The following is a 56,387-nucleotide window of genomic DNA, read 5'->3' as shown; positions in this document are numbered from 1 at the left end:
TGCCGCCCTCGGCCTGCTTCGGCGCCTTCTTGCGAAACATCTCGAGCATGCGCCTCGTCACGAGGAAGCCACCAAACACGTTGACGGCCGCGAGCGCGACCGCGAGCGTGCCGAACACCTTGCCGGTCGCGCCGACGGTGAGCGCCGCCGCGAGCATCGCGCCGACGATCACGATCGCCGAGATCGCATTGGTCACGGCCATCAGCGGCGTATGCAGCGCCGGCGTGACGTTCCACACCACGTGGTAGCCGACGTACACCGCCAGCACGAAGATGATCACGTTGATCACCGTGTGATTGATGATTTCCATGGCCCCTCTCCCCGGTTACTTGCGCGCGACTTCGCCGTCGCGGCACAGGAGCGTCGCGGCGACGATGTCGTCGGTCAGGTCGATGTTGAGCGTGCCTTCCTTCGTGACGATCAGCTTCATGAAGTCGAGCAGGTTGCGGGCATACAGCGCCGACGCGTCCGCTGCGAGCATCGACGCGAGATTCGTGTAGCCGGCGATCGTCACGCCGTCGTGCACGATCACCTGGTCGGCGACCGTCAGCGGGCAGTTGCCGCTCTTGCGCCCGTCGAATTCGGGGCCACGGCCGGCTGCGAGATCGACGAGCACCGAGCCCGGCTTCATCGACTGCACGGTCTCGACCGAGATCAAGGTCGGTGCCGGGCGCCCGGGAATCAGCGCGGTGGTTATCACGATGTCGGCCTGCTTCGCGCGCTCGTGCACGAGCGCGGCCTGGCGGCCGAGCCACGACGGCGGCATCGGACGCGCGTAGCCGCCCACGCCCTGCGCCGCGTCGCGCTCTTCGTCGGTTTCATACGGGACGTCGAGGAATTTCGCGCCGAGCGACTCGATCTGCTCCTTCACGGCCGGCCGCACGTCGGACGCCTCGATCACCGCACCGAGGCGCTTCGCGGTCGCGATCGCCTGCAGGCCCGCGACACCCGCGCCGAGAATCAGCACGCGCGCGGCCTTCACGGTACCCGCGGCCGTCATCAGCATCGGAAAGAAGCGCGGATACAGCGCCGCGGCCACCAGCACGGCCTTGTAGCCCGCGATGTTCGCCTGCGACGACAGCACGTCGAGGCTCTGCGCGCGCGTCGTGCGCGGCGCGGCTTCGAGCGCGAAGCCCGTCACGCCGGCTGCGGCAAGTTTCGCCGCCTGCTCGCCGTTGAACGGATCGAGCATGCCGACCAGCACGGCGCCGCGCTTGAGCAGCGGCAGTTCGGCGTCGGTGGGCGCCTGGACCTTCAGCACGATGTCGACATCGAAAGCGGCCGACTGGCCGGTCAGTTCGGCACCGGCGGCCGCATAGGCTGCGTCGGGATAACTCGCGGCGATGCCGGCCCCTTTCGCGATACTGACCCGATGGCCGGCGGCCGCGAATTTCTTCGCGGTTTCCGGCGTCGCAGCCACACGCGCCTCGTTCGCCCGCGTTTCGGCAGGCACGCCAATATGCATCGTCGGTCCCTCCAGTCATTGTCAGTTTTTCGTTTGTTGCGACTTTTACTGCACAACGAGCCGGGCAGGCTGACGACCGACTCACGAGCGACGACACTCACTCTCCACTTTAGGCGAAAGCGAGGGCCGTACCAGCGCGCTTGGCACGATCGTGCGAGACGGCGATGCCGGCCCGTCCGGTGTCGCCGTGTATCGGCACGACAGACGAATTGAAAGGGTCTGATTCGTTTAGCGCAACGACCGGCAGCGTTCGGGCGCAACCGGTAAAATGCCGAACCATGAAACCCGAAATCTGGACCCCGCATGTGACGGTCGCCGCGCTCGTCGAGCACGCCGGCCGCTTTCTCATGATCGAGGAAGAAACCTCGTCGGGCCTGCGCATCAACCAGCCGGCAGGCCATCTCGAAGCCGGCGAAACGCTGGCCGACGCCGTGATCCGAGAGACGCTCGAGGAAACCGCGCACCCGTTCACGCCCGACGCGCTCGTCGGCGTCTATCTCGCGCACTACGATCGTCCCGGCACCGCCGGCGCAACCTATCTGCGCTTCACGTTCTGCGGCACGGCCGGCGAGCCGATCGCGGGCCACGCGCTCGACGACGGCATCGTCCGCACGCTGTGGATGACCGCCGACGAACTGCGCGCGTGCAGCGAGCGCCATCGCTCGCCCGCGGTGTTGCGCTGCGTCGACGATTACCTCGCCGGGCGGCGCATTCCGCTCGATTTCGTGCACACGCATTCGGTCGCGCCGCGCCCCGAAGCATTCGAACGTCAGGCGGTCAACAAATGAGCAAGCGCCGGGTAGTGGTAGGCATGTCGGGCGGCGTCGATTCGTCGGTGACCGCGTGGCTGCTGAAGGAACAGGGCTACGACGTGGTCGGCCTGTTCATGAAGAACTGGGAAGACGACGACGACGGCGAATACTGCTCGACGCGTCAGGACTGGATCGACGTCGTGTCGGTGGCCGACCTGATCGGCATCGACGTGGAAGCCGTCAACTTCGCGGCGGAATACAAGGACCGCGTGTTCGCCGAGTTCCTGCGCGAATACTCGGCCGGCCGCACGCCGAACCCCGACGTGCTGTGCAACGCCGAGATCAAGTTCAAGGCGTTCCTCGATCACGCGATGTCGCTCGATGCGGAAATGATCGCGACCGGCCACTATGCGCGCGTGCGCGAGCGCGACGGGCGGTTCGAACTGCTGAAGGCTTTCGATCATACGAAAGACCAGTCGTACTTCCTGCATCGGCTGAACCAGGCGCAACTGTCGAAGACGATGTTCCCGCTCGGCGAGATCCCGAAGACGAAGGTGCGCGAGATCGCCGCGCAGATCGGGCTGCCGAACGCGAAGAAGAAGGATTCGACGGGCATCTGCTTCATCGGCGAACGGCCGTTCCGCGATTTCCTGAACCGCTATCTGCCGACGAAACCCGGCCCGATGAAGACGCCGGACGGCAAGGTCGTCGGCGAGCACATCGGCCTCGCGTTCTACACGTTCGGCCAGCGCAAGGGCATCGGCCTCGGCGGCAGCAAGAGTGGCAACGGCGATCCGTGGTTCGTCGCCGCGAAGGACATTGCGTCGAACACGCTGTACGTCGTGCAGGGGCACGATCATCCGTGGCTGCTGGCGCACCAGCTCGTCGCCGGCAACGTGAGCTGGGTCGCCGGCGAGCCGCCGGCCGAAGGCTTCGCTTGCGGCGCGAAGACCCGCTACCGGCAGGCCGACGCGGCGTGCGCATTCGGCGCCGCGACGCCCGGCCCGGCAGGCGAAGCGCGCTTCTCGCTCGCGTTCGACGACGCGCAGTGGGCTGTCACGCCCGGCCAGTCGGCCGTGCTGTACGACGGCGAGATCTGCCTCGGCGGCGGGATCATCGAATCGGCGCTGTCCGGCAATACGCAGGCGAACGACGCACCTGCCCTCGCGCTCGCCCGCTGACGCGCCGGCGCCGCGCAAGCGGCGGCCGGACGGAAGCGGCCGCGCCGCTCACCGCATGTTCCGCACCGACGCGTCGTAGCGCTCGCGCGCCGCGTCCAGCTCGGGAAAATGGCGCTCGGCCCAGCGGTCGAGCGCCACGAGCGACCCCGCCACCGCCGTCAACCGGTATTCGACGTGTGCGCGCCGCGCGGCCACAGCAACGCGTTCGATCAGCCCGTTGCGCTCCAGCTCGCGCAGCGTCTGCGTCAGCACCTTCTGGGAAATCCCGCCGATACGCCGCAGCAGCTCGCCGTTGCGCAGCGGCCGCTCGGCCAGCGCGGGCAGGATCAGCAGCGACCACTTGCCGGCGACCAGCGCCAGCGCGTCGCGCGCCGAGCAGTCCGCCGCATAGACGTCGCCGGGAAATGCCATGGTTACCTCCGGGTGCGTGATTGCGCGGCCCCGTCGCCGCCGGCCATCATCGTCGCACACTCCCGGAGCCCGCCATGCATGCGCTGATCGTCGTCGCCCATCCCGAACCGCAGTCGTTCAACGCCACCCTCGCCGGCGCGGCGGCCGACGCCTGGCGCGCAGGCGGCCATACCGCGATGGTCGCGGACCTGTACGCCGACGCGTTCGACCCGTGCGAAGCACCGCGCCATTATGCGGACCGGCTCGACACCGCCCGCTTCGACACGCAGCGCGAGCAGCGCCATCACTGGGAACGCGGCACGCTCGCGCCCGAGATCGCGCATCAGGTCGGCCAGTTGAGACAGGCCGACGCGCTGATCCTGCAGTTCCCGCTGTGGTGGTTCGGCGCACCCGCGATCCTGAAGGGCTGGATGGATCGCGTGTTCGTCTACGGCGGCCTCTACAGCAGCCGGCAGCGCCACGATCGCGGCGTGCTGCAGGGGCGGCGCGTGTTGCTGAGCGTCACGACCGGCTCGTCGGCCGCCGCCTGCGCACCCGACGGCCGAGAAGGCGACACCCGCCTGCTGCTGTGGCCGATCATGTACGCGCTGCGCTACGTCGGCTTCGACGTGCTCGAACCGCACCTGATCCACGATGTCCGCGGCGGCCTCGCGGGCGACGCCGCGCGGCGGCAGGACGCGCGCCTCGTGCACAGTCTCGCCGGCTACCGCGCGCGGCTGCGCGACTGGCATGCGTGGCCGCGGGTGCCGTTCAACCGCGACGAAGACTTCGACGACGACGCCCGGCTGAAGCCCGGCAGCCCGGCGTACAGCCCGTTCATCCGCCCGACCGGCACGGACAGCTAGGCCCCGTCTCGGTAAGGCGGGCTTCGCGACACCCGTAGTAGACTCTCGACCATCGTGGGCGCCGGCGGCGGCGGGTACGGCACGGGCAGCATGCCCGCCGGGCCCGCGCGATGCCACGCGCGCCGACTTGCCGCCCGCCGCGCAATCCTGGCGACGTGACGGCCATCCAGACAATTACGATGGAGTCCCCATGTTTTCCCGACGCTATATCGCGATGTGGTGCGCGGTCCTGCTGTTCGTGGCCGTCGCGGCGCTCGCCGCCCGGCACACGATCGCGTGGCTGTGGCTCGTGATCCCGGCCGCCCTCGTCGCGCTCGGCCTGTACGACCTGAAGCAGGACCGCCACGCCATCCTGCGCAACTACCCGCTCTGGGGCCACTTCCGCTTCCTGTTCGAATTCATCCGACCTGAAATCCGCCAGTACTTCGTCGAGGACGACACCGACGAAAAGCCGTTCTCGCGTGCGCAGCGCAGCCTCGTCTACCAGCGCGCGAAGAACGTCGCCGACAATCGCCCCTATGGCACCGAGTTGAACGTGAAGGCCGTCGCGCACGAATGGATCAGCCACTCGCTCGCGCCGACGAAGCTGCCGAACCATGATTTCCGCGTCCGCGTCGGCGCCAGTCGCGCTCAACCGTACGACATTTCGATCTTCAACATCTCGGCGATGAGCTTCGGCTCGCTGTCCGCGAACGCGATCCGCTCGCTGAACCTCGGCGCGAAGAAAGGCGGTTTCGCGCATGACACGGGCGAAGGCTCGCTGTCGAAGTACCATCGCGAAAACGGCGGCGACATCATCTGGGAAATCGCGTCCGGCTACTTCGGCTGCCGCAACGACGACGGCACCTTCAACCCCGACAAGTTCGCGAAGCAGGCCGCCGATCCGCAGGTCAAGATGATCGAGGTGAAGCTGTCGCAGGGCGCGAAGCCCGGCCACGGCGGCGTGCTGCCGGCCGCGAAGATCACGCCCGAGATCGCCGAGACGCGCGGCGTGCCGATGGGCAAGGACTGCATCTCGCCCGCGACGCACTCGGAGTTCTCGACGCCGCGCGGGCTGCTCGAATTCGTCGAACGGCTGCGCACGCTGTCGGGCGGCAAGCCGACCGGCTTCAAGCTGTGCGTCGGCCATCCGTGGGAATTCTTCGGGATCGCGAAGGCGATGCTCGAGACCGGCATCGTGCCGGACTTCATCGTCGTCGACGGCGCGGAAGGCGGCACCGGCGCGGCGCCGCTCGAATTCACCGACCACGTCGGCGTGCCGCTGCAGGAAGGGTTGCTGCTCGTGCACAACACGCTCGTCGGGATCGGCGTGCGCGACCGCGTGAAGCTCGGCGCGAGCGGCAAGATCATCACCGCGTTCGACGTCGCACGCACGCTCGCGATCGGCGCGGACTGGGTGAACTCGGCGCGCGGCTTCATGTTCGCGGTCGGCTGCATCCAGGCGCAGACCTGCCACACGGGCCGCTGCCCGACCGGCGTCGCGACGCAGGACCCGGTGCGCCAGCGCGCGCTCGTCGTGCCGGACAAGGCCGACCGCGTGTACAACTTCCACCGCAACACGCTGCACGCGCTGCAGGAACTCGTGCAGGCGGCCGGCCTCGCGCATCCGTCGGAGCTGCGCGCGCATCACATCGTGCAGCGCATCGCCCCGCACGAGGTCCGGCTGATGTCGCAGTTGCTGAAGTACCTGAAGCCCGGCTCGCTGCTCGACGGCAACACCTGCGGCTTCACGCTGTACGACAAGTGGTGGCCGATTTCGCGCAGCGATTCGTTCACGCTCGGCGAGGCCGTGTACGCGTCGATCGAATGAAGCGGGCGACCGCCCCCGCCGCGGGGCGGCCCGGCAAAAAGAAAAGCGCCCCGCGGGGCGCTTTTCTTTCGTCTGCCGAATCCGTGAATAAGTCGCGTTCGGCTCAGTTCTGCGGCAGCGTGTCGGCGAACGACGGCCGTTGCAGCAGCTTCACGAAGTGCTTGTCGAGGTTCGGGTGGCGATCGCGCCAGTTGAGCTCGGGCATCCGGAAGTCGAGATAGCCGAGCGCGCAGCCGAGTGCGATGTCGGCGAGCGTGTAATGATTACCGACGCACCACGTCTTGCCGCCGAGCCCCTGCGACATCGCGACGAGACCGTCGTCGATCTTGCGTTGCTGGCGCGCGATCCAGCTCGCGCTGCGTTGCGCCTCGTCGCGCATCGTATGTTCGATACGAATCGCGACCGACGCGTCGATCACGCCGTCGCCCAACGCTTCCCAGCAGCGCACCTCGACGCGCTCGCGGCCCGACGGCGGAATCAGCTTGCCGACCGGCGACAGCGTATCGACGTATTCGCAGATCACGCGGGAATCGAACACCGCGGCACCATCCTCCATCACGAGGCACGGGACCTTGCCGAGCGGATTCGACGCATGAATATCCGTCTCCGGCGCCCACACGTTCTCGAGCTCCAGCTTGTAGTCGATCTTCTTTTCAGCCAGCACGATCCGCGCCTTGCGGACGTACGGGCTGCTGAGCGAACCGATTAATTTCATCATCTGCCTTTTTTTGGGAACCGCCGGGAGTATACGTTGTCGTCGATCATAACCGGCCAGCATGGCGCGATAGAAAATCGCCCGGCCGGCCTGTGGATGGTTTGCAACAACCGTCGTGCGGGCTTTCCGGCGGGCTTCCCGCCCCTCTTTCACGCGCGGCGTCCCGCGGCGCTACAATCGCACGAATGAACGCGCCCCTCGATACCGCCATCGCCGTCGACGTCTACCGCCAGCGCCGTGAACGCGTGCTTGCCGCACTGCGTGCCGCCGGCGGCGGCGTCGCCATCGTCCCCACCGCGCCCGAAGTGCCGCGCAACCGCGATACGGACTATCCGTACCGGTTCGACAGCTACTTCCATTACCTGACGGGCTTCAGCGAGCCGGATGCCGTGCTCGTGCTGAACGCCGCCGCGCCACATGGCACGCCGGAGTCGATCCTGTTCTGCCGCGGCAAGAATGCCGATCGCGAGATCTGGGAAGGCTTCCATTACGGGCCCGAAGCCGCGCGCGACACGTTCGGTTTCGATGCGGCATTCGCGGTCGACGTGATCGACACCGAGATGCCGCGCCTGCTCGCCGACGCGGGCACCGTGCACTACCGGTTCGGCGCGTCGGCCGACTTCGACCGCCAGCTCGCGGGCTGGGTCGACGCGGTGCGGGCGCGGGCGCGCACGGGCGTCGCCGCGCCGGACGCGATGCTCGACCTCACGCCGCTGCTCGACGACATGCGGCTCGTGAAGGACGAGCACGAGCTCGCGATCATGATGCGCGCGGCGCATATCTCCGCGCTCGCGCACCGCCGCGCGATGCAGGCGTGCCGCCCCGGCATCCGCGAATACGAACTCGAAGCCGAACTCCTGTACGTGTTCCGCAAGCACGGTGCGCAGTCGCCCGCGTACGGCTCGATCGTCGCGGCCGGCGCGAACGCGTGCGTGCTGCACTACCCGGCCGGCAACGCAGCCGCGAAGGACGGCGACCTGATCCTGATCGACGCCGCGTGCGAACTCGACGGCTACGCGTCGGACATCACGCGCACGTTCCCGGCCAACGGGCGCTTCTCGCCCGCGCAGCGCACGCTGTACGACATCGTGCTCGCCGCGCAGCAGGCGGCGATCGATGCGACGCGCGCCGGCGTGCCGTTCGAGGCGCCGCACGACGCGGCCGTGCGCGTGCTCGCGCAGGGCTTGCTCGACACCGGCATCATCCCGAAAGCGCGCTTCTCGAACGTCGACGACGTGATCGCCGAGCGTGCGTACACGCGCTTCTACATGCACCGCACCGGCCACTGGATCGGCATGGACGTGCACGATTGCGGCGACTACCGCGAGCGGCTCGCCGAGCGCGACGGCAACGGCGTGCTGCCGTGGCGCACGCTGAAGGCCGGCATGACGCTGACGGTCGAACCCGGCCTGTACGTGCGCGCCGCCGACGACGTGCCGCCCGAGTACTGGAACATCGGCATCCGCATCGAGGACGACGCCATCGTGCGCGAGCACGGCTGCGAGCTGATCACGCGCGGCGTGCCCGTCGCGGCGGACGAAATCGAAGCGCTGATGCGCGCGGGCGCATGACCCGCCGCCGCCGACCGTTACCTCCGTTTCACGAATCAAGATGACGACCGCTTCCTCCCCGGCCATGCCGGACTACGACCTCGCCATCGTCGGCGCGGGCCCCGTCGGGCTCGCGCTCGCCGGCTGGCTCGCACGCCGCAGCGCGACGCAACACGCATCGATCGCGCTGATCGATGCACGCGAACCGGCCGCGAACGCGAACGATCCGCGCGCGATCGCCGTGTCGCACGGCAGCCGCGTGCTGCTCGACACGCTCGCGTGGCCCGCCGACGCGACGCCGATCGAACATATCCACGTGTCGCAGCGCGGCCATTTCGGCCGCACGCTGATCGACCGCGACGAGCACGACGTCGCCGCGCTCGGCTACGTCGTGCGCTACGGCTCGCTCATGCAGGCGCTCGCGGGTGCCGTGCGCGGCACGCGCATCGACTGGCTCACGTCGACCACCGCGCGTGCGCCGCAGCAGGATGCCGACGGCGTCACGCTGACGCTCGACGGCCCGCAAGGCGAGCGCACGCTGCGCGCGCGCGTCGTCATCAATGCCGAAGGCGGGCTGTTCCACGAACAGCAGGCCGATACGGCCAAGCATCGCCGCGACTACGGGCAGACCGCGCTCGTCGGCACGGTCACGGTCTCGGCGCCGCGCCCGAACGTCGCATGGGAACGCTTCACGCACGAAGGCCCGCTCGCGCTGCTGCCGCTCGGCGGCCCGCGCCAGGCCGAGTACGCGCTCGTCTGGTGCTGCACGCCCAACGAAGCGGCGCGGCGTGCCGCGCTGCCCGACGACGCGTTCCTGCGCGAACTCGGCGCCGCGTTCGGCGAACGCATGGGCGAGTTCGTCGCGATCGCGGGCCGCGCGTCGTTCCCGCTCGGCCTGAACGCCGCCCAGACGCTCGTCAACGGCCGCGTCGCGATCGTCGGCAATGCCGCGCAAACCCTGCACCCCGTCGCGGGCCAGGGGCTCAACCTCGGGCTGCGCGACGCGCATACGCTCGTCGACACGCTGTCCGCGCAAGGCTTCGAAGCGACCGCGCTCGCCACCTTCAACGCGCGCCGCGCGCTCGACCGGCGCTTCACGATCGGCGCGACCGACACGCTGGCACGCCTGTTCACGATCGACTCGGGCCCGCTCCCGCTGCTGCGCGGCGCCGCACTCACCGCGCTCGAGTTCGTGCCGCCGCTGAAGAAGCTGATCGCGCGCCAGATGATGTTCGGCCAGCGCAACTGACGCGCGGCGCGCACAGTTGCGCCACTCAAACCGGGTCAAATCGGCGGGACATGGGAATACGGTAAAATGCGCGTTTCCGTCTGCCCTTTCCCTGCCCGCGCCCGCCGCGGGCGGTGCCATTGCGATGCCTGTTATCGGCCCTCACGTATTGCGTAACAACCTGTTCGTCGCCCCGATGGCCGGCGTGACGGATCGTCCGTTCCGCCAGCTCTGCAAGCGGCTGGGGGCCGGTTACGCCGTGTCCGAGATGGTCGCGTCCAACGCACAGCTGTGGAAAAGCGCGAAGACGATGCGGCGCGCGAACCATGAAGGCGAGGTCGAGCCGATCGCGGTCCAGATCGCCGGCGCCGATCCGGCGATGATGGCCGAAGCGGCCCGCTACAACGTCGACAACGGCGCGCAGATCATCGACATCAACATGGGCTGCCCGGCGAAGAAGGTCTGCAACGTCGCGGCCGGCTCCGCGCTGCTGCAGAACGAGCCGCTCGTGCAGCGCATCGTCGAGGCGGTCGTCGCGGCGGTCGGCACGGGGCCGGATGCAGTGCCCGTCACGCTGAAGATCCGCACGGGCTGGGATCGCGAGCACAAGAACGCGATCACGGTCGCGCGCCTGGCCGAAGCCGCCGGCATCTCGATGCTCACCGTGCACGGCCGCACGCGCGCCGACCTGTACCGCGGCGACGCCGAATACGACACCATCGCGGCCGTGAAGGCGGCGGTGCGGATTCCGGTGGTCGCAAACGGCGACATCACGTCGCCCGCGAAGGCGAAGGCCGTGCTCGACGCAACCGGTGCCGATGCCCTGATGATCGGTCGTGCCGCGCAAGGTCGGCCGTGGCTGTTCCGCGAAATCGATCATTTCCTGCAAACCGGCGAGCTGCTGCCCCCGCCGCGGATCGACGAGATCCAGCACGTGATGAACGAACACCTGGAAGACCACTACGCTTTCTATGGTGAATTCACGGGCGTCCGTACTGCGCGCAAGCACATCGGCTGGTACACTCGCGGCCTTTCCGGTGCCAACGGGTTCCGGCACAGGATGAACACGCTCGATTCCACCCGCGAGCAGCTCGCCGCCGTCAATGCATTCTTCGAGGCGCAAAAGGCGCTGTCGGACCACCTCGTCTACGTCGATGACGAAGAGGAAAACGGCCAGGGCGAGTCGGACGACCATAACCAGTTAGCAGCATGAGCAAGCACAACATCGAACAATGTGTCCGCGAGAGCCTGGACGTGTATTTCCGGGATCTAGACGGCTCCAATCCGCACGACGTCTATGAAATGGTGATGTCCTGCGTCGAAAAGCCGATGCTCGAGGTCGTGCTCGTACAGGCCGGCGGCAACCAGTCGCTCGCCGCGGAGTACCTCGGCATCAATCGCAATACGCTGCGCAAGAAGCTGCAGCAGCACGGCCTGCTGTAGGCGGCCGTCCCGTCCCCGTTTCCCTGGCTATTGGTGGTTCCATCATGATCAAGCAAGCGCTCATTTCCGTTTCCGACAAGACCGGCATCGTCGACTTCGCAAAGTCGCTGTCCGACCTCGGCGTCAAGCTGCTGTCGACCGGCGGCACCGCGAAACTGCTCGCCGACGCGGGCCTGCCCGTGACCGAAGTGGCTGATTACACGGGCTTCCCGGAAATGCTCGATGGGCGCGTGAAGACGCTCCACCCGAAGGTGCACGGCGGCATCCTGGCCCGCCGCGACCTGCCCGAGCACATGCAGGCGCTGGAACAGCACGGCATCCCGACGATCGACCTGCTGGTCGTGAACCTGTATCCGTTCGTCGCGACGATCGCGAAGGACGACTGCACGCTCGCCGACGCGATCGAGAACATCGACATCGGCGGCCCGACGATGCTGCGCTCGGCCGCGAAGAACCACCGCGACGTGACGGTCGTCGTCGACCCGGCCGATTACTCGGTCGTGCTCGATGAAATGAAGGCGAACGGCAATGCGGTCGGCTACCCGACCAACTTCCGCCTCGCGACGAAGGTGTTCGCACACACCGCGCAATACGACGGCGCGATCACGAACTACCTGACGAGCCTGACCGACGAGCTGAAGCACGCGTCGCGCAGCGCGTACCCGGCAACGCTGAACATGGCGTTCGACAAGGTGCAGGACCTGCGCTACGGCGAGAACCCGCACCAGAGCGCGGCGTTCTACCGCGACCTCGCAACGCCGGCCGGCGCGCTCGCGAACTACCGCCAGCTGCAGGGCAAGGAACTGTCGTACAACAACATCGCCGATTCCGACGCGGCGTGGGAATGCGTGAAGACGTTCGACGCACCGGCGTGCGTGATCATCAAGCATGCGAACCCGTGCGGCGTCGCGGTCGGCAACGATTCGGCCGATGCGTACGCGAAGGCGTTCCAGACCGACCCGACGTCGGCGTTCGGCGGCATCATCGCGTTCAACCGCGAAGTCGACGAAACGGCGGCCCAGGCTGTCGCGAAGCAGTTCGTCGAAGTGCTGATCGCCCCGTCGTTCTCCGACGCCGCGAAGCAGGTGTTCGCCGCGAAGCAGAACGTGCGCCTGCTCGAAATCGCACTGGGCAACGGCCACAACGCATTCGACCTGAAGCGCGTGGGCGGCGGCCTGCTGGTGCAGTCGCTCGACTCGAAGAACGTGCAGCCGCACGAGCTGCGTGTCGTCACGAAGCGCCACCCGACGCCGAAGGAAATGGACGACCTGCTGTTCGCATGGCGCGTCGCGAAGTACGTGAAGTCGAACGCGATCGTGTTCTGCGGCAACGGCATGACGCTTGGCGTCGGTGCAGGCCAGATGAGCCGCGTCGATTCCGCGCGGATCGCGAGCATCAAGGCGCAGAACGCGGGCCTGACGCTGACCGGCTCGGCCGTGGCATCGGATGCGTTCTTCCCGTTCCGCGACGGCCTCGACGTCGTCGTGGCGGCCGGCGCGACCTGCGTGATCCAGCCGGGCGGCTCGATGCGCGATGACGAAGTGATCGCCGCAGCCGACGAGCACAACATCGCGATGATCCTGACGGGCGTGCGCCACTTCCGTCACTGATCGCATGCGGCCCGCGCGGCCGCTGCACGACAACCCGGCGGCATTGCACCCGCCGGGTTTTTTATTGCGCGGCGCTCTCGTACGCGACCGTGCGGCCAGCGCACCGCACCATTCGTTGTAGTATCGCTGCATCAGGCTTCTCCCCTTACTCATGCGAATTCTCGGCATCGACCCCGGCCTGCGCGTCACCGGCTTCGGCATCATCGACGTCAGCGGCCACCGGCTCGCGTATGTCGCGAGCGGCGTGATCCGCACGCCGACCGCCGACCTGGCCACCCGGCTCGGCACGATCTTCCAGGGCGTCTCGACCATCGTGCGCGAGCACGCACCCGACCAGTCCGCGATCGAAAAGGTGTTCGTCAACGTGAACCCGCAGTCGACGCTGCTGCTCGGTCAGGCGCGCGGCGCCGCGATCTGCGGCCTCGTCGCGGGCGGCCTGCCGGTGGCTGAATACACGGCACTGCAGCTCAAGCAGGCGGTGGTCGGCTACGGCCGCGCGACCAAGACGCAGATGCAGGAAATGGTCACGCGGCTGCTCAACCTCTCCGGACAACCGGGCTCCGACGCGGCCGACGCGCTCGGCATGGCGATCTGCCACGCGCACGGCGGCAACACGCTCAGCACGCTCGGCGGCCTCGCGCCGGCGCTCGCGAAGAAAGGGCTGCGCGTGCGGCGCGGGCGACTGGTCGGCTGATACCGCACATGCCAGCGCGCGGCGCACGGAATCGGCCGTGTTGAGCGCACGCGGCGCGCCCGCGACACCCATCGCCCCGGCCTGACGGCCGATCCCGTCGGCATAGCGCCGCACGTGCGCTACACTCGCGCTTTCTTCCTCGCATCAAGTCATCCATGATCGGTCGCATCGCCGGCATCCTGCTCGAAAAGAACCCGCCTCACCTGCTCGTCGACTGCAACGGCGTCGGCTACGAAATCGACGTGCCGATGAGCACCTTCTACAACCTGCCGCAAACGGGCGAGCGCGTCGTGCTGCTCACGCAGCAGATCGTCCGCGAGGACGCGAACCTGCTGTACGGCTTCCTGACGCCGCAGGAGCGCACGACCTTCCGCGAGCTGCTGAAGATCACCGGCATCGGCGCGCGCATGGCGCTCGCCGTGCTGTCCGGCATGAGCGTGCAGGAGCTCGCACAGGCCGTGACGATGCAGGACGCCGCACGCCTCACGCGCCTGCCCGGCATCGGCAAGAAAACGGCCGAGCGCCTGCTGCTCGAGCTGAAGGGCAAGCTCGGCGCCGATCTCGGCGAGCTCGCCGGCGCCGCGTCGCCGTCCGACCACGCAACCGACATCCTCAACGCGCTGCTTGCACTCGGCTATTCCGAAAAGGAAGGCCTCGCCGCGATCAAGAACGTGCCGGCGGGCACCGGTGTATCCGAAGGCATCAAGCTCGCACTGAAGGCGCTGTCGAAGGTGTAACGCCCTCATGACGCGCCGCCAGACGGTGCGTCGAAACCAGTGTCGCGCGGCCGCGCGGCGCTCGCCAGTCGGCCGTTCGGCCAGGTGGGCGGGACAGCGGCGCGCGGTACAATGGCCGCATGATTGAAACCGACAAACTCGCCACCGAGCAGCGGATCATCGCCGCCACACCCGCCTCGTCGCACGAGGAGGTGTTCGAACGTGCGCTGCGGCCGCGCCAGCTCGACGACTACGTCGGCCAGGAAAAGGTGCGCGGCCAGCTCGAGATCTTCATCGAAGCCGCCAAGCGCCGCTCCGAGCCGCTCGACCACGTGCTGCTGTTCGGGCCGCCGGGCCTCGGCAAGACGACGCTCGCGCACATCATCGCGCGGGAGATGGGCGTGAACCTGCGCCAGACGTCGGGCCCCGTGCTCGAGCGCGCGGGCGATCTCGCCGCGCTGCTGACCAACCTCGAAGCGAACGACGTGCTGTTCATCGACGAGATCCACCGGCTGTCGCCGGTCGTCGAGGAAATCCTGTATCCGGCACTCGAGGATTACCAGATCGACATCATGATCGGCGAAGGCCCGGCCGCGCGCAGCGTGAAGCTCGACCTGCAGCCGTTCACGCTGGTCGGCGCCACCACCCGCGCCGGGATGCTGACCAACCCGCTGCGCGATCGCTTCGGGATCGTCGCGCGCCTCGAGTTCTACGATGCCGAGCAGCTGTCGCGCATCGTGCGGCGCTCGGCGTCGCTGCTGAACGCGCAGATCGATCCGAACGGCGCGCTCGAAATCGCGAAGCGCTCGCGCGGCACGCCGCGGATTGCAAACCGGCTGCTGCGCCGCGTGCGCGACTTCGCGGAAGTCAAGGCCGACGGCCAGATCACCGCGGCCGTCGCCGATGCCGCGCTCGCGATGCTCGACGTCGATCCGGTCGGCTTCGACCTGATGGACCGCAAGCTGCTCGAAGCGATCCTGTACAAGTTCGACGGCGGCCCGGTCGGCATCGACAACCTCGCCGCAGCGATCGGCGAAGAGCGCGACACGATCGAGGACGTACTCGAACCGTACCTGATCCAGCAGGGCTTCCTGCAGCGCACGCCGCGCGGGCGTGTCGCGACGCTGCTCACCTATCGCCACTTCGGGCTTTCCGTGCCGGACGCCGGCCGCACCGAACGCGGCGAGTGGGATACCCCCGACGGGAAGTAACCCGTCGCCCGATCCACACGCACCATGACGACGCCGCCCAGCCACCACCCCGCCGCACCCGCACCGGGCCCGCGCTGGGCCGAGCCGATCCGCAAGCGGCTCGTGGCCGGCGTCACGCACCTGACGGCGGGCGGTGGCGGCCCGTCGCTCGACCTCTCTTCGCCGCCGGGAGACCCTGGGCTGTTCGGCCCCGACGCCGTCTGCTGGCGCGTGCATGCCGACTTCACGTCGATGATGACGGGCGGCATCGCCGCGTTGCTGTTGCAGGCGCTCCATCCGCTCGCGCTCGCGGGCGTCTGGGATCACTCGTCGTTCCGCACCGACATCCTGGGCCGCTTGCGCCGCACCGCGACGTTCATCACCGGTACGACGTTCGGCAGCCGCGCGGACGCCCTCGCGCTGATCGAGCGCGTGAAATCGATCCACGCGCACATCTCGGGCACCGCGCCGGACGGCCGGCCGTACCGTGCCGACGATCCGGCGTTGCTGACCTGGGTGCATGTCGCGGAAGTGTCGAGCTTCCTCGCCGCGCATCTGCGCTACGTGAATCCGGCGCTGCCGGGCGAGTTGCAGGATCGCTACTACGCCGAAACGGCATTGGTCGCCGAGCTGCTCGGCGCACACGAGGTTCCCCGTTCGCGCGCCGAGGTGGCCGCCTATCTTGCGCGCATGCAGCCCGAACTCGAGGCCGGGCCGCGCACCTTCGACGTGATGTCCATCCTGCTGAACGTGCCGGTCGCGAAGCCCGCGCTGCGGCCGGCCGCGTCGCTGGTGATGCATGCGGGGATCGACCTGCTGCCGCCGTGGGCGCAGCGCATGCTCGGCGTGTCGGCGTTCGCGCCGCTGCGACGCGCGGTGGTCCGGCCCGGCATACGGCTCGTCGCACCCATGCTGCGCTGGGCGCTCGTGAACGGCGCGTCAAAGCGTGCGCGCCGCCGCGCCACCGCGACACCGCCCGACGGCACCCCGCCCGCCTGACGATTCGCTTCCTCTTATCATTTCAATTTACTGTCAAATACCTGTGACAAGCTGACAGGCTTGCACCCGCGCACGGCTGCACGTGCCGCATGTCCCGTCTGCCGTGACCCGCGCGGTGTCCCGCCCACCCGACCGACACCCGATGCCCGCGATGCCACGCCTGCCGATCCGTTTCGCCCTTGCCGTCAGCCTGTCCACCGTCTTCGCCCTCACCGCCTGCGGAGGCGACGATGTCGCCGCCGTCGCGCGTTCGGATGCGCAAACGCCGTCCGGCGGCACCCCGACCACGCCTGCCCCCACGCCGCCCGCCACCGTCACGCCGCAACCGGGCAAGTGGAAAGCCGCTCGCGCGGGCGACCTGATCGACGTGACGCTCGGCGACCTCCATCCGACGCAGGGCGCGATCGGCTACGACCAGATCTACTACAAGCTCGGCCGCTACGAACTGCAGCCCGACAAGAAATTCGACGACTTCTGTGCGGACGAAGGCCTCGGCGGCGTCGCTTCGGGCGGCTACACGGCCAGGTCGGCGCTGCGCGAACCCGCGAGCTACACGTGCACGACGACCGACGCGAACGCCCGCGACCGCTCGGTGCTGAACCCGGTCGTGATCGGCCCGAACGGCGACGCGCTGTACCTGACCGACGGCCACCACGGCCTGTCGACCTACTACGAGACGCCCGACGGCGGCCCGGCGCTGCACGTGCACGTCGTCGTCAAGGACAACCTCAGCGACTACTCGGGCGACGCGTTCTGGCAGCAGATGCAGAGCCGCGGCTATCTGCGCCTCAAGAACGGCGAAGGCAAGCCGATCACGGCCGCACAACTGCCGACCGGGCTCGGCCTGAAACTCGGGATGACGAACGACCGCTACCGTTCGCTCGTCTATTTCACGCGCGACATCGGCTACAGCAAGCCCGCGCAAACCACCGACTACCTCGAGTTCTACTGGGCCGACTGGCTGCGCGCGCAACCGGGCACGTTCTCGCTCGCCGTCTATGACCTGACGCGCGCCGGCGCAACCGATCCCGATCCGGCAAAGGCCGACACGGGCTACCTGAACGCGGTCTGGAATGCGTCGACGCGCATGGTCGCGGCCACCGATCCGGTGATCGACGGCAAGACGGGCGCCGACCTCGGCCGCGCGGACACGATCAACGGCGGGAAGAAATACAACAAGGGGGAATTCGACAAGCTGCGCCAGCCGATCGCGGCGGACAAGCCCGGCAAGATCGCGTACGCGCTCGACTACAAGACGCGCCACGCGCTGCCGCAGTAAGCCGTAAGCGGCAAGCACCACACGGGAAGGAAACCCCGGCCGGCGATGCCGGACGGGGCCTGCTGGCTCAGAGCACCTTGCGGTACCCGTCGTCGTCGCTTGCAGCGTCCAGGTGCGACACGTCGGCCCACTGCACGACTTGCGCGCGGCCATCCACGTAATCGACGACGTTGATGCTCGTGTTGAGCAGCTGATAATTGCGCGGCGCCGACAGCTCGATACCGTTCGCGAAGCGATAAACGCAGTCGAGCACGCCGCCATGTGCGACGCACGCGATCCGGCCGCCCGGATGCTCGGCGACGATCGGTTCGAGCGCATGCAGCACGCGGTGATAGAACTCGCGCTGCGACTCGCCGCCCTCCGGCGCAAAACCGGGGTCGCGCGTCTGCCAGGCCGCGTAGGCGTCGGGAAACAGCGTCTCGATCTCGGCGCTGTCGTGCCCCTGGAACTGGCCGTACGAGCGTTCGCGCAGCCCTTCCCGCAGCCGCGGCGACAGCCCGAGCGCGTCGGCGAACGGCTGAGCGGTCTGCTGTGCGCGCATCAGGTCGCTCGAATAGATCGCATCGAGCCGTGCACCGTCGCGCGCCTCGCGCGCGAGCCTCGCGGCAAGCCGCTGCGCCTGCTCGAGGCCCGACTCGGCCAGCGGGATGTCGATATGCCCCTGGATGCGCTTGATGCGGTTCCAGGCCGTCTCGCCATGGCGGATGAAAAGAATCTGCGTGGTGGCCATCGCGGCGCGTCTCCGGGGAAGAATCAGGGCCGCACTTGCAGCCAGAATGTCACGGGGCCGTCGTTGACAAGCGACACCTGCATGTCGGCGCCGAACTCGCCCGTCTCGACGACCGGATGGCGCGCACGCGCGGCCGCGACGAAATAGTCGAACAGCCGCGCACCCTCGTCGGGCGGCGCGGCGGGCGTGAAGCTCGGCCGCAGCCCGCTGTTGGTATCGGCCGCCAGCGTGAATTGCGACACGAGCAGCAGGCCGCCTGCGCGGCCCTCACCGTCGATATTCGACACCGGCAGGTTCATCTTGCCGGCGGCATCGCTGAATACGCGATAGCCGAGCATCTTCGCGAGCAGCTTGTCGGCCGCCGCGTCGGTGTCGCCGCGCTCCGCGCAGACCAGCGCGAGCAGGCCCGCACCGATCTCGCCCGTCGTGCGGTCGCCGACGCGCACGTCGGCGCGCTTCACGCGCTGGATCAGCGCGATCATGCGGTCAGCGTGACGCGTGCGAAGCGGCGCTTGCCGACCTGCACGACGAACTCGCCGGCTTCGACCTTCAGGCCCTTGTCCGACACGGTCGCGCCATCGATCTTCACGCCGCCCTGCTCGATGTTGCGCAGTGCCTCGCTCGTCGACGGCACGAGGCCGGCCTGCTTCAGCAACTGACCGATCGCGAGCGGTGCGCCCGCAAGCGTGACCGACGGAATGTCGTCCGGCACGCCGCCCTTCGCGCGGTGGTTGAAATCTTCGAGCGCACGCTCGGCGTCGGCCTGCGAGTGGAAGCGCGCGACGATTTCCTGCGCGAGCAGCACCTTGAAGTCGCGCGGGTTGCGGCCGCCTTCGATCTCGCGCTTGAAGCCGCCGATCTCGTCCATCGGGCGGAACGACAGCAGTTCGAAGTAACGCCACATCAGCGTGTCCGAGATGCTCATCAGCTTGCCGAACATGTCGTTCGGCTGCTCGCTGATGCCGACGTAGTTGCCCTTCGACTTCGACATCTTCTCGACGCCGTCGAGGCCTTCGAGCAGCGGCATCGTGAGAATGCACTGCTGTTCCTGGCCGTACTGCTTCTGCAGTTCGCGGCCGACCAGCAGGTTGAACTTCTGGTCGGTGCCGCCGAGCTCGAGGTCGGCATTCAGCGCGACCGAGTCGTAGCCCTGCATCAGCGGGTACAGGAACTCGTGGATCGAGATCGGCACGCCGCCCTGGAAGCGCTTCGTGAAATCCTCGCGCTCGAGGATCCGCGCAACCGTGTAGCGCGACGCGAGCTTGATCATCCCGTCCGCGCCGAGCGGCATCGACCATTCGCTGTTGTAGCGGATCTCGGTCTTGTCGCGATCGAGCACGAGCGCGGCCTGCTCGAAGTAGGTCTTCGCGTTCGATTCGATCTGTTCGCGCGTGAGCGGCGGGCGCGTCGCGTTGCGGCCCGACGGGTCACCGATCAGCGACGTGAAATCGCCGATCAGGAAGATCACCGTGTGGCCGAGGTCCTGCAGCTGACGCATCTTGTTCAGCACGACCGTATGGCCGATGTGGATGTCAGGTGCGGTCGGGTCGAGGCCGAGCTTGATGCGAAGCGGCGTGCCCGTGGCCGCGCTGCGCGCGAGCTTCTGCGCGAACTCTTCCTCGACCAGCAGCTCGTCGACGCCGCGCTTCGTGACGGCGAGCGCATGCCGGACTTCGTCGGTGATCGGGAAAACAGGCTTGGAACTGGGTTCGGTGCTCATCGGTGCCAGGAAGAATGTCGCAAAAGCAGGGATTTTCCCATAACTTGCGCGCGCATCGCTTAACGGCGCGTCATGTTGCGCGGATAATCGGGCGCAAGGCGCGCGGCACCGGCCCGCGCCGCACGATCCAGGAGGACCCCACGTGCCGCAACGACAGCCGCAAGACGCCCATCCGGCCGACGGCATCTACTTCGGGCTGATGTCGGGAACCAGCATGGACGGCGTCGATGGCGTCGCCGTGCGTTTCGAGGCCGGCAAAGCGCCGGTCGTGCTCGCGGAAGCGTTCGTCGGCTTCGCGCAATCGCTGCGCGACGCGCTGTTCGCGCTGCAGCAGCCCGGCCACGATGAAATCGACCGCGAATCGGTCGCCGCGAACGCGCTGGTCGCACGCTATGCGGTGTGCTGCCACGAATTGCAGCGCACGGCCGGGCTGTCGCGCGACGAGATCCACGCGATCGGCGTGCACGGCCAGACCGTGCGCCATCGCCCCGAGCGCGGCTATACGCGGCAGATCAACAACCCGGCGCTGCTCGCCGAGCTGACCCAGGTCGACGTGATCGCCGATTTCCGCAGCCGCGATGTCGCCGCAGGCGGCCACGGCGCGCCGCTCGCGCCGGCCTTCCATGCGACGGTATTCGGCGCGCCGGGCGAGACGCGCGTCGTCTGCAATCTCGGCGGGATCAGCAACATCACGATCCTGCCCGGCGAAGGCGGCGACGTGCGCGGCTTCGACTGCGGCCCCGCGAATGCGCTGCTCGACGAATGGGCGACCCGTCATCTCGGCAAGCCGTACGACGACGGCGGCAAGTTCGCCGCGCGCGGCACCGTCCACGCGCCGCTGCTCGACGCGCTGCTCGACGAGCCGTATTTCACTGCGCCGCCGCCGAAAAGCACCGGGCGCGACCTGTTCAATCCCGCGTGGCTCGACGCGAAGCTCGCCGCGTTCGCACACGTCGCGCCGCAGGACGTCCAGGCAACCCTCGTCGCGCTCACCGCCGTGTCGGTCGCACGCGAGATCGCGCAACACGCAGCGGGCTGCAAGGCCGTGTTCGTCTGCGGCGGCGGCGCACGCAATCCGGTGCTGCTCGACGCGCTCCGGCACGCGCTGCACGAGGCCGGCGTGCCGGCCACGGTCGATACGACGGCCGCGCTCGGCGTGCCGCCTCAACAGGTCGAGGCGCTCGCGTTCGCCTGGCTCGCGTACCGCTTCACCGCGCGCCAGCCCGGCAATCTCGCGACGGTCACGGGGGCAGCCGGCAACCGCGTGCTCGGCGCGCTCTATCCGCGCTGACGCGACACCCGCCGCAACGCGGGCGCCGCATCGCCATTGCGCACGGACATAAAAAAACGGGGCATGAAGCCCCGTTTTTCATTCCGGCGAACCGGACACGATCGATTGTGCGCTCAGACCGAGAACGACGAACCACACCCGCAGGTGGTGCTCGCGTTCGGGTTCTTGATCACGAACTGGGCGCCGTTGAGGTCGTCCTTGTAGTCGATCTCGGCGCCGACCAGATACTGGTAGCTCATCGAGTCGATCAGGAGCTGGACGCCGTTCTTGTTCATCACGGTGTCGTCCTCGTTGACTTCCTCGTCGAACGTGAAGCCATACTGGAAGCCGGAGCAGCCGCCGCCCTGCACGAACACGCGCAGCTTCAGGTCGGGATTGCCCTCTTCGTCGATCAGTTGCTTGACCTTGTCGGCTGCGGCGTCGGTGAAGACGAACGGAACCGGCATTTCGGCCGTCGTTGCTGCGGATTCGGTAACAGCGTTCATTGCGAACTCTCCAAAAAGCTTTAGCCGCTATTGTAGGGCCGATCAGAAGATCGTGCTGAAGTCCATGAAATCAATAGGTTCTTGTCGATTTCGTCAAACACGCCCGCGCGGGCCGCGGCAACACGCGCCTGGAAGCGGACATAAAAAAACCGCCAGCGCGAAAGCTGGCGGTTTTTCGGGCAGACGCCGCCCGGGAGCGGCGAAGCCATGAAGCGGAATTAACGCTTCGAGAACTGCTTGGCGCGGCGTGCCTTGCGCAGACCGACCTTCTTACGCTCGACTTCACGTGCATCGCGCGTGACGAAGCCTGCGCTCGACAGCGACGGCTTGAGCGTCGCATCGTAGTCGATCAGTGCACGGGTGATGCCGTGGCGCACTGCACCTGCCTGACCCGTTTCGCCGCCGCCGTTGACGTTGACCTTGATGTCGAACGTCAGGCCGTGGTTCGTGAGTTCCAGCGGTTGACGCACGATCATCAGCGACGTTTCGCGCGAGAAGTAGTCAGCGATGGGCTTGCCGTTGACGATGATGTCGCCCTTGCCAGCCTTGATGAAGACACGTGCGACTGCGCTCTTGCGGCGGCCCGTACCGTAGTTCCAGTTACCGATCATGTGGGTCCCCTTAGATCTCGAGCGCCTTCGGCTGTTGAGCCGAGTGCGGATGCGTCGCTTCTGCGTAGACCTTCAGCTTCTTGATCATCGCGTAGCCGAGCGGGCCCTTCGGCAGCATGCCCTTGACCGCCTTCTCGAGCGCACGGCCCGGGAAGCGTTCTTGCATCTTGCCGAACGTCGTTTCATAGATACCGCCCGGGTAGCCCGAGTGACGGTAGTACTTCTTGTCCAGCGTCTTGTTGCCCGTGACTTTCAACTTGCTCGCGTTGACGATGATGATGAAATCACCAGTGTCGACGTGCGGAGTGAACTCAGGCTTGTGCTTGCCGCGCAGACGGCGTGCCACTTCGCTGGCAACACGGCCGAGAACCTTATCCGTCGCGTCAATCACGTACCATTCGCGCGTCACCTCATGGGCTTTTGCGGAAAACGTCTTCATGATCGATCCAAAAAAAATGCTTTGCCCGATGTGTTCGTCCTGCTTGTCTGTGTGCGCTTCAAGGCGCGGTGCAGGCTCTCCCTGTTCTTTTTCCGTGGGCATGAATGCGGAAAAGCCCTGAATTATAAAGGAAATACGGCAACGCGGTCAAAGGGAATCCACTTCCCGTGCCCACGGCGGCCGAAATGGGCCAAAATCCGGTCGTGCCCCGACAAGCCAGGCGAACCGAGCGCCCGGGGAGGCACCCATCGACGCGCGGCACATGACCTTGCCGCGCCAGACCGGCCGAATCTGGAAAACAACAAACAAGCATGATGAATCAACGACTTACGCCCTTCCTTGCGGCCGCGCTGCTGGCCGCCGCGGCGCCTGCCGTCGCCGCCCGAGCCGAATGCGAAGCCAAGCTCGACGCGCTCGATACACGCATTACCGAAGCCCGCGCCACCCATGCCGAGGATCGCGTCGCCCGCCTGCGCGCGGTGCGCGAACGCGTCCGCCACTTCTGCGCGCGCGGCCACGGCCATGCGTCGGCCGTCCACGCGCCGGCACCTGACGCACGCCCGCGCGGCACGCCGCTCGATGCGACATCGCAGCCGGCCGCCAGGCAGCCCGCATAACGATGCCAGCGCGCGCAAGCCGCGCGCCGATGTTTGCATGGGACGAAAAAAAGCCCGAACGGCTGGTTCGGGCTTAATCCACCATAGGAGGAGGGTGGAGGAGACATTCGGAGGTTGCCGCAGCGCGACAACCAATGAGGCTCATTATACGAACGCGTTGCCGACTTCACAAGAAAATTTGCATTACGAAATCAAACACCATAATGCGAAATTTATGGCGCCACGTTTGAAAAATGGGTTTTCTCTTTGAAATCAATCATCTGATCCCGGCAAGCCGGATCGGGAACCGCCCTCGCCTAGAGCAAAACCCCTAAATGCAAAGGGGACTTGGCCGCCTGGCGCCCCGCGCGCACGGCGCCGGCGTTGCGCGTCGTGCAGCGCATCAGCCGACCGTTGCGCAGCGGGCTACAATGCCGGATCGAATCCGAATCAGGCAACGCTGGAGTGCAAGCATGGAATGCAAAGTAAGCTGGATGGGTCAGGACGGCATGGCGTTCTCCGCCGAGACAGGCAGCGGCCACCTCGTCACGATGGATGGCGCGCCCGAAGGCGGCGGCCACAATCTCGCGCCGCGCCCGATGGAAATGGTGCTGCTCGGCACCGGCGGCTGCACGGCCTATGACGTCGTGCTGATCCTGAAGAAGAGCCGCCAGGAAGTCAGCGGCTGCTCGGTCACGCTGAAGGCCGAGCGCGCGAGCGAAGACCCGAAGGTGTTCACGAAGGTGCACTTCCACTTCACCGTCACCGGCCGCAACCTGAACCCGGCCACGGTCGAACGCGCGATCAACCTGTCGCACGACAAGTATTGCTCCGCGTCGATCATGATCGCGAAGACGGCCGAACTCACGCATTCGTTCGACATCGTCGCCGGCTGAACGCACGGCGGGCGCGCATGAAAAAAGGGCCGGCGCTCCGCAAGGAGACGCCGGCCCTTTCGCATTCGAACCGCAAAGCAGGCCGATAAGCCGGATTCTGTGCACGCTGCGCGCCGAAGCGCACAACGCGTGGCAGCCATTCCTCTAGGCGCGCCATTGCTGACGCGCTCAAGCTTCCTACCCGCAGACGAGACGGGGGCCCCGTCCTGCATCCGAAAATGCGCGCCTGCCTACTTGGAATTGCTCCGGGTGGAGGTTACCGTGCCGGCGAACGTCGCCGTCGCCGCGGTGCGCTCTTACCGCACCGTTTCACCCTTACCTGATCCCGGCTTGCGCCGGGCCATCGGCGGTTTGCTTTCTGTTGCCCTGTTCCGCGTGTCGCCACGGATGGCCGTTAGCCATCACCCTGCCCTGTGGAGTCCGGACTTTCCTCGCCCCCGCGCGCCCGAAGGCGGCGAGGCCGCGACTGCCTGGCCTGCTTTGCGACGCGCATTCTAGCACTGCGCGCTACCGGCCGTCTGGCCAGGTTCGCGCGGCGGCGCGAAGGTCACGCCAGTTTCCAGCCGATCGTCTCGCCGCCGCGCAGCGGCACGACGGGCGTATCGCCCGCGAAGATCTCGCGCGGCAGCTCCCACGCCTCGCGACGCAGCGTGACCGTCTCGGCGCTGCGCGGCAGCCCGTAGAAATCGGCGCCGAAGAAGCTTGCGAAGCCTTCCAGCTTGTCGAGCGCGCCGGCGTGGTCGAACGCTTCCGCATACAGTTCGAGCGCGTGCAGCGCCGTGTAGCAGCCCGCGCAGCCGCACGCGGTTTCCTTCGCATCGCGCGCATGCGGCGCGCTGTCGGTACCGAGGAAGAAGCGCGGGTTGCCCGACGTCGCGGCCTCGACCAGCGCGACGCGATGCGTCTCGCGCTTCAGCACCGGCAGGCAGTAGTAATGCGGGCGGATCCCGCCGACGAACAGCGCGTTGCGGTTGTACAGCAGGTGATGCGCGGTGATCGTCGCGCCGAGCAGGCCGGGCGCGGCGTCCGCGTCGCGCACGTAGTCGGCCGCGTCCTTCGTCGTGATGTGTTCGAACACGACCTTCAGGCCCGGGAAATCGCGGCGCAGCGGCGTCATCACGCGGTCGATGAAGACCTTCTCGCGGTCGAACAGGTCGATCGACGCATCGGTCACTTCGCCGTGCACGAGCAGCGGCATGCCGGTTTCCTGCATCACCTCGAGCGTCTTCGCGCACTTCGCGAGATCGGTAACGCCGTGGTCGGAATTCGTCGTCGCGCCGGCCGGATACAGCTTCACGCCGTGCACGAAGCCGCTTTCGCGCGCGCGGCGGATCTCGTCGGGCGGCGTGTTGTCGGTCAGGTACAGCGTCATCAGCGGTTCGAACGTCATCCCGGCCGGCAGCGCGGCGAGGATGCGCTCGCGATACGCCTGCGCCTGCGCGGTGGTCGTCACCGGCGGCTTCAGGTTCGGCATGACGATTGCGCGGCCGAACTGGCGTGCGGTGTGCGGCAGCACGGCGGCCAGCATGTCGCCGTCTCGCAGGTGCAGGTGCCAGTCGTCGGGACGGGCGAGCGAGAGCGTCGCCGGGGAGGAAGCGTTCGAGGCAGTCATAGGAGGCGTCGTGAGGAACGGCCGGGCCATCGGCGGGGCCGGAACGCGCGTGCGCGGGCCGACTGACGGCAAACCGCAACACGGGGCCTTCGGCCGGCGGAATCCGCTTTTTACCGCTCAGGGCTCGGTGATATGCTAGAAGCCGCATTGTACCGGGGTTCGCCCGGTTCGTTACCCCCCCGCCTCAGCCTGCTGCCCCAAGTAAAATGTGCCAACTCTTAGGAATGAACTGCGCCGCGCCGACGGACGTCACATTCTCCTTCACAGGTTTCGCGGCCCGGGGCGGGCTCACCGATCACCATGCCGACGGCTGGGGCATCGCGTTCTTCGAAGATAAAGCCTGCCGCCTGTTCATCGATCACCAGGCCTCGGCCACATCGCCGATCGCCGAGATGGTGAAGCGCTACCCGATCAAGTCCAAGAACACGATCGCGCACATCCGCAAGGCCACGCAAGGCCACATCCTGCTCGAGAACAGCCATCCGTTCATGCGCGAGCTGTGGGGCCGGCACTGGATCTTCGCGCATAACGGCGACCTGCAGGACTACGCACCGGACATGGACGGCAGCGTCTACCACCCGGTCGGCACGACCGACAGCGAACAGGCGTTCTGCGTGCTGATGCAGGGGCTGCGCGAAGCGTTCCCCGGTGCGCAGCCGCCGTTGCCCGAGCTGTTCGAGCGCGTCGGCGAACTGACACGCGGCATCACCGATCACGGCGTGTTCAACTTCCTGATGTCGAACGGCCAGGCGCTGTTCGCGCACTGCTCGACGCGGCTGCACTACCTCGTGCGGCGCTGGCCGTTCTCGACCGCGCACCTCGTCGACGAAGACCTGTCGATCGACTTCGCGAAATACACGACGCCCGAGGATCGCGTCGCGGTGATCGCGACGCAGCCGCTCACCGACAACGAGGTCTGGACGGCATTCGAGCCGGGCGAGCTGATCATGTTCCAGTGCGGCGACGTCGCCGCGCGGATGCGGATCCCGGTGCCCGAGCGCGTGCTCGAGAAGCTGCGCAATCCGGCGCTCGACGCATCGGCGTCGGCGCCGCGCGACGCACGCGAGGCGCTCGCCACCGCGGCCGACGTCGATTCCGACGACGCAATCGACTTCTGAGCGCGGCGCGGCGCGCCCGCACCTCTCCCCTGCCAGCCGCTGCTCGGCAATACGGTCGCCCGCCATGCACGATCGCGGCGGGCCGTTTTGCACACACGATACCGTGACGCTTGCCGCCGGCCCCTATCGCTCGTCCGTGCCAACTCCGTTTCACCCGGCCCACATTCCGGCATCTCGAAGCGGCATCACGCGATATTCGCTTGATTTAATTCATTTCCAATGGAAAATCGCCAAAAAGAGAAACGAATAAATCACATCGCCAGCATGCATATAATCCGCAAACCGCATTTTAACGTACCGGCCTGACGCAAACCGTGCGTCACCTCACCGACACGGCGATCACGACGCGACACACAAAAAATCGACCCAACCCTTACCCACAAAGGCTCTCAGTTCGATTCATCACACAAACAAAAAATACCAAGCGAAAACAGCATTAATGCCGCATTTGTAAGCTTCCCGACAATCGCCCGCCCTTCCGGTCAATAGACTCCGCTCATCCTCGGCATAACGAATCGCGATGGGCAGAGACGCGGCCACGACCGCCGCACACCCATTCACGCCATTCCCCACCGCGGATTGCGATTTCACTGCACCGCAGTGAAAACCACATCAAAACAAGAGAGAGGGGCTTGTCGTGAATCATTCATTTCGATCGATATGGAGCGAGACCACCGGCTGCTGGGTCGCGGCTGCGGAAACGGCACGGGCGCGCGGCAAGCGTTCGGGCCGCCCGTCCGGCACAAGCCGCCGCACCGCGCACGCGGCACCGCGCCGGACATCGCTTCGCATCGCGGCAGTCGGCGCCGCGCTGGCCGCGCTGGCCACCGGCTCTGCGTACGCGTCGACCTGCGGCAGCGGCGCGGCCGTCGCGAGCGGCGGCACCTGCGCGCTCGACAGCTTCAGCCCGACCGTCAACGACAACCTCGTCGGCGCCACGACCGTGTCGGGCGGCGACCGGGTCAACCTGACGGGCGCGTGGACCGGTGCGACCGGCGACATGGGCTACACGCAGATGCCGCTCGGCAGCACGTCCGTCGTGTCGGGCAACCCGAATCAACCGCTGCTGTCGATCGGCGGCAAGACACAAAGCGTCAGCACGCCCGACTCGATCACCGGTGGCCAGACATCGATCGCGACCTACGATTCGGGCACGTTTTCCGCATCGAGTGCGGGCTCGACCGACGTGTCGGTCTATCACGACGTGAACGGCAACCAGTACGTGAACACACGAATCGGCACCGTCGAACGCTCCGGTGGAACGCTCGACGTGTCGATCGGCAATCCGGCCGGCTCGCCCACGGCAGCCGGCAACGCGATCACGATGGCGCCGAAGCAGACGGACCTGTTCGTCGCGGACGGCAGCGGCTCGGCGCAAAGCGTCATCAACTGGAATTCGCGCAACCAGATCTGGCTGGGTACCGGCGACTATCTCGCAAACGGCGGCCCCGTCGGTCATGTCCTGCTCGAGGTGCCGACGTATGCGGGCAGCTTCACCGCGTTCGACGGCAGCGCGTGGACCGTCATCGACGCGGCGTCGCTCGCCGCGTACAACAACTTCCTCGTGCACGCGGTGAGCAGCGGCGCGCTCGGCTCGCAGGCCGCCTACGACAGCGCGTTCAACCAGGCCGTCACGTTCACCACGCAATCGTTCGGGTACGCGAACAACGTGTCGCCGGGCGACGAGAACGCGCTGCCGATGAACTACCTGACGGCACTGCAGGGCACCGGCGCGAACGCGACGCTGCATATCGGCAAGGATGGGCAGATCGACTTCCGCGGCACCAACACGATCGACTCGAGCTCGGCGGTCCTCGCGGAAAACGGCGCGCACTTCGTCAACGACGGCGGCCTGTCCGGCGACTTCACGCTCGTGCGCCTGCTGACCGGTGCGAGCGGCGTCAACAACGGCGTGATCTCGTCCGGCTACACCGCCGGCGACAACTTCAACACGGGCAGCGCCGCACCGCCCGACAACTTCGGCTTCAAGGCGTACACCGAAGGCAACGGCGTCTACGCGAACGGCGCCGGCACGACCTTCGTCAACAACGGCGTGATGAACGTCGGCGCGTGGACCTACAACACCACGCGCCCGGACCTGCAGAACTACGCGGTGGCCGCGACCGACGGTGCGAGCGCATCGAACGCGGGCACGATCAACGTGGGCGTCAACGCGACGACGCTCGACAGCCAGGTGATCGGCGGCCTCGTCGCCGGCGGCAGCTTCACGAACGAAGCCGGCGGCACGATCTACCTCGGCCGGGCGGCCCAGTACGATGCCGGGTCACCGGAAGCCGCGAACGACGTCGCGCTGTCCGCGCACGCGTACGGCATCCTGCTCGGCGCATCGGGTACCGCGAGCAACCTCGGCACGATCGTGATCGGCTCGCAGACACAGAACGGCGCCGCACTGGCGAGCATCGGCTCGTCGTCCGGCACGCTGAGCAACGCGGGCGCGATCGTCGTCAACGGCGCGGCATCCAACACGCCGCTCGCCAACGTCGGCATGCTCGCGGCCAACACGGCCGCGACCGTGACCAACACCGGCACCATCACGCTGAACGGCGTCAACGGCATCGGCATCATGGTCGTCGGGACCGGTACGACCGCAACGGCTGCGACCTCGACCGGCACGATCAACGTGGCCGGCGGCCTCGATCCCGCATCGGGCACGCGCAACTACGGCGTGTGGGCCGAGGGGCCGCTCGCGAACGCCACGCTCGACGGCGCGCTCAACCTGACAGGCACCGGCGCGATCGGCGTGCACGCACGTTCGGGCGCGACGATCGACGTCGGCGCCAATGCCGTGCCCGCCTTCATGTCGGGCACCAACCAGATCGGCTTCTACGCGTATGGCGCGGGCTCGAAGATCAACGTCGCCGCGCAGCACCTTCGCGTCGACACCGACGATTCGACGCTGTTCCGCGTCGCGGGCGGTGCGGCCTACACGGGCACGTCGACGGCCGGCGCACTGACGACCGACGTCAACGGCCAGCGCGCGCACGGCGTGCTCGCGACCGACGCCGGCACCGTGCTGTCGACCGGTAACGCGATCTACAACGTCAACGGCGCGAACGGCATCGCGATCGCGGTCGAAGGCGGCGCGCAAGGCACGATCGACGCGGGCGCGACGATCAACCTGAACGCGGCCGGCGCGATCGCCGGCGTCGTCGACGGCCAGGCGCACGATCTCGCCGGCGCCAATGCCGGCGCACCGGTCGCGACGACGCTCACCAACAATGCCGCCGTCACGTCATCGACTGCCGGCGTGACGGGCTTCGTCGCGCAACACCTCGGCACGCTCGAGAACCGCAACACGGTGCTGCTGACGGGCGCCGGCTCGACGGGCGTCGTGATCGGTACGCTCGGCACGGTGAACAACACGTCGACGATCCGCGTATCCGACGGCACCGGCGCGCTCGTCCAGGGTGCGTCGGCGACGCTCGCGAACGCGGGTTCGATCGAAGCCGACGACGGCATCGCGGGCGTGCACCTGACGGGCGCAGGCGCATCGGTCGCGCTGTCGGGCGCCGGCACCGTGATCGCGAACGGCAGCGCCGACGGCGTGCTGATCGACGCCACCGTGACGGGTGGCGGGCTCGCGGCCGGCGCGGCGTCGATCGCGGTCGGCGGCTCGGGCAAGGGGATCGACAACCAGGGGACGAACGCGACGGTCGCGTTGTTCGGCACGCAGATCGGCACGACCGGCGGCGGTGCCGACGGCCTGTCGTCGACGGGCGCCGGCGCACGCATCGCGACCGATGCGGCGACCGTCGTCCGGACCACCGGCGACAACGCGCGCGGCTTCTTCGTGTCGGGCGCGGATTCGACGCTGACGGCCAACGGGACGACCGTCGCGACGACCGGCGCGGGTTCGGCCGCGATCGTGACGAACGGCGGCGCGACCGCGCTGCTGTCGGGCGCGAAGATCAGCGCGGCCGGCACGGCGGCCGACGGCGTCGTCGCACAGAACGGCGGCCGCATCGGCGATACGGGCTCGACGATCGCCAGCGCCGCCGGCAACGGCGCCACCGCCGACAGCGGCGGCGTGCTCGCGTTGACCGGCACGACGCTCAAGGGCTCGGCGGCCGGCGTGCTGACGTCCGATACGCTCGCCAACGGCGCGACGAGCTCGGTGCTCGTCGACGGCGGCAGCGTCACGTCCGCCACCGGGCCGGCCTTCGCCGTGCGCGGCGGCACGGCCGACATCGCCGTGCGCAACGGCACGGTCGTGACGGCCGGCAACGGTACGCTGCTCGACCTGTCGAACGGCAGCCACGCCAGCTTCACCGCGTCGGCCGTGAACCTGACCGGCAACGTCGTCTCCGACGCATCGAGCATCGGCAACGTGTTGCTCGCGAACGGCACGACGCTGACCGGCACGATCGATCCGGTCGCACTGACCGTCGACAGCAGCAGCACGTGGCGCATGACGGGCAGCTCCGTGCTGAGCAGCCTGAACAACGCGGGCCTCGTCGCGTTCGCCGCACCGACCGGTGCGCCGACGGTCGCCGGCAGCTACAAGACGCTGACGACCGGCAGCTACGTCGGCAACGGCGGCACGATCGCGCTCAACACGTTCCTCGGCGCCGACGCATCGCCGACCGATCGGGTGATCGTGAACGGCGGCACCGCAAGCGGCACGACGGGCCTGAAGATCGCCAACACGGCCGGCACCGGTGCACAGACGAAGGGCGACGGGATTCCGGTGGTCGTCACGAGCAACGGCGGCACGACCACCGCATCGGCGTTCCAGCTCGCGGGGCCCGTGCAGGCGGGCGCGTACGAATACCGGCTCTATCGCGGCGGGCAAGGCGACGCAAACGGCTGGTACCTGCGCTCGCAGCTCGATCCGTCGGACCCCGGCGACCCGATCCACCCGTCCGGTGGCGGCGACGGCGGCAACAACGGGAATGGCACCGGTGGCACGCTCGCGTATCGCCCTGGCGTGTCGGGCTATGCGCTCACGCCGCTGCTCAATGCCGACTACGGCTTCTCCACACTGGGCAAGCTGCACGAGCGCGTCGGCGACATCTACAACCTCGAAAAGCAGCAGGCCGGCAATCGCGACGGCGTGTGGGGGCGCATCGGCGGCCAGAGCCTCGACGCGAACGCGGGCCGCTTCGCGGCCGACGAGCGCACGTTCTTCGCGCAGTTCGGCAAGGACTGGACGCTCGACCAGGCGCCGAACGGCGGCGGCAGCACGCACGCGGGCGTGACGGCCAGCATCGGCGTGTCGAACGCGAGCTTCAGCGACAGGGCACGCGCCGATGCGGCCAACCTGTCGACGTCGACGGGCTCGGTCGAGATGCATGCGCAGAGCGTCGGCGGCTACTGGACGAAGTATCTGTCCGACGGCACGTACTTCGACAGCGTCGGGCAGGTCACGCACTACGGCAACCGCTATCGCGACAGCTACGGCAACGAGGCGTCTCAGAACGGCTTCGGCATCGCACTGTCGCAGGAAGTCGGCAAGCCGTTCGCGATCGGCACCCTGCCGGTCGCGGTCGAACCGCAGGCGCAGCTGATGTATCAGTACCTGAAGCTGAACGGGTTCAACGACAACGTCTCGGCGGTGTCGGGCACGACGACGAACGCGCTGCGCGGCCGCGTCGGCGTGCGCATCTTCCACCCGAACCTCCAGTCGGATTCGGGCGGCGGTGCCGCGACGCCGTACATCACGGCCGACGTGCTGCACGACTTCCTGTCGCCGGGCCAGACCGTCGTCGGCGGCACGCCGTTCGCGACGCATCTCGGCCGCACGTGGTACGAGCTCGGCGTCGGCGTGACCGCGGGCTTCGGCAAGTCGGGCGAGCTGTATGCGAACGCGAAGATCGCGCGCAACATCGGCGGCGACTACCGGCGCGGCATCGTCGGGCAGGTCGGCTACCGCTACAGCTGGTAACGCACGACCTGCGGACAGCGGACGAAAAAAAACCGCCCGGCGCCTGGCCGGGCGGTTTTCGCATCGACGCACATGCAGCGCCGGCGCGCGCGAACGCTCAGTGCAGGATCTTCGCGAGGAAGTCCTTCGCGCGTTCCGATTTCGGATTCGAGAAGAAATCGTCCTTGCGGTCGTCCTCGACGATCGCGCCCTTGTCCATGAAGATCACGCGATGGGCGACCTTCTTCGCGAAGCCCATCTCGTGCGTGACGACCATCATCGTCATCCCTTCCTGCGCGAGTTCGACCATCACGTCGAGCACTTCGTTGATCATCTCGGGGTCGAGCGCGGACGTCGGTTCGTCGAACAGCATCGCGATCGGATCCATCGACAGCGCGCGCGCGATCGCGACACGCTGCTGCTGGCCGCCCGACAGCTGGCCCGGGAACTTGTGCGCATGCGCCTTCAGGCCGACGCGATCGAGCAGCTTCATGCCCTTCTCGTTCGCCTCGTCCTTGCCGCGGCCGAGCACCTTGACCTGCGCGAGCGTCAGGTTCTCGGTGATCGACAGGTGCGGGAACAGCTCGAAATGCTGGAACACCATCCCGACCTTCGAGCGCAGCTTCGACAGGTTCGTCTTCTTGTCGCCGACCGACTGGCCGTTCACGAGGATCTCGCCCTGCTGGAACGGCTCGAGGCCGTTCACGGTCTTGATCAGCGTCGACTTGCCCGAGCCCGACGGGCCGCACACGACGACCACTTCGCCTTTCTTGACCTCGGTCGTGCAGTCGGTGAGGACCTGAAACTGGCCGTACCACTTCGAAACGTTCTTGATGGAAATCATCTTGTGACCTTTTTCTGGAGACCCTTGACGAGAGCAGACGCCAACGAGCAAATCACGAAATAGCATGCGCCGGCGAACAGGACCATCTCGACGGTCGTGCCGTCGCGATCGCCGACGTTGGCCGCCGTGCGGAAGAAGTCCGCGAGACTGATCACGTACACGAGCGACGTATCCTGGAACAGGACGATCGCCTGCGTGAGCAGCAGCGGGATCATCGCGCGGAACGCCTGCGGCAGGATCACGAGGCGCATCGCCTGCGCATAGTTCATGCCGAGCGCGAACGCGGCGTTCGCCTGCCCGCGCGGCACCGCCTGGATGCCGGCGCGGATGATCTCGGAATAATACGCGGCTTCGAACAGCGAGAACGCGACCATCGCCGATGCGAGACGGATGTCGATCGTCGGCGACAACCCGAGCACGCCCTGCAGCAGCTGCGGCACGATCAGGAAGAACCACAGCAGCACCATCACGAGCGGGATCGAGCGGAACACCGTCACATAGCCCTGCGCGAACCATGCGAGCGGCTTGACGCCCGACAGCCGCATCAGCGCCAGCAGCGTGCCCCAGACGATCCCGACCACGATCGCGATCAGCGTGATCTGCAACGTGACGATCGCCCCCGTCCACAGCGTCGGCAGCGCGCCGGGAATACTACTCCAGTCGAACTGATGCATCACTTGCCTCCGATATAGCCGGGCAGCCGCGTGCGGCCTTCGATCCAGCGCATGAACGCCATCACGACGAGGTTGATGATCACGTACGCGAGCGTGACCGCGATGAACGATTCATACGTCTGCGCGGTGTAGTCGACGAGCTGGCGCGCCTGCGCGGACAGGTCGAGCAGGCCGATGGTCGACGCGACGGCGGAGTTCTTGAAGATGTTCAGGAATTCCGACGTGAGCGGCGGCACGATGATCCGGTACGCAACCGGCAGCAGCACGTAGCGGTACGTCTGCCATTGCGTGAAGCCCATCGCGAGGCCGGCGGCGCGCTGGCCCTTCGGCAGCGCGTTGATCCCGGAGCGCACCTGTTCGCACACGCGCGCGCCCGTGAACAGGCCGAGACAGATGATCGACGCGGTAAAGAACTGCGTGGTGGGCGGCAGCTGCTTGATCCAGGTGCCGATCGATGCAGGCAGCAGCTCCGGTATCACGAGATACCAGACGAAGAACTGCACGATCAGCGGAATGTTCCGGAAGATCGACACGTACAGGGTGCCGATCGCGGACAGCCACTTGTTCGGCACGGTGCGCAGCACGCCGAACAGCGAACCGACGATCAGCGCGATGACCCAGGCGACGAGCGACACTTCGATCGTCACCCAGAAGCCGGACATCAGCCATCCGAAATAAGTCGTCGGCTCGCCGGTCGACACGGGGCTCAGGAAGATGCCCCAGTTCCAGTGGTAAGACATGGGCAAGACTCCAGCAAAAAGAGACGGAAGAAGCGGGGCCTCTTCCGTCTCATTAGCGTCATTTCTGCATCAACGGCCGTGCGGTCAGTCGAGCGCCTTGTCGTTCGGGTTCGCGTACAGCTTCTTCATCGAATCGGACAGCGGGAAGTTCAGGTTCAGCCCCTTCGGCGGGATCGGGTTCTCGAACCACTTCGCGTAGATCTTCGCGGCTTCGCCCGACTTCTCGACTTGCGAGATCGCGTCGTCGACGACCTTCTTGAAGTCCGTGTCGCCCTTGCGCATCATGCAGCCGTACGCTTCTTCCGATTGCGGCGTGCCGACGATCACCCAGTCGCCCGGCTTCTTCGCCTTCGCGCGCTCGCCCGCGAGCAGCGCGTCATCCATCATGAACGCGACCGCGCGGCCCGATTCCAGCGTATTGAACGAATCGCCGTGATCCTTCGCGCTGATGATGTTCATGCCCATCTGCTTTTCGTTGTTCATCTTGCGCAGCAGGCGCTCGGACGTCGTGCCGGCAGTGGTCACGACCGTCTTGCCCTTCAGGTCGGCGAAATCCTTGACGCCCGAATCGTTCTTCGTCATCAGGCGCGTGCCGATCACGAAGATCGTGTCGGAGAACGCGGCCTGCTGTTGGCGTTCGGCGTTGTTGGTCGTCGAGCCGCACTCGATGTCGACCGTGCCGTTCTGCACCAGCGGAATGCGGTTCTGCGACGTGACCGGGATGTTCTTCACCTGCAGGTTCGGCAGGTTCAGCTTCTTCTTCACCGCGTCGACCACCTTCAGCTGGAATTCGCGCGAATAGCCGACCACCTGCTGCTTTTCGTCATAGTAGGAGAACGGGATCGACGACTCGCGGTGCCCCAGCGCGATCACGCCCGTGTCCTTGATCTTCTTCAGCGTGCCCGTCTCCTGAGCATGCGCGCCGCTTGCGAACGCGCAGAGCGCCGCGACCATCAGGACTGCCTTGTGGTATTTCATTTTGGTCATCTCCTTGGCTAAACCCGCGCCAGTGTATCAAAGTAATATTTTTGAAAGTACTGTTGTTTACCGCACGTCACAGCGCCTTCCGCGAAGCCTTCCTCCCGGCTTCGCGCGCCCCGAATGCGCACGCGGGCGGTACCGGATCCGGTACCGCCCGCGAGGGTTCATCTCCGCAATCGGATGGATTGCGTCATGAATTGATCATAGTCAACGATCAGGGGTAGAGGCCACGCAATTCGCGCGCCATCAGGATGCGCTTGCACGCAACGATGAACGCCGCCGTACGCACCGACACCTTGTGCTCTTCGGCGACTGCCCACACGCCGGAGAACGCTTCGCGCATCACGCGCTCGAGACGGTGGTTGATCTCGTCTTCCGTCCAGAAGAAGCTCGAGAAATCCTGCACCCATTCGAAGTACGACACGGTCACGCCACCCGCGTTCGCGATCACGTCCGGGATCACGAGCACGCCGTTCGCGGTCAGGATGTCGTCCGCCGCCGTCGTCGTCGGGCCGTTCGCGCCTTCGACGATGATCTTCGTGCGGATCTTCCCTGCGTTCTTCTCGGTGATCTGGTTTTCCAGTGCCGCCGGGATCAGGATGTCGGTTTCGACCGTCCAGAACTCGTCATTCGGCATCGGCTCCGCGCCTTCGAAGCCCGCGACGCCGCCCGTGCGTGCGACGTGGTCGAGCAGCTTGTTCGAATCGAGGCCGGCCGGCTGGTAGATCGTGCCCGTGTGATCCTGCACCGCGATCACCTTCGCACCCGCTTCCTGGAACAGCTTCGCCGCGATGCCGCCGACGTTGCCGAAGCCCTGCACCGCAATGCGTGCGCCCTCGATTTCCAGGCCCTTCTTCTTCGCCGCTTCGCTGCCGACGACGAACACGCCGCGGCCCGTTGCTTCCTTGCGGCCGAGCGAACCGCCGAGTGCGATCGGCTTGCCGGTCACGACGCCCGTCGACGTCTGGCCCTCGTTCATCGAGTACGTGTCCATCATCCACGCCATCACCTGTTCGTTGGTGTTGACGTCCGGCGCCGGAATGTCGGTGTTCGGGCCGATGATGATGCCGATTTCGCTGGTGTAGCGGCGCGTCACGCGCTCGAGCTCACCACGCGACAGCTTGCGCGGGTCGACGCGGATACCGCCCTTCGCGCCGCCGTACGGCACGTTCACGGCCGCGTTCTTGACCGACATCCACGCGGACAGTGCCATCACTTCCGACAGCGTCACGTCCTGGTGGTAACGCACGCCGCCCTTGCCCGGGCCGCGCGACACGTTGTGCTGCACGCGATAGCCTTCGAAGTGCGCGACGGTGCCGTTGTCGAGTTCGATCGGTACATCGACGACCAGGATACGCTTCGGGCGCTTCAGCGTTTCGAGCCAGCGCGACAGCGAGCCGAGGTACGGCGCGACGCGATCGACTTGCTGAAGATAGTTGCCCCACGGGCCGAGATCGTCGGCGTGCAGGTAGGACGGGATGGACTGCAATTGCGAAGACATGGATGCTCCAACGGTCAACAGGTGCGCACATTGTCGAAAAACCCGTTTTTTTTATCCAATGCCGTTTGCTTATTCGATTATGCGTTTCTTGCATGATCGCGATTTTTCGCAAATCTGCGGTCGATTTGCGCAAGAACGCACGCGATCGATCGTGCATCGCGTGCGTGAAAAATCGTGTTTCCTGGATGTGTGACGGCCGCCGGACAGCCGGCCGACAGGTGCCGCAAGCTCGACGACAGCCGGCCGGGCCGGCCGGCGACGGTTAACCGCCCACGGTTAACCCGCGGTTTCGCGCAGTTCGTCGCGCACGACGTCCCACAGCGCACGCACGAGCTTCTGCCGCGGATCGTCGCCCTGCAGCGCGAGCTTGTCGCAGTACAGGCGGATCTCCATCGTCAGCGTGAACGGGTGCGCGCCGCCGCGCACCGACCGGTCGAGCCGGATCAGGCGGCCGCCCGCGACCGCATCCTCGACCGCGCTGTGCGGCAGGAACGCAATGCCGTGGCCCGCGAGCGCCATCGCCTTCAGCCCTTCGGCCATGTCGGTTTCATAGACGCGATCGAGGAACAGCGGCGTCGTCGCATTCGCGACGATGACCTCCGTCATCCGGCCGAGATACGCGTTCGGCGTATACGACAGGTACGGCACGCGCGCGTCGGCCGTGCCGGGCAGCGTATAGCGCGGCCGCCCCGCGCGGCCCGGCGCCGAGAACGGGCTGATCGGCTCGCTGCCGAGGATCAGCATGTCGTAGCGTGCCGGGTCGAGCGCGACCGGATGGCTCGGGTGGTGATAGCCCATCACGAGATCGCAGCCGCCCTCGACGAGCGACAGCACCGCGTCGTGCACGTTCAGCGCGCGCAGCCGCGTGTGGACCTGGCCCATCTTCGCCTCGATCCGCTGCAGCCAGCGCGGGAAATACGTGAGCGACAGCGTGTGCGGCACCGCGAACTCGATCGTCGGCACCGGCGCGCCGACGTGGCCGCGCAGCAGCGTGCGCGCCTCGTGCGCCTGCGACAGCATCGTCAGCGCCTGTTCGTAGAAGATCTGCCCGGCCTGCGTGAGCCGCGTCGGATAGACCGAACGATCGATCAGTTCGGTCGCGAGCCATGCCTCGAGCGCCTGGATGCGCCGCGAAAACGCCGGCTGCGACACGTGCCGCAGTTCGGCGGACCGGCTAAAGCTGCGCGTCTCCGCGAGCGAGACGAAGTCTTCGAGCCATTTCAGTTCCATGCAGGCGGGCGCGGCGGGCGGCGGTCGGGAAGAAGCCTGCATTCTACCGGCGGGCGGCTCCGGCCGGCGGCGCGGCGAACGGCCCGGCGCCCCGCCGCGCACGGGCGCCGGCGCGGTGTTCGCACGCGGAGACGCCCGCGGGCCGCGCGCGACCGGGATCGTCCCGCGCCGATGGTAAAATGCCGGATTCTCCTTCCCCTCGCTCGACCCGGCCCCAAGGCCCGCCCGATCATGTCCGACACTCGTCCCGATACGCTTTTCGCCCTCACCGCGCTTTCGCCCATCGACGGCCGCTACGCCAGCAAGACCGAAGCACTGCGCGACTGGCTCTCCGAAGCTGCCTTCATGCGCCACCGCGTCACCGTCGAGGTGCACTGGCTGATCGCGCTGTCGCGCGCCGGCTTCGCGGAAGTCCCGCGCTTCTCCGATGCGTCCGAACAGTTCCTGCTGCAGCTCGCCGAGCGCTTCACCGCGCATGACGCCGCCCGCATCAAGGACATCGAGCGCGTGACGAACCACGACGTGAAGGCCGTCGAATACTGGCTGAAGGAATCGGTGAAGGGCCAGGAAGAACTCGAAAAGGCCAGCGAATTCATCCACTTCGCGTGCACGTCGGAAGACATCAACAACACGTCGCACGGCATGATGCTCGCCGGCGCGCGCGAGCACGTGATCCTGCCGGCGCTGCGCACCGTCTACCAGCGCCTCGTCGCACTCGCGCACGCGCACGCCGAGCAGCCGATGCTGTCGCGCACGCACGGCCAGCCGGCCAGCCCGACGACGCTCGGCAAGGAACTCGCGAACGTCGCGGCCCGCCTCGCCCGTGCGATCACGCGCATCGAGAAGGTCGAGATCCTCGGCAAGATGAACGGCGCGGTCGGCAACTTCAACGCGCATCTCTCCGCGTATCCGGAATTCGACTGGGAAGCGTTCTCGCGCGACGTGATCGAAAACCGCCTGAAGCTCACGTTCAACCCGTACACGATCCAGATCGAACCGCACGACTACATGGCCGAGCTGTTCGACGCCGTGGCGCGCGCGAACACGATCCTGCTCGACCTCGACCGCGACGTGTGGGGCTACATCTCGGTCGGCTACTTCAAGCAGAAGACGAAGGCCGGTGAAATCGGCTCGTCGACGATGCCGCACAAGGTCAACCCGATCGACTTCGAGAACTCGGAAGGCAACCTCGGCCTCGCGAACGCGACGCTGCGCCACCTCGCCGACAAGCTGCCGGTGTCGCGCTGGCAGCGCGACCTGACCGACTCGACGGTGCTGCGCAACATGGGCGTCGCGCTCGGCTACTCGCTGCTCGCGTACGACTCGCTGATCCGCGGCCTCGACAAGCTCGAAGTGAACCCGGCACGCCTGAACGAAGATCTCGACAACTGCTGGGAAGTGCTCGCCGAGCCGGTGCAGACGGTGATGCGCCGCTACGGCATCGAGAACCCGTACGAGCAGCTGAAGGAACTGACGCGCGGCAAGGGCATCACGCGCGAAGCGCTGCAGGAATTCGTCGGCACGCTCGCGATCCCGCAAGACGCGAAGGATCTTCTGCTCGCGATGACCCCGGCGTCGTACATCGGCAAGGCCGTTGAACTGGCGAAGCGGATCGCGTAAGCGCTACCGTCTCCGCAAATAAAAAAGCCCGATGCGAGCAATCGCATCGGGCTTTTTGCTGTGCGGCCGATCAGAACGAGATCATCTTGCCCGGATTGAGCGCGCTCATCACGCTCATCGCCGCCTTCGCGGCCGGGATCGCGATCGGCGACAACTGGCGGCCGAGCGGAATCGCGCGATGGTCGATCCCGGTCAGCATCGAGAAGTCGTCGTTGCGGCCAACGAAATCGTCGCAGATCGCCTTGCCGATCCGTACCGTCTGCGCGACGCCGTGGCCGCTCCAGCCCTGCACCATGTACATCGGCACGCGGCCGTCGGTCTTGCGGCTGTCGGTCGCGCCGTTCAGCGTGAAGTCGCTGACGCCGCTCCAGCAGTAGTCGAGCGCGAACTGGCCGTCGTGCTGCGGAAACACCGTGTTCAACCGCGTCAGCAGATACGCGTTCACGTCCGGCTGCGCCCAGCACGTGCCGGTGCCCTGCCCGCCGAACAGCAGGCGGTTGCCGCGTACCGGCCGGTAGTAGTCGATCTGGAACTGCGTGTCGTACACGGGCATGCCGGCCGGCATCAAGGTCGTAACGTCGACGTCGAGCGGCGCCGTCACGCTCACGTAGGTGAAAAACGGCACGGTCGTCGCGGCGCCGTCGTCGAGCAGCCGGAACGTCGTGTTGTGCAGCGCGAGCACGACGCCCTTGCGTGCGGTGATCGTGCCGCCCGGCGTCGTCGCGACGACACCCTCCGGCGTCTCGTCGAGTTCGAGCACCTCGGTGCCCTCGAACAGCGCGCCGCCGTTCAGCCGGAAGCCGTGCACGAGGCCGCGCACCAGCGCGAGCGGATGGATCTGACCGCCGATCGCGTCGATCGCCGCGCCGTGGTAGAGCCCCGAGCGCACGTATTCGTCATGCAGCTGATGGCGGCCGACGAGCGTCACGCCCGCATCGCCGAGATGGCGGCGCGCATCCGCGCCGTCGAGCAGCGCGCTCATGTGGCCCGGGTGGACCGCGGCCGTCACGTGGCCGCGCTTGCGGTCGAGCTCGAGCGCGTAGCGCGCGCCGATCGCATCGATCAGGTCCATCGATTCGGTCGACGCGAAGCGCCACAGCCGCTTCGCATCGTCGTGCGACAGGTGGTCGATCATGTCGGCGGCTTCCCAGCGCGCGAGGCCGGGCGTGAGCTGCCCGCCGTTGCGGCCCGATGCGGCCGAGCCGACGTGGTGCTTGTCGACGAGGATCGTGTCGACGCCCGCTTCCGCGAGATGCAGCGCGGCCGACGCGCCGAGGAGGCCCGCGCCGATCACGAGCACGTCGCATACGGCATCGTGCGTGAGCGGCGCGCTGTTCGCGTGGCGCGACAGCGACGCCTCGTACCAGTTCGCCGGGCGCTCGCCGTCGTAGCGGGCCGGGTCGCACCAGTTCCAGTTGTCTTTTTCGATATTCAGTTGCGTTTGTTCGAAACGCGATTCGCCCTGGATCAGGGGTTGATGGTTGAAAGTCATGATTGCACTTGCATGGTCTTGGGCCGCCTGTCGAAGAGCCTTCTGGCTTCGCGGGTGGGGCAGCCGGTTCCACATGGGTGTCAACGAGAAACGGGGCGCGATGGCCCGTGTTGACGGCGGACACGCTCGTGCCGCCTGGATCCCGGACTGTGCGAAAGCACGTATTGAAAGGTGCCGGGACACCCAATTTCTACACCGCAGAAATAATTCTACAGTGTAGAATAAACTTTCGTCAAGTTTACAGCCGGTGCCGCACCGGCATGCCGGCCCGCATCGATGAAAGACAAACCCGCCCAGGGCCCGCGCGGCCTCGACAAGGACGCGATCGTCGCGGCCGCGCTCGCGTTGCTCGAAGACGTCGGCGAAGCCGCATTCAGCGTGCGCAAGCTCGCGCAGTCGGTCGGCTGCGATCCGATGAGCGTGCTGTATCACTTCAAGTCGAAGGAAGGCCTGAGCCGAGCGATCGCGAACGCGCTGTCGCGCTCGCTCGTACCGGTCGACGCCGCACTGCCGTGGCGCGAACGGCTGCGCGACCTCGCGCGCCAGTACCGCGCACTCGCGCTGCGCTACCCGGCCGCGTTCGCGCTGCTGCAGCGGCACATGAGTACCGGGCCGGCCGATCTCGCGCACATCGAGGCCGTGCATCGTGCGCTGGCCGACGCCGGCATCCCGCGCGCGGCGCTGCCGTCGGTGTGCGTCGGCTGGTATGCGAGCGTGATCGGGCTGGCCGCCGCCGAAGCCGGCGGCCTCACGCGCGCCGCGAACGACGTCGAGCTCGCGGAGATGGAAGCGCTGTCCGACGCCGCGCATCCGCTCGTCAAGGCGGCCGCCCCGCTCTATGCGCAGCTCGATCCGGCGGCCGTGCACGACACGATGCTCGACGTGCTGCTCGACGGCATCGCGAAGCAGGCACGCGCGGCCTGACCCGCCTGCGGCCCGCAGGTCCCAGGCCGCAGGTCCCAGGCCGCAGGTCCCAGGCCGCAGGTCCCAGGCCGCAGGTCCCAGGCCGCCAATGAAAAAGACGCCCCGAAAGGCGCCTTTTTCATGACGATTGCCGCGAACCGCGCTCAGTGCTGCTGCGCGCTGCCGATCTTCAGCATGACCTGATCGACGATCTGTTCGGGCGTCAGCTCGATGCTGACCTCGATCGCTTCGTCCGGGCCCGGCTCCTCGAGCGTGTCGAGCTGGCTCTTCAGCAGCGACGGATCGAAGAAATGGCCGGTGCGGCTCTTCAGGCGCTCGTGCAACACCTCGAACGAACCCTTCAGATACACGAACCGCACGTCGGTGTCGGTGCCGCGCAGCACGTCGCGGTACGACCGCTTCAGCGACGAGCACGTGAACACGGCCGTCTCGCCCGCGCGCTGTTTCTCCTCGATGGCCTCGCGGATCGTGCGCAGCCACGGCCAGCGGTCGTCGTCGGTCAGCGGAATGCCGTGGTGCATCTTTTCCTTGTTCGCCGCGCTGTGAAACGCGTCGCCATCGGTATAGCTGCACGACAGGCGTTCCGCCAGCATTTCGCCGATTCGCGACTTGCCCGCGCCCGACACGCCCATTGCGATCAGAATCATTGACTACCCCTTGTTACAGAACCATGCTCAGCAGCAGTGTAAAGCCGAGGCCGAGCACCGAGATGATCGTTTCGAGCAACGACCAGGTCTTGAACGTCTGACCGACCGTCATCCCGAAGTATTCCTTGATCAGCCAGAAACCGCCGTCGTTCACGTGCGAGAAGATCAGCGAGCCCGAGCCCGTGGCGAGCACCAGCAGCTCCGGGCTGACCGCCGCACCGGACGCCGCCGCGATCGGCGCGACGATGCCGCAGGCCGTCGTCATCGCGACCGTCGCCGAACCCGTCGCGAGACGCATCAGCGCCGCGACGAACCAGCCGAGCAGCAGCGGCGACAGGTGTGCGTGCTTCGCGGTCTCGACGATCTGCTGCGAGATCCCGCTGTCGCGCAGGACGCCGCCGAAGCCGCCACCCGCGCCGACGATCAGCGTGATGCCGGCGATCGGTGCGAGACACTCGCCGCAGAACTTCTGGATCTGGTCGCGGTTGAAGCCCTGCAGCTTGCCGAATGTGAAGAAGCTCACCAGCACGGCGATCAGCAGCGCGACGTCCGAGTTGCCGGCAAAGCGCAGCAGGTTGTTCGGCAGCGACTTCGGTGCGAACAGCAGGTCGGCCCAGCTGCCGACGAGCATCAGCACGACGGGCAGCAGGATCGTGAACAGCGTGATGCCGAAGCTCGGCAGTTCGCGCTTGCGGCCGTCCGTGTGCGTATCGACGAACTGCGCGGCGAGCGGATTGTTCTCCGGCAGCTTCACGAACTTCGAGATCGTCAGCGCGAACAGCGGGCCCGCGATGATCGCGGTCGGCACGCCGACGATCAGGCCAAACGCGATCGTCTTGCCGATGTCGGCGCCGTATTGCTGGACGGCCAGCAGTGCGGCCGGGTGCGGCGGGATCAGGCCGTGCACGACGGACAGGCCGGCCACCATCGGCAGGCCGACGACGAGCAGCGACTTGCCGGTGCGCTTCGCGACGTTGAACGCGATCGGGATCAGCAGCACGAAGCCGACTTCGAAGAACACCGGCAGGCCGACGATGATCGCGACGAACATCATCGCCCAGTGGATGTTCTTTTCACCGAACCAGTCGATCAGCGTGGTCGCGATCCGTTCGGCGCCGCCCGATTCGGCCATCATCTTGCCGAGCATCGTGCCGAGGCCGACGACGATCGCGATGTGGCCGAGCGTGCCGCCGGTGCCCGCCTCGAACGACTTGACGATCTTGTCCATCGGCATGCCGACGACGAGGCCGAGGCCGAGCGAAACGATGATCAGCACCAGGAACGGGTAGATCTTGAAGCGCGCGATCATCAGGATCAGCGCGGCAATCGCGATCAGCGTGAATACGAGCAGCATGCTGCCTTGGACAGCCCCCATGTGGCACTCCTCCTAGAATTGTTCGAACCGGGCGAGTTGTTGCGAGTATGCCCGGCTATGCAGGTCTCCGGAACACGGGGGGTACCCACCCCGTCAGGACGCTGAATTTTACTGATCTTTGCGGCCCGCGGATAGAACCGGTTCCATCAGCAAAAACCCTCGGTAAAACAAGCACTAAGCGCTCGTCATCCGAGGGTTATACCGTCATTTCGTACAAGTCTTAACGGGGGAGCTGGCTCGCGGCTTGCGCGAGACGCGTGACTTCAGCCCAGTCCTGCGCGGCGAGCGCAGCTTTCGGCGTAAGCCACGAACCGCCGACGCACACGACGTTCGGCAGTTTCAGGAAATTCGGCGCGGTGTCGACCGTGATGCCGCCGGTCGGGCAGAATTTCAGCGCCGGGAACGGGCCGTGAAACGCCTGCAGCATCGGCACGCCGCCGGCCTGCTGCGCGGGGAAGAACTTCACGATCTCGTAGCCGAATTCGAGCGCCTGGATGATGTCGCTCGGCGTCATCACGCCCGGCAGCAGCGGCAGGCCCGCGTCGAGCGATGCGAGGTGCAGTTCCTTGGTCAGCCCCGGCGACACGCCGAACTTCGCGCCGGCGCGCTTCGCCTGCTCGCAATGCTCGGGCTTCGTGATCGTGCCGACGCCGACGACGATGTCGTCCGCGAGCTGGCTCGCGCGCTGGATCGCCTCCAGGCCGGCCGGCGTGCGCAGCGTGATCTCGAGCACCTTCACACCGCCCGCGTGCAACGCGCGCGACACGTGTTCACCCTGCTCGACCGAGTCGAATGCGAGCACCGGGATGACCGGGCCCAGCTTCACGATTTCAGCAATCGTCTTCATTGGTTTGGCTCCTTGAAATTCATGCGGCGACGTGGGCGGCCGTTTCGCCGACCAGCGTGCCGAACACCGATGCGCCCTGCTCGGCCGGCGCGGCGGCCGCGCGGAACACGCCGAACAGTTCACGCCCGAAACCGACCTCGTTCTCGGCCTGGTGCAGCGGCTGCGCAACCGGGCGCGCCTGCCACTCGGCGGCATCGACCTCGATGTCGAGCACGCCGGCTTCCGCGTCGATCACGAGCGTGTCGCCCGTCTTCACCTTGCCGAGCGGGCCGGCCAGCAGCGCTTCCGGCGATACGTGGATCACGGCCGGCACCTTGCCCGACGCGCCCGACATGCGGCCGTCGGTGACCAGCGCGACGTGGAAGCCCTGATCCTGCAGCACGCCGAGCAGCGGCGTCAAACGGTGCAGCTCGGGCATCCCGTTCGCACGCGCGCCCTGGAAGCGCACGACCGCGACGAAGTCGCGCTTCAACTCGCCGCGATCGAACGCTTCCTGCACGGCTTCCTGCGAATCGAACACGATCGCGGGCGCCGTCACCTTACGGTGCTCGGGCGCGACCGCCGAAATCTTGATCACGCCGCGGCCGAGGCGGCCCTGCATCAGGCGCAGGCCGCCGTCCGGCTGGAACGGGTCGCGGATGCCGCGCAGCACCTTGGTATCGTGGCTCTCGGCCGCGCCGTCGACCCACGTGAGCTTGCCGTCGATCAGCTTCGGCTCCTTCGTGTAGTGCGACAGGCCACGGCCGGCGACCGTGGTCACGTCTTCGTGCAGCAGCCCGCCTTCGAGCAGGTTACGCACCAGGAAGGCAACCCCGCCGGCCGCGTGGAAGTGGTTCACGTCGGCCTTGCCGTTCGGGTAGATCTTCGCGAGCAGGGGCACGACGGCCGACAGTTCGTCGAAATCGTTCCAGTCGATCAGGATGCCGGCCGCGCGCGCAATCGCGACGAGGTGCAGCGTGTGGTTGGTCGAGCCACCGGTCGCGAGCAGCGCGACGATCCCGTTGACGATCGCCTTCTCGTCGATCACGTGGCCGATCGGCGTGTAGTGGCCACGCTCGACGGTCAGGTCGAGCACGCGGCGCGCGGCCTCGGCGGTGAGCGCGGTGCGCAGCGGCGTGTGCGGGTGGACGAATGCCGAGCCCGGCAGGTGCAGCCCCATCAGCTCCATCAGCATCTGGTTGCTGTTCGCGGTGCCGTAGAACGTGCAGGTGCCGTGGCCGTGATAGGCGGCCGATTCAGCTTCGAGCAGCGCGTCGCGGCCAACCTGGCCGGTCGCGAACTGCTGGCGGATCTTCGCCTTGTCGTCGTTCGACAGGCCGCTCGTCATCGGCCCGGCCGGCACGAAGATCGTCGGCAGGTGGCCGAACTGCAGCGCGCCGATCAACAGGCCCGGCACGATCTTGTCGCAGATGCCGAGGCAGAGCGCCGCGTCGAACATGTTGTGCGTGAGCGCGATCGCCGTGCCCATCGCGATCGCCTCGCGCGAGAACAGCGACAGCTCCATCCCCGGGTTGCCCTGCGTGACGCCGTCGCACATCGCCGGCACGCCGCCCGCGAACTGCGCGACACCGCCGTTCTCGCGCGCGGCCGCCTTGATGATGTCGGGGAAATCCTTGTACGGCGCGTGCGCGGACAACATCTCGTTGTACGAGGACACGATGCCGATGTTCGGCTCGCGGATCGCCTTGATCGAAAACTTGTCGTTGCCCTCGAGGCCCGCGAAGCCGTGCGCGAGGTTCGCGCACGACAGCGCGCCGCGTGCCGGGAACTTGCCCTGCGCGCCGTCGATGCGCTGCAGATAGGCGGAACGGGTCGATTGGCTGCGGGCGATCACGCGTTCGGTGACCTTCGCCAGGGTGGGGTGCAGCGACGTCATGCTGGGCGCTCCTGTATGCCGGCCGACACCGGCGTTGGAATCGTGGGGACGGTCGAACACGTCGACAGAACGAAGTCAGTCTAGTAGAAAAACTACATGCACGCAATGCAGATTCATCGCCCCGCAACCCTTATTCCCGCTACCAGTATGGCGATACCTAGTGAAAACCCTAACCCATCTCAACGAAAGCATCACGCCGGCGCTAGCATTTTCATGTAGATTTTCTACAATTCGATTGCGATACACTCGCTCATCCGAACCCGATTTCTGCCTGCCGTCCCATGCTGCCCCGCATTGAAGCGATCCGCGCCGAGTTGCGCCCGTCCGAGCGCAAGCTCGCCGACTACATCCTCGCCGCGCCACGCGAGGTGCTCGACCTCGCGATGACCGAGCTGTCGACGCGCGCGGGCGTCAGCCAGCCGACGATCGCGCGCTTCTGCCAGGCGCTCGGCTGCAGCGGCTTTCGCGAGTTCAAGATCCGGCTCGCGCAGAGCGTCGCACCGGGCGTGTCGTCGGTCTATCGCGACGTCGAGCCCGACGAACCCGCGCCCGGCATCATCGGCAAGGTGTTCGACCGCACGATCGGCGCACTGATCGAGGTGCGCAACAGCCTGTCCGCGGGCAGCGTCGCCGAGGCGATCACGCTGCTGTCGAACGCATCGCGGATCGAGTTCTACGGCGCCGGCGGCTCGGGCATCGCCGCGCAGGACATCCAGCACAAGTTCTTCCGGCTCGGCGTGCCGAGCGTCGCGTATTCGGATCCGCACACGTTCTCGATGTCGTCGGCGCTGCTCGGGCCGCACGACGTCGTCGTCGCGATCTCGAACACCGGCCGCACGCGCGACATCGTCGACGCCGCGCGCTCCGCGCTCGCGTGCGGCGCGAAGGTCGTCGCGATCACGCAGAGCCATTCGCCGCTCGCGAAGCTCGCGACGGTGAGTCTTGCGTCGAACGTTGCGGAGGAAACGGACGTGTTCTCGCCGATGACGTCGCGGATGTCGCATCTCGCGATCGGCGACATCCTCGCGGTCGGCGTCGCGCTGTCGCGCGGCCCCGCGCTGATGGAACGCGTCGGCCGCGCGAAGGAGGCGATCACGCGCCGCCGGATCGACGACGGCGCGAAGGATTGAGCAGGCGCCGCGCCGACCACACGCGCGTAAACGACCAACGGCGCCCCGCGGGGCGCCGTTGCGCATCAGGCAGCGCCGGCAACCTCGCCGGCCATGCCGCTCAGAACGGCTTGATCACGACCAGCGCGACCGCCGCGAGCATGCCGAGCACCGGCAGCTCGTTGAACACGCGGTACCACTTGTCGGTGCGCCGGTTCTCGCCGCGCTCGAACACCTTCAGCAGATGCCCGCAATACGCGTGATAGATGATCAGCAGCAGTACGACCGTCACCTTCGCGTGGATCCAGCCCTGCCCCTGCCCGATGCCGATCGACAGCCAGAGCCACAACCCGCAGGCCAGCGCCGGCACCGCGATCATCGTCATGAAGCGGAACAGCTTGCGTGCCATCAGCAGCAGGCGCCGCACCGCAGCCGGATCGGTTTCCATGGCCAGGTTCACGTAGATGCGCGGCAGGTAGAACAGCCCCGCGAACCACGCGGCGATCAGAACGATATGGAACGTCTTGACCCAGAGCATTGCCATCGGTTGTGCGCCTCGCTGGTTACTGGCGGCCTTCGCCGTGCCCGAGCACGACGTACTTCAGCGACGTCAGCCCTTCCAGGCCGACGGGGCCGCGTGCGTGCAGCTTGTCGTTCGAAATGCCGATTTCCGCGCCCAGGCCGAATTCGAAGCCGTCGGCAAAGCGCGTCGACGCGTTGACCATCACGCTCGCCGAATCGACCTCGCGCAGGAACCGCATCGCGCGGTCGTGATCCTCGGTGACGATCGCATCCGTGTGGTGCGAGCCGTAATGGTTGATGTGCTCGATCGCGGCGTCGAGGCCGTCGACGACCTTGATCGCGAGCACCGGCGCGAGATATTCGGTGTGCCAGTCTTCCTCGGTGGCATCGACGAGCGGGCCGACGCCCGCATCGGCGAGCACCGTGCGCGCGGCCGCATCGACGCGCAGTTCGACCTGCTTGTCGCGATACAGCTTGCCGAGCGGCGGCAGCAGCTTCGCCGCGACACCGCTCGAAACGAGCAGCGTCTCCATCGTGTTGCAGGTGCCGTAGCGGTGCGTCTTCGCGTTGTCGCAGACGGTCAGCGCCTTGTCGAGATCGGCGCGATCGTCGACGTACACGTGGCAGATGCCGTCGAGGTGCTTGATCATCGGCACGCGCGCCTCGTTGATCAGGCGCTCGATCAGGCTCTTGCCGCCGCGCGGCACGATCACGTCGACGTATTCTGTCATCGTGATCAGCTTGCCGACCGCCGCGCGATCGGCCGTCGCGACGACCTGCACCGCATCCTGCGGCAAGCCGGCTGCTTCGAGCCCCTCGCCGATCAGCTTCGCGAGCGCCGCATTCGATTCGAGCGCTTCGGAGCCGCCGCGCAGGATCGTTGCATTGCCCGACTTCAGGCACAGCGCAGCCGCGTCGATCGTCACGTTCGGGCGCGATTCGTAGATGATGCCGATCACGCCGAGCGGCACACGCATCTGCCCGACCTGGATGCCGCTCGGGCGGTACTTGAGGTTGCCGATCTCGCCGATCGGATCGGCCAGCGACGCCACCTGGCGCAAGCCTTCGACCATCGTCTTCAGCGCCTTGTCCGACAGCGTCAGGCGATCGACGAACGCCGCATCGAGCCCCTTTTCACGGGCACGGGCGACGTCGCGTGCATTCGCATCCTTCAGCGCCTGCGCGTCGCGTTCGATCGCGCGCGCCACGGCGTCGAGCGCCGCGTTCTTCGCGGCCGTGCTGGCGCGCGCCATCGCGCGGGAAGCGTGCCGGGCGCGACGGCCCAGGTCGGTCATGTACTGATCGATATCCATCGTGTGACTCGAGAAGCGCGCCGCGCTGGGCGGCATGAATTCGTGGGGAACCGTGAGCGGCGGCGGCCGGAGGGCCGCGCCAGCGATCAAAACATTGTAAGCGGGTTGCGCAGCACGCGCTGAAGGCCCGAACGGGACTTAGCGTCGCACGTGGCCCGCGGTCGGCGGTCGCTCGCCGCGGGCACCGGCCACCGTCATCGCGAGCTGGAACAGCCCGTCCCACGGATCGGGCGGCGGTTCATCCTGCGTGCGGCGGCCCGGCGCGACGGCCGTGAGCCCCTTGACCTGCCGGTCGAGCTTCGCGGCAAACGCGAGCGCCTTCTCGAGCACGGCTTCCGACACGCGGTTCAGCGCGGGGCCGATCAGCCGCTCGCGCGGCCCCCACACGCGGTTCTCGCGCAGCAGCGTCGCGAGCGGCTTGCCGGCCGTCGTGCCACGCTTGATCCGCAGCAGCGTGCGCAACTCCTCGACGACGGCCCACATCACGAGCACGATCGCCTCGCCCTCGCCCTTCAGCCCGTCGATCATCCGCGCAAGCCGCGCGGCGTCGCCGGCGAGCATCGCTTCGTTCAGCTTGAAGACGTCGTAACGCGCGACGTTCAGCACCGCATCGTGCACCTGCTCGAACGACAGCGCGCCCTGCGGATACAGCAGCCCGAGCTTCTGGATTTCCTGGTGCGCGGCGAGCAGGTTGCCTTCGACGCGCTCGGCGATGAATTGCAGCGCGCGCCGCCCGTCCTCGCCGGGCGCGGCACGCTGGCCCTGCATGGCAAGACGTTGGCCGATCCAGTTCGGCAGCTGCGCGCGGTCGACCGGATCGATCTTCAGCGCGACGCCGCCGTTCTGCAGCGCGGTAAACCACGCGGATTTCTGCGTGGCCGCGTCGAGGCGCGGCAACGTGACGAGCATCAGCGCGTCGGGGTTCGGCGTGGCCGCGAGCGTCTTCAGCGCATCGGCGCCTTCCTTGCCGGGCTTGCCCGACGGAATGCGCAGCTCGATCAGCTGGCGCTCGCCGAACAGCGACATCGCCTGGGTGGCGCCGAGCAGCACGCTCCAGTCGAAGCCGCGCTCGACCGTATGCACCGAACGTTCGGTGAAGCCGGCCGCGCGTGCGGCCGCACGAATGCGGTCGCACGCTTCCTGCGCGAGCAGCGGCTCGTCGCCGTAGACGGTATAGAGCCCGGCCAACCCCTTCGCGAGGTGCGGCTCCAGCGCATCAAGTCGCAGTTGCATCGTTGCGTGTGCCGTCGATCAGAGCGGTGGCGGCGGCAGCGGCGCGCGCGGCGAGACGCCCGGCACCACATCCTCCGGCGCCGGCGTCAGCGAGTGGACGATCGCAAGACGCCGCATCAGCTGGTCAACCGCGTCGTTCTGCATGTCGCCGTACAGGAGTTCCGATTCCTGCGCCTTCGCGTTCGTGTACTGATCGCTGTACGTCATCGCGCGGTTCAGCGCGATCGCACTCATCGGAATCAGCACGGTGCCGTCCTTGCTCGTCAGTTGGTAGCGCAGCGTGTAAAAAAGCGCGTATTCCTGTGCCGAGCCGTACTTGTTGAGCGTCAGCGTATTCAGGCCACGCGATTCCGACATGGTCAGCACGGCATCGGCGTCGCCCGCCGAATGGACGATCTTCGTGTCGCTGCCGGCTTCGACGAGGCGCACGAGGCGCGCCTCGACGGGCGGCGGCGCGCCGGCGATCAGCAGGTGCTTGAACGCGTAGTCCTGCTGGCCGCGCAACTGGAAGCCGCATGCCGACAGCGCAACCGCGCTGCCGACGGCGAGCATCAAAAACGATCTGCGGATCACCTTCGCTCCTTCTGGGTACGTCCGACGGCCAGCGGCCGTCAGACGACGATGTTCACGAGGCGGCCCGGCACGACGACGATCTTCTTCGCCGGCTTGCCGTCGCTGAACTTCGCGAACGCGTCGTCGGCCACCGCCGCGGCTTCGATCGCCTCGCGGCTCGCGTCCTTCGCCACCTTCAGCGCGCCGCGCACCTTGCCGTTCACCTGCAGCACGAGTTCGATCTCGGCCTGCTCGAGCGCGGCCTCGTCGACCTTCGGCCACGGTGCGTCGAGCAGCGGGCCGAATTCGTCCGCATAGCCCAGCGCCTTCCACAGCTCGAACGTGACGTGCGGCACGACCGGGTACAGCACGCGCAGCAGCACGCCGTACGTTTCACGCAGCACGCCGGGCGTCGCGCCCTTCGCGCCGTCGATTGCGTTCAGCATCTTCATTGCTGCCGACACGACCGTGTTGTACTGCAGGCGCTGGTAGTCGAAATCGGCCTGCTTCAGCACGCTGTAGATCTCGCGGCGCAGCGCCTTGTCGGCTTCGCCGAGCGCGGCCGCATCGAAGCCCGCGCGCGCGGCGAGCGCTTCGCGGTTCGTGGCGCCGAAGCTCCACACGCGGCGCAGGAAGCGGCTCGCGCCCTCGACGCCCGCCCCCGACCACTCGAGCTGCTGCTCGGGCGGCGCGGCGAACATCGTGAACAGGCGCGCGGTATCGGCGCCGTACTGGTCGATCAACAGCTGCGGATCGACGCCGTTGTTCTTCGACTTCGACATCTTCTCGATGCCGCCGAGCACGACCGGCTGGCCGTCCGTGTTCAGCGTCGCGCCGACCGGGCGGCCCTTGTCGTCGTGCGTGACCGTCACGTCGAGCGGGTTGTACCAGGTCTTCTTGCCGGAAGCATCTTCACGGTAGAACGTCTCGTTCAGCACCATCCCCTGCGTGAGCAGGTTCTTCGCCGGCTCGCCGAACTTCACGAGGCCGAGGTCGCGCATCACCTTGGTCCAGAAGCGCGAATACAGCAGGTGCAGGATCGCGTGCTCGATGCCGCCGATGTACTGATCCATCGGCATCCAGTAGTCGGTGCGCGCGTCGACCATCGTCTCGGCGTCCGGCGCCGTGTAGCGCGAGAAGTACCACGACGAATCGACGAAGGTGTCCATCGTGTCGGTTTCGCGCTTCGCGGCCGCGCCGCACTTCGGGCACGCGCAGTTCAGGAACGCTTCCGACTTCGCGAGCGGGTTGCCCGAGCCGTCCGGCACGAGGTCTTCCGGCAGCACGACGGGCAGATCCTGCTCGGGCACCGGCACGTCGCCGCACGACGGGCAGTGGATGATCGGGATCGGCGTGCCCCAGTAGCGCTGGCGCGATACGCCCCAGTCGCGCAGGCGCCACGTGACCTGCTTGTCGCCGAAGCCGCCGGCGTTCAGGTCGGCCGCGACCGCGTCGACGGCTTCCGCGTAGTGCAGGCCGTCGTACTTGCCGCTGTTCACGCAGACCGCGGTTTCCTTGTCGCCGTACCACTCCTGCCATGCGTCGAGCGAGTACTGCTGGCCTTCGGCCGAGATCACCTGCTTGATCGGCAGGTCGTATTTCTTCGCGAACGCGAAATCGCGCTCGTCATGGCCCGGCACGCCCATCACCGCGCCTTCGCCATAGCTCATCAGCACGTAGTTGCCGATCCACACCTCGACCGGCTCGCCGGTCAGCGGATGCTTGACCGAGAAGCCCGTCGCGACGCCCTTCTTCTCCATCGTCGCGACATCCGCCTCGGCGACACCGCCGCGCTTGCATTCGTCGATGAACGCGAGCAGCTCGGGCTTGTCCTGTGCGAGGCGCGTGGCGAGCGGATGCTCGGCCGCGATCGCGCAGAACGTGACGCCCATGATCGTGTCGGCACGCGTCGTGAACACGCGCAGCAGCTTCTGCTCGCCGTCGAGTTCGTACGGGAAGCCGAAGTTCACGCCGAAGCTCTTGCCGATCCAGTTCTGCTGCATGATCTTCACGCGCTCGGGCCAGCCGAGGCCGTCGAGGTCGTTCAGCAGCTCATCCGCGTACTGCGTGATGCGCAGGTAGTACATCGGGATCTCGCGCTTCTCGACGAGCGCGCCCGAACGCCAGCCGCGGCCGTCGATCACCTGCTCGTTCGCGAGCACGGTCTGGTCGACCGGATCCCAGTTAACGGTGCCCGTCTTCTTGTACGCGATACCCTTCTCGAGCATCTTCAGGAACAGCCACTGGTTCCACTTGTAGTAGTCGGGCTTGCACGTCGCGATTTCGCGCGACCAGTCGATCGCGAGGCCCATCGACTGCATCTGGCCCTTCATGTAGTCGATGTTGTCGTACGTCCACTTCGCGGGCGGCACGCCGTTCGCCATCGCGGCGTTCTCGGCCGGCATCCCGAACGCGTCCCAGCCCATCGGCATCAGCGTGTTGTAGCCGTTCATCCGCAGATAGCGGTACATCACGTCGTTGATCGTGTAGTTCCGCACGTGACCCATGTGCAGCTTGCCGGACGGGTACGGCAGCATCGACACGCAGTAGAACTTCGGCTTCTGCGAATCTTCCTGCGTCTTGTAGGCATCGGCTGCGCGCCAGTCGCCCTGGGCGGCGGCTTCGACGTCGGCGGGTACGTATCTCTCGTGCATGGTGTGGTTCGGACTAGGCTTTAAGCGGCGCGACGGCTCGCGCGCGGATGTGGATCGAAAGTCGTGCTGGCCCGGCGGACTGGCAGGTTCGCTGTTGCCGGACCTGTTCACGGTTTCCGGGAATTTTCCGGGTAACCCGCGGCATGCCCGGGTAGCCTGGAAAATTCCGGGTTACCTGAAAAAAGCCTGCCAACCGGGAAAAACGTTGATTATACCGCCCGCGCCGGCCCATTCGACCGGTCTTGCGGCGTGCGGCCCGATCCCGCGGCAGGGATGGGCCCGCCGGATCCGCTCAGCGGTTGGCCGGCACGGCAGGCGCTGCCGCGGAACCGCCCGCCTGCGGCGGCACGTCGGTCACGAAACCGATCCGCGTGAGGCCGGCGGCCTGCGCGGCGCCCATCACCTGCGCGATCGTGTCGTAGCGGGTCGCGCGCGACGCGCGCAGCCGCAGCTCGGGCGGCGCACCACCCGCGGCGGCGGCGCGAAAGCGCGCGGGCAGCGCGTCGAGCGCCACGGGCGTGTCGTCCCAGTACAGCTTGCCCGCATCGTCGATCGACAATGTCACGGATTGCGGCGTGTCCCGCGCGACGCTGGCCGCCACCTTCGGCAGGTCGAGCCGGATCGCGTGCGTCATCAGCGGCGCGGTGATGATGAAGATGACGAGCAGCACCAGCATCACGTCGATCAGCGGTGTCATGTTGATCTCCGCCATCGGCGCGGACGTCTTGTGGTGCTCGAGTCCGCCGAATGCCATGGTCGCTCCTCCGGAATGGGCGCGTCAGGCTTCCTGCGCGCACACGAACACGTGCAGGTCGCGCGCGAAGCCGTCGAGCTCCTCGGCGAGCTGACGCACGAGCCGCCCGAGGATGTTGTAGGCCAGCACCGCGGGAATTGCAACGACGAGCCCGAACGCGGTCATGATCAGCGCCTCGCCGACCGGCCCCGCGACGTTCTCGATCTGCGCCTGCCCGCTCGCGGCGATG

52 protein-coding genes and 1 other RNA gene (2 of these 53 only partly in view) are annotated in these 56,387 nt (G+C 67.1%); 22 read left to right on the top strand and 31 right to left on the bottom strand.

The window, feature by feature from the left end; all coding sequences use genetic code 11:
• A protein-coding gene (locus LGN19_RS26365; RefSeq protein ID WP_122944499.1) for an NAD(P) transhydrogenase subunit alpha crosses the window boundary here: on the bottom strand, positions 1–310 show its 5' portion. It extends 17 nt beyond the left edge of the window; 310 of the gene's 327 nt are visible here — the first part of the coding sequence; the start codon lies at positions 308–310; its stop codon lies beyond the left edge, outside the window.
• A 15-nt stretch (positions 311–325) separates the two neighbouring features.
• Positions 326–1,465: a Re/Si-specific NAD(P)(+) transhydrogenase subunit alpha gene (locus LGN19_RS26360; protein WP_122944498.1), complete on the bottom strand. Its 1,140-nt coding sequence runs from the start codon at positions 1,463–1,465 to the stop codon at positions 326–328.
• A 278-nt stretch (positions 1,466–1,743) separates the two neighbouring features.
• Between LGN19_RS26360 and LGN19_RS26355 the strand changes: the two genes are divergently transcribed.
• Both LGN19_RS26355 and mnmA read left to right on the top strand, forming a co-directional pair.
• Positions 1,744–2,253 carry an NUDIX hydrolase gene (locus tag LGN19_RS26355; protein WP_122944497.1) on the top strand — a complete coding sequence of 170 codons (510 nt, stop codon included), beginning with the start codon at positions 1,744–1,746 and terminating at the stop codon, positions 2,251–2,253.
• Complete coding sequence (mnmA, locus tag LGN19_RS26350) at positions 2,250–3,398, top strand: tRNA 2-thiouridine(34) synthase MnmA (RefSeq protein ID WP_226217930.1); 1,149 nt, start codon at positions 2,250–2,252, stop codon at positions 3,396–3,398. The genes LGN19_RS26355 and mnmA overlap by 4 nt, the downstream gene beginning before the upstream one ends.
• A gap of 48 nt (positions 3,399–3,446) precedes the next feature.
• Here mnmA and LGN19_RS26345 read toward each other — a convergent pair whose 3' ends face one another.
• Positions 3,447–3,809, bottom strand: a complete 363-nt coding sequence (locus tag LGN19_RS26345) for a winged helix-turn-helix transcriptional regulator (RefSeq protein WP_226217928.1) — start codon at positions 3,807–3,809, stop codon at positions 3,447–3,449.
• A gap of 74 nt (positions 3,810–3,883) precedes the next feature.
• Between LGN19_RS26345 and LGN19_RS26340 the strand changes: the two genes are divergently transcribed.
• Together LGN19_RS26340 and LGN19_RS26335 are read left to right on the top strand one after the other, a co-directional pair.
• On the top strand, positions 3,884–4,654 hold the full coding sequence (locus LGN19_RS26340; protein ID WP_226217927.1) for an NAD(P)H-dependent oxidoreductase: 771 nt from the start codon (positions 3,884–3,886) through the stop codon (positions 4,652–4,654).
• A 190-nt stretch (positions 4,655–4,844) separates the two neighbouring features.
• Positions 4,845–6,464, top strand: a complete 1,620-nt coding sequence (locus tag LGN19_RS26335; RefSeq protein WP_122944493.1) for an FMN-binding glutamate synthase family protein — start codon at positions 4,845–4,847, stop codon at positions 6,462–6,464.
• Positions 6,465–6,567: 103 nt separating this feature from the next.
• On the opposite strand, the gene LGN19_RS26330 is transcribed toward LGN19_RS26335, so the two are convergent.
• Positions 6,568–7,179, bottom strand: a complete 612-nt coding sequence (locus LGN19_RS26330; protein ID WP_043191886.1) for a glutathione S-transferase family protein — start codon at positions 7,177–7,179, stop codon at positions 6,568–6,570.
• Between the two features lie 185 nt (positions 7,180–7,364).
• Here LGN19_RS26330 and LGN19_RS26325 point away from each other — a divergent pair, with 185 nt between their 5' ends.
• The 10 genes from LGN19_RS26325 to LGN19_RS26280 all read left to right on the top strand — a co-directional run bounded on the left by LGN19_RS26325 (position 7,365) and on the right by LGN19_RS26280 (position 17,888).
• A complete protein-coding gene (locus LGN19_RS26325; protein ID WP_226217925.1) occupies positions 7,365–8,750 on the top strand; it encodes an aminopeptidase P N-terminal domain-containing protein in 1,386 nt (461 codons plus the stop codon).
• Between the two features lie 40 nt (positions 8,751–8,790).
• Positions 8,791–9,978, top strand: a complete 1,188-nt coding sequence (locus tag LGN19_RS26320) for a UbiH/UbiF/VisC/COQ6 family ubiquinone biosynthesis hydroxylase (RefSeq protein ID WP_226217912.1) — start codon at positions 8,791–8,793, stop codon at positions 9,976–9,978.
• A gap of 124 nt (positions 9,979–10,102) precedes the next feature.
• Complete coding sequence (dusB, locus tag LGN19_RS26315) at positions 10,103–11,170, top strand: tRNA dihydrouridine synthase DusB (protein WP_006497523.1); 1,068 nt, start codon at positions 10,103–10,105, stop codon at positions 11,168–11,170.
• Positions 11,167–11,400, top strand: a complete 234-nt coding sequence (locus tag LGN19_RS26310) for a Fis family transcriptional regulator (protein ID WP_006476892.1) — start codon at positions 11,167–11,169, stop codon at positions 11,398–11,400. The genes dusB and LGN19_RS26310 overlap by 4 nt, the downstream gene beginning before the upstream one ends.
• 44 nt (positions 11,401–11,444) lie before the next feature.
• The gene (gene purH / locus LGN19_RS26305; RefSeq protein WP_226217910.1) at positions 11,445–13,010 is read left to right on the top strand and encodes a bifunctional phosphoribosylaminoimidazolecarboxamide formyltransferase/IMP cyclohydrolase; all 1,566 of its coding nucleotides are present in this window, start codon (positions 11,445–11,447) and stop codon (positions 13,008–13,010) included.
• Positions 13,011–13,161: 151 nt separating this feature from the next.
• On the top strand, positions 13,162–13,704 hold the full coding sequence (gene ruvC / locus LGN19_RS26300) for a crossover junction endodeoxyribonuclease RuvC (protein WP_011350965.1): 543 nt from the start codon (positions 13,162–13,164) through the stop codon (positions 13,702–13,704).
• A 155-nt stretch (positions 13,705–13,859) separates the two neighbouring features.
• Positions 13,860–14,441 carry a Holliday junction branch migration protein RuvA gene (gene ruvA, locus LGN19_RS26295; RefSeq protein ID WP_226217908.1) on the top strand — a complete coding sequence of 194 codons (582 nt, stop codon included), beginning with the start codon at positions 13,860–13,862 and terminating at the stop codon, positions 14,439–14,441.
• Positions 14,442–14,560: 119 nt separating this feature from the next.
• Positions 14,561–15,631, top strand: a complete 1,071-nt coding sequence (ruvB, locus tag LGN19_RS26290; RefSeq protein WP_122944488.1) for a Holliday junction branch migration DNA helicase RuvB — start codon at positions 14,561–14,563, stop codon at positions 15,629–15,631.
• 24 nt (positions 15,632–15,655) lie between these two features.
• Entirely contained in the window at positions 15,656–16,609 is a 954-nt protein-coding gene (locus LGN19_RS26285; RefSeq protein WP_122944487.1) for an oxygenase MpaB family protein, read from the top strand.
• A 151-nt stretch (positions 16,610–16,760) separates the two neighbouring features.
• Complete coding sequence (locus LGN19_RS26280; protein WP_226217906.1) at positions 16,761–17,888, top strand: ParB/Srx family N-terminal domain-containing protein; 1,128 nt, start codon at positions 16,761–16,763, stop codon at positions 17,886–17,888.
• A 67-nt stretch (positions 17,889–17,955) separates the two neighbouring features.
• On the opposite strand, the gene LGN19_RS26275 is transcribed toward LGN19_RS26280, so the two are convergent.
• The 3 genes from LGN19_RS26275 to tyrS are packed head-to-tail and all read right to left on the bottom strand — an operon-like array spanning position 17,956 to position 20,338.
• Positions 17,956–18,618, bottom strand: a complete 663-nt coding sequence (locus LGN19_RS26275; protein ID WP_122944486.1) for a histidine phosphatase family protein — start codon at positions 18,616–18,618, stop codon at positions 17,956–17,958.
• Between the two features lie 23 nt (positions 18,619–18,641).
• Positions 18,642–19,100, bottom strand: a complete 459-nt coding sequence (gene dtd / locus LGN19_RS26270) for a D-aminoacyl-tRNA deacylase (RefSeq protein WP_011350959.1) — start codon at positions 19,098–19,100, stop codon at positions 18,642–18,644.
• Positions 19,097–20,338, bottom strand: a complete 1,242-nt coding sequence (gene tyrS, locus LGN19_RS26265) for a tyrosine--tRNA ligase (protein ID WP_122944484.1) — start codon at positions 20,336–20,338, stop codon at positions 19,097–19,099. Before tyrS ends, dtd begins: the two co-directional genes overlap by 4 nt.
• 142 nt (positions 20,339–20,480) lie before the next feature.
• On the opposite strand from tyrS, the gene LGN19_RS26260 reads away from it, so the two are divergent.
• Entirely contained in the window at positions 20,481–21,629 is a 1,149-nt protein-coding gene (locus LGN19_RS26260; RefSeq protein WP_226217904.1) for an anhydro-N-acetylmuramic acid kinase, read from the top strand.
• Positions 21,630–21,742: 113 nt separating this feature from the next.
• Here LGN19_RS26260 and erpA read toward each other — a convergent pair whose 3' ends face one another.
• The 4 genes from erpA to rplM are packed head-to-tail and all read right to left on the bottom strand — an operon-like array spanning position 21,743 to position 23,164.
• Positions 21,743–22,114, bottom strand: coding sequence for an iron-sulfur cluster insertion protein ErpA (gene erpA / locus LGN19_RS26255; protein WP_011350956.1), 372 nt, complete (start codon positions 22,112–22,114; stop codon positions 21,743–21,745).
• A gap of 20 nt (positions 22,115–22,134) precedes the next feature.
• The gene (locus tag LGN19_RS26250) at positions 22,135–22,323 is read right to left on the bottom strand and encodes a hypothetical protein (protein ID WP_226217902.1); all 189 of its coding nucleotides are present in this window, start codon (positions 22,321–22,323) and stop codon (positions 22,135–22,137) included.
• Between the two features lie 9 nt (positions 22,324–22,332).
• Positions 22,333–22,725, bottom strand: a complete 393-nt coding sequence (rpsI, locus tag LGN19_RS26245; RefSeq protein WP_122944482.1) for a 30S ribosomal protein S9 — start codon at positions 22,723–22,725, stop codon at positions 22,333–22,335.
• A 10-nt stretch (positions 22,726–22,735) separates the two neighbouring features.
• The gene (gene rplM / locus LGN19_RS26240) at positions 22,736–23,164 is read right to left on the bottom strand and encodes a 50S ribosomal protein L13 (protein ID WP_041490553.1); all 429 of its coding nucleotides are present in this window, start codon (positions 23,162–23,164) and stop codon (positions 22,736–22,738) included.
• Between the two features lie 311 nt (positions 23,165–23,475).
• On the opposite strand from rplM, the gene LGN19_RS26235 reads away from it, so the two are divergent.
• Both LGN19_RS26235 and LGN19_RS26230 read left to right on the top strand, forming a co-directional pair.
• On the top strand, positions 23,476–23,781 hold the full coding sequence (locus tag LGN19_RS26235) for a DUF1090 family protein (protein WP_226217900.1): 306 nt from the start codon (positions 23,476–23,478) through the stop codon (positions 23,779–23,781).
• Positions 23,782–24,191: 410 nt separating this feature from the next.
• Positions 24,192–24,656, top strand: coding sequence for an OsmC family protein (locus tag LGN19_RS26230; RefSeq protein WP_076605865.1), 465 nt, complete (start codon positions 24,192–24,194; stop codon positions 24,654–24,656).
• A 70-nt stretch (positions 24,657–24,726) separates the two neighbouring features.
• Here LGN19_RS26230 and rnpB read toward each other — a convergent pair.
• An RNA gene (gene rnpB / locus LGN19_RS26225) (RNase P RNA component class A) lies at positions 24,727–25,138 on the bottom strand.
• Positions 25,139–25,203: 65 nt separating this feature from the next.
• Positions 25,204–26,268 (bottom strand): dihydroorotase, encoded by a 1,065-nt coding sequence (gene pyrC, locus LGN19_RS26220; RefSeq protein ID WP_175995878.1) that lies wholly within the window; start codon positions 26,266–26,268, stop codon positions 25,204–25,206.
• A 206-nt stretch (positions 26,269–26,474) separates the two neighbouring features.
• Here pyrC and LGN19_RS26215 point away from each other — a divergent pair, with 206 nt between their 5' ends.
• Both LGN19_RS26215 and LGN19_RS26210 read left to right on the top strand, forming a co-directional pair.
• Positions 26,475–27,386 carry a class II glutamine amidotransferase gene (locus tag LGN19_RS26215; protein WP_122944479.1) on the top strand — a complete coding sequence of 304 codons (912 nt, stop codon included), beginning with the start codon at positions 26,475–26,477 and terminating at the stop codon, positions 27,384–27,386.
• A 637-nt stretch (positions 27,387–28,023) separates the two neighbouring features.
• Positions 28,024–33,291 carry an autotransporter outer membrane beta-barrel domain-containing protein gene (locus LGN19_RS26210; RefSeq protein ID WP_226217898.1) on the top strand — a complete coding sequence of 1,756 codons (5,268 nt, stop codon included), beginning with the start codon at positions 28,024–28,026 and terminating at the stop codon, positions 33,289–33,291.
• A 97-nt stretch (positions 33,292–33,388) separates the two neighbouring features.
• Here the strand turns inward: LGN19_RS26210 and LGN19_RS26205 are convergent, their stop codons facing one another.
• The 6 genes from LGN19_RS26205 to LGN19_RS26180 all read right to left on the bottom strand — a co-directional run bounded on the left by LGN19_RS26205 (position 33,389) and on the right by LGN19_RS26180 (position 39,240).
• A complete protein-coding gene (locus LGN19_RS26205; RefSeq protein WP_011350949.1) occupies positions 33,389–34,114 on the bottom strand; it encodes an amino acid ABC transporter ATP-binding protein in 726 nt (241 codons plus the stop codon).
• A complete protein-coding gene (gene gltK / locus LGN19_RS26200) occupies positions 34,111–34,788 on the bottom strand; it encodes a glutamate/aspartate ABC transporter permease GltK (protein WP_226217896.1) in 678 nt (225 codons plus the stop codon). The genes LGN19_RS26205 and gltK overlap by 4 nt, the downstream gene beginning before the upstream one ends.
• Entirely contained in the window at positions 34,788–35,528 is a 741-nt protein-coding gene (locus LGN19_RS26195) for an amino acid ABC transporter permease (protein ID WP_043191234.1), read from the bottom strand. The genes gltK and LGN19_RS26195 overlap by 1 nt, the downstream gene beginning before the upstream one ends.
• 84 nt (positions 35,529–35,612) lie before the next feature.
• Positions 35,613–36,506, bottom strand: a complete 894-nt coding sequence (locus tag LGN19_RS26190) for a glutamate/aspartate ABC transporter substrate-binding protein (RefSeq protein WP_226217895.1) — start codon at positions 36,504–36,506, stop codon at positions 35,613–35,615.
• 217 nt (positions 36,507–36,723) lie between these two features.
• A complete protein-coding gene (locus LGN19_RS26185) occupies positions 36,724–38,010 on the bottom strand; it encodes a Glu/Leu/Phe/Val family dehydrogenase (RefSeq protein WP_226217893.1) in 1,287 nt (428 codons plus the stop codon).
• Between the two features lie 276 nt (positions 38,011–38,286).
• Entirely contained in the window at positions 38,287–39,240 is a 954-nt protein-coding gene (locus LGN19_RS26180; RefSeq protein WP_046544936.1) for a LysR substrate-binding domain-containing protein, read from the bottom strand.
• 231 nt (positions 39,241–39,471) lie between these two features.
• Here LGN19_RS26180 and purB point away from each other — a divergent pair, with 231 nt between their 5' ends.
• The gene (gene purB / locus LGN19_RS26175; protein WP_174960381.1) at positions 39,472–40,860 is read left to right on the top strand and encodes an adenylosuccinate lyase; all 1,389 of its coding nucleotides are present in this window, start codon (positions 39,472–39,474) and stop codon (positions 40,858–40,860) included.
• A 70-nt stretch (positions 40,861–40,930) separates the two neighbouring features.
• Here the strand turns inward: purB and LGN19_RS26170 are convergent, their stop codons facing one another.
• Entirely contained in the window at positions 40,931–42,352 is a 1,422-nt protein-coding gene (locus LGN19_RS26170; protein WP_226217891.1) for an NAD(P)/FAD-dependent oxidoreductase, read from the bottom strand.
• Positions 42,353–42,628: 276 nt separating this feature from the next.
• Here LGN19_RS26170 and LGN19_RS26165 point away from each other — a divergent pair, with 276 nt between their 5' ends.
• The gene (locus LGN19_RS26165; protein WP_175222379.1) at positions 42,629–43,276 is read left to right on the top strand and encodes a TetR/AcrR family transcriptional regulator; all 648 of its coding nucleotides are present in this window, start codon (positions 42,629–42,631) and stop codon (positions 43,274–43,276) included.
• A gap of 143 nt (positions 43,277–43,419) precedes the next feature.
• Here LGN19_RS26165 and LGN19_RS26160 read toward each other — a convergent pair whose 3' ends face one another.
• The 4 genes from LGN19_RS26160 to edd all read right to left on the bottom strand — a co-directional run bounded on the left by LGN19_RS26160 (position 43,420) and on the right by edd (position 48,021).
• The gene (locus LGN19_RS26160; protein WP_122944471.1) at positions 43,420–43,923 is read right to left on the bottom strand and encodes a gluconokinase; all 504 of its coding nucleotides are present in this window, start codon (positions 43,921–43,923) and stop codon (positions 43,420–43,422) included.
• Positions 43,924–43,936: 13 nt separating this feature from the next.
• Positions 43,937–45,298 carry a GntP family permease gene (locus LGN19_RS26155; protein ID WP_122944470.1) on the bottom strand — a complete coding sequence of 454 codons (1,362 nt, stop codon included), beginning with the start codon at positions 45,296–45,298 and terminating at the stop codon, positions 43,937–43,939.
• A 220-nt stretch (positions 45,299–45,518) separates the two neighbouring features.
• Positions 45,519–46,145, bottom strand: coding sequence for a bifunctional 4-hydroxy-2-oxoglutarate aldolase/2-dehydro-3-deoxy-phosphogluconate aldolase (gene eda, locus LGN19_RS26150; protein ID WP_069247127.1), 627 nt, complete (start codon positions 46,143–46,145; stop codon positions 45,519–45,521).
• A gap of 19 nt (positions 46,146–46,164) precedes the next feature.
• Complete coding sequence (gene edd, locus LGN19_RS26145; RefSeq protein WP_122944469.1) at positions 46,165–48,021, bottom strand: phosphogluconate dehydratase; 1,857 nt, start codon at positions 48,019–48,021, stop codon at positions 46,165–46,167.
• Positions 48,022–48,302: 281 nt separating this feature from the next.
• Between edd and LGN19_RS26140 the strand changes: the two genes are divergently transcribed.
• Entirely contained in the window at positions 48,303–49,151 is an 849-nt protein-coding gene (locus LGN19_RS26140) for a MurR/RpiR family transcriptional regulator (protein ID WP_226217889.1), read from the top strand.
• Positions 49,152–49,251: 100 nt separating this feature from the next.
• Here LGN19_RS26140 and LGN19_RS26135 read toward each other — a convergent pair whose 3' ends face one another.
• The 7 genes from LGN19_RS26135 to LGN19_RS26105 form a co-directional block, all read right to left on the bottom strand.
• Positions 49,252–49,674, bottom strand: a complete 423-nt coding sequence (locus LGN19_RS26135; RefSeq protein WP_122944468.1) for a CopD family protein — start codon at positions 49,672–49,674, stop codon at positions 49,252–49,254.
• Between the two features lie 19 nt (positions 49,675–49,693).
• Positions 49,694–50,965, bottom strand: coding sequence for a glutamate-5-semialdehyde dehydrogenase (locus tag LGN19_RS26130; protein ID WP_122944467.1), 1,272 nt, complete (start codon positions 50,963–50,965; stop codon positions 49,694–49,696).
• A 138-nt stretch (positions 50,966–51,103) separates the two neighbouring features.
• The gene (holA, locus tag LGN19_RS26125; protein ID WP_043191265.1) at positions 51,104–52,198 is read right to left on the bottom strand and encodes a DNA polymerase III subunit delta; all 1,095 of its coding nucleotides are present in this window, start codon (positions 52,196–52,198) and stop codon (positions 51,104–51,106) included.
• Positions 52,199–52,216: 18 nt separating this feature from the next.
• On the bottom strand, positions 52,217–52,771 hold the full coding sequence (gene lptE, locus LGN19_RS26120; RefSeq protein ID WP_122944466.1) for an LPS assembly lipoprotein LptE: 555 nt from the start codon (positions 52,769–52,771) through the stop codon (positions 52,217–52,219).
• A 38-nt stretch (positions 52,772–52,809) separates the two neighbouring features.
• A complete protein-coding gene (gene leuS, locus LGN19_RS26115; RefSeq protein ID WP_122944465.1) occupies positions 52,810–55,404 on the bottom strand; it encodes a leucine--tRNA ligase in 2,595 nt (864 codons plus the stop codon).
• A gap of 292 nt (positions 55,405–55,696) precedes the next feature.
• Positions 55,697–56,158, bottom strand: coding sequence for an ExbD/TolR family protein (locus LGN19_RS26110; protein ID WP_122944464.1), 462 nt, complete (start codon positions 56,156–56,158; stop codon positions 55,697–55,699).
• A 24-nt stretch (positions 56,159–56,182) separates the two neighbouring features.
• Positions 56,183–56,387: the 3' end of a MotA/TolQ/ExbB proton channel family protein gene (locus LGN19_RS26105; RefSeq protein WP_122944463.1), read on the bottom strand. 464 nt of this gene lie beyond the right edge of the window; only the last 205 of its 669 coding nucleotides appear in the window; its start codon lies off the right edge, out of view; it ends in the stop codon at positions 56,183–56,185.

The sequence above is a fragment of the Burkholderia sp. AU30198 genome, from assembly GCF_020419825.1.
GTDB lineage: Bacteria > Pseudomonadota > Gammaproteobacteria > Burkholderiales > Burkholderiaceae > Burkholderia.
The sequence above is the reverse complement of the archived record's forward strand: the minus strand, read 5'-3'. Positions and strand labels throughout refer to the sequence as shown.

What these genes read in the sequence shown, in the direction of transcription:
- LGN19_RS26135 (WP_122944468.1), bottom strand. Translation starts at nt 49,674, where the DNA reads ATGGCAATGCTCTGGGTCAAGACGTTCCATATCGTTCTGATCGCCGCG.
- LGN19_RS26320 (WP_226217912.1), top strand. Translation starts at nt 8,791, where the DNA reads ATGACGACCGCTTCCTCCCCGGCCATGCCGGACTACGACCTCGCCATC.
- leuS (WP_122944465.1), bottom strand. Translation starts at nt 55,404, where the DNA reads ATGCACGAGAGATACGTACCCGCCGACGTCGAAGCCGCCGCCCAGGGC.
- tyrS (WP_122944484.1), bottom strand. Translation starts at nt 20,338, where the DNA reads ATGAGCACCGAACCCAGTTCCAAGCCTGTTTTCCCGATCACCGACGAA.
- LGN19_RS26195 (WP_043191234.1), bottom strand. Translation starts at nt 35,528, where the DNA reads ATGTCTTACCACTGGAACTGGGGCATCTTCCTGAGCCCCGTGTCGACC.
- LGN19_RS26235 (WP_226217900.1), top strand. Translation starts at nt 23,476, where the DNA reads ATGATGAATCAACGACTTACGCCCTTCCTTGCGGCCGCGCTGCTGGCC.
- LGN19_RS26205 (WP_011350949.1), bottom strand. Translation starts at nt 34,114, where the DNA reads ATGATTTCCATCAAGAACGTTTCGAAGTGGTACGGCCAGTTTCAGGTC.
- ruvB (WP_122944488.1), top strand. Translation starts at nt 14,561, where the DNA reads ATGATTGAAACCGACAAACTCGCCACCGAGCAGCGGATCATCGCCGCC.
- LGN19_RS26140 (WP_226217889.1), top strand. Translation starts at nt 48,303, where the DNA reads ATGCTGCCCCGCATTGAAGCGATCCGCGCCGAGTTGCGCCCGTCCGAG.
- LGN19_RS26345 (WP_226217928.1), bottom strand. Translation starts at nt 3,809, where the DNA reads ATGGCATTTCCCGGCGACGTCTATGCGGCGGACTGCTCGGCGCGCGAC.
- LGN19_RS26130 (WP_122944467.1), bottom strand. Translation starts at nt 50,965, where the DNA reads ATGGATATCGATCAGTACATGACCGACCTGGGCCGTCGCGCCCGGCAC.
- holA (WP_043191265.1), bottom strand. Translation starts at nt 52,198, where the DNA reads ATGCAACTGCGACTTGATGCGCTGGAGCCGCACCTCGCGAAGGGGTTG.
- purH (WP_226217910.1), top strand. Translation starts at nt 11,445, where the DNA reads ATGATCAAGCAAGCGCTCATTTCCGTTTCCGACAAGACCGGCATCGTC.
- LGN19_RS26155 (WP_122944470.1), bottom strand. Translation starts at nt 45,298, where the DNA reads ATGGGGGCTGTCCAAGGCAGCATGCTGCTCGTATTCACGCTGATCGCG.
- gltK (WP_226217896.1), bottom strand. Translation starts at nt 34,788, where the DNA reads ATGCATCAGTTCGACTGGAGTAGTATTCCCGGCGCGCTGCCGACGCTG.
- LGN19_RS26280 (WP_226217906.1), top strand. Translation starts at nt 16,761, where the DNA reads ATGCCACGCCTGCCGATCCGTTTCGCCCTTGCCGTCAGCCTGTCCACC.
- eda (WP_069247127.1), bottom strand. Translation starts at nt 46,145, where the DNA reads ATGAAGACGATTGCTGAAATCGTGAAGCTGGGCCCGGTCATCCCGGTG.
- pyrC (WP_175995878.1), bottom strand. Translation starts at nt 26,268, where the DNA reads ATGACTGCCTCGAACGCTTCCTCCCCGGCGACGCTCTCGCTCGCCCGT.
- LGN19_RS26230 (WP_076605865.1), top strand. Translation starts at nt 24,192, where the DNA reads ATGCCGGATCGAATCCGAATCAGGCAACGCTGGAGTGCAAGCATGGAA.
- LGN19_RS26160 (WP_122944471.1), bottom strand. Translation starts at nt 43,923, where the DNA reads ATGATTCTGATCGCAATGGGCGTGTCGGGCGCGGGCAAGTCGCGAATC.
- LGN19_RS26170 (WP_226217891.1), bottom strand. Translation starts at nt 42,352, where the DNA reads ATGACTTTCAACCATCAACCCCTGATCCAGGGCGAATCGCGTTTCGAA.
- rpsI (WP_122944482.1), bottom strand. Translation starts at nt 22,725, where the DNA reads ATGATCGGTAACTGGAACTACGGTACGGGCCGCCGCAAGAGCGCAGTC.
- LGN19_RS26335 (WP_122944493.1), top strand. Translation starts at nt 4,845, where the DNA reads ATGTTTTCCCGACGCTATATCGCGATGTGGTGCGCGGTCCTGCTGTTC.
- LGN19_RS26165 (WP_175222379.1), top strand. Translation starts at nt 42,629, where the DNA reads ATGAAAGACAAACCCGCCCAGGGCCCGCGCGGCCTCGACAAGGACGCG.
- LGN19_RS26110 (WP_122944464.1), bottom strand. Translation starts at nt 56,158, where the DNA reads ATGGCATTCGGCGGACTCGAGCACCACAAGACGTCCGCGCCGATGGCG.
- edd (WP_122944469.1), bottom strand. Translation starts at nt 48,021, where the DNA reads ATGACGTCGCTGCACCCCACCCTGGCGAAGGTCACCGAACGCGTGATC.
- dusB (WP_006497523.1), top strand. Translation starts at nt 10,103, where the DNA reads ATGCCTGTTATCGGCCCTCACGTATTGCGTAACAACCTGTTCGTCGCC.
- LGN19_RS26275 (WP_122944486.1), bottom strand. Translation starts at nt 18,618, where the DNA reads ATGGCCACCACGCAGATTCTTTTCATCCGCCATGGCGAGACGGCCTGG.
- LGN19_RS26190 (WP_226217895.1), bottom strand. Translation starts at nt 36,506, where the DNA reads ATGAAATACCACAAGGCAGTCCTGATGGTCGCGGCGCTCTGCGCGTTC.
- purB (WP_174960381.1), top strand. Translation starts at nt 39,472, where the DNA reads ATGTCCGACACTCGTCCCGATACGCTTTTCGCCCTCACCGCGCTTTCG.
- LGN19_RS26360 (WP_122944498.1), bottom strand. Translation starts at nt 1,465, where the DNA reads ATGCATATTGGCGTGCCTGCCGAAACGCGGGCGAACGAGGCGCGTGTG.
- LGN19_RS26215 (WP_122944479.1), top strand. Translation starts at nt 26,475, where the DNA reads ATGTGCCAACTCTTAGGAATGAACTGCGCCGCGCCGACGGACGTCACA.
- ruvA (WP_226217908.1), top strand. Translation starts at nt 13,860, where the DNA reads ATGATCGGTCGCATCGCCGGCATCCTGCTCGAAAAGAACCCGCCTCAC.
- rplM (WP_041490553.1), bottom strand. Translation starts at nt 23,164, where the DNA reads ATGAAGACGTTTTCCGCAAAAGCCCATGAGGTGACGCGCGAATGGTAC.
- LGN19_RS26340 (WP_226217927.1), top strand. Translation starts at nt 3,884, where the DNA reads ATGCATGCGCTGATCGTCGTCGCCCATCCCGAACCGCAGTCGTTCAAC.
- mnmA (WP_226217930.1), top strand. Translation starts at nt 2,250, where the DNA reads ATGAGCAAGCGCCGGGTAGTGGTAGGCATGTCGGGCGGCGTCGATTCG.
- LGN19_RS26330 (WP_043191886.1), bottom strand. Translation starts at nt 7,179, where the DNA reads ATGAAATTAATCGGTTCGCTCAGCAGCCCGTACGTCCGCAAGGCGCGG.
- LGN19_RS26250 (WP_226217902.1), bottom strand. Translation starts at nt 22,323, where the DNA reads ATGGCTTCGCCGCTCCCGGGCGGCGTCTGCCCGAAAAACCGCCAGCTT.
- ruvC (WP_011350965.1), top strand. Translation starts at nt 13,162, where the DNA reads ATGCGAATTCTCGGCATCGACCCCGGCCTGCGCGTCACCGGCTTCGGC.
- dtd (WP_011350959.1), bottom strand. Translation starts at nt 19,100, where the DNA reads ATGATCGCGCTGATCCAGCGCGTGAAGCGCGCCGACGTGCGCGTCGGC.
- LGN19_RS26355 (WP_122944497.1), top strand. Translation starts at nt 1,744, where the DNA reads ATGAAACCCGAAATCTGGACCCCGCATGTGACGGTCGCCGCGCTCGTC.
- LGN19_RS26310 (WP_006476892.1), top strand. Translation starts at nt 11,167, where the DNA reads ATGAGCAAGCACAACATCGAACAATGTGTCCGCGAGAGCCTGGACGTG.
- LGN19_RS26185 (WP_226217893.1), bottom strand. Translation starts at nt 38,010, where the DNA reads ATGTCTTCGCAATTGCAGTCCATCCCGTCCTACCTGCACGCCGACGAT.
- erpA (WP_011350956.1), bottom strand. Translation starts at nt 22,114, where the DNA reads ATGAACGCTGTTACCGAATCCGCAGCAACGACGGCCGAAATGCCGGTT.
- LGN19_RS26180 (WP_046544936.1), bottom strand. Translation starts at nt 39,240, where the DNA reads ATGGAACTGAAATGGCTCGAAGACTTCGTCTCGCTCGCGGAGACGCGC.
- LGN19_RS26325 (WP_226217925.1), top strand. Translation starts at nt 7,365, where the DNA reads ATGAACGCGCCCCTCGATACCGCCATCGCCGTCGACGTCTACCGCCAG.
- LGN19_RS26285 (WP_122944487.1), top strand. Translation starts at nt 15,656, where the DNA reads ATGACGACGCCGCCCAGCCACCACCCCGCCGCACCCGCACCGGGCCCG.